Raw genomic sequence first — 57,671 nt, 5'->3', positions numbered from 1 at the left:
GATTTGAATAACTGTTAATAATAGGGCTTTACTCAACAATGAAGATGAAGTGGCTGTTTTCACTCTTTTTTATTTCTAATCTCTGTTGGGGGAGCAATCAATTAGTTGTTGATATTATCAGTAGCGAAAACTTCAGTCAGCGCTATGAGCATTTTCTTGCTGGCCGTGACGTCTTAGATGTCGACTCTTTTTATCCTACCACTAAAGGTTCCCACATTGAAATCATCGAAATGGTGCTATTACAGCAGGCCCTGTTTCTTGGTGGTGAAACACGTAAAGTCATGTTTAACCCAAAACCTTCGGTCAATATTCTAGAGTTTTCTGATCTTATCGCTGGAGAGAGCCTAATTCTTGCCCGCAGTGTTTGGCATGAAAATATCGTAGACTATCGCGGCTCATTATTTATCTCAGATCCGATTGTTGAAGTAGGGGACTACGAAGCTGGGCTTTACGTTACCAAGCGTAATGTTGCACTGCAGCAGACGCCGCTTTCACAACTTAGGCAGCTGAATGTGGTGTCTAATCCACAATGGGAGGTGGATTGGCGTGCGTTGATGAATACAGACTTACACACGGTGAGCTTTATTGGCCCGTGGGAAACCATGTTGGCTATGGTAGAAAGCGATGTGGTCGATACCATGTTGATTAATTTTAGCGTGAGTGATTCTTTAACTTTAAATTTTGAAGGTAAGGAATATGTTCCAATCGAAAATATTAAGGTTGTCTTGCCAGACTCTCGGCATTTTGTCGTCAGTAAAAATCATCCCGAAGGCGCGCAAATCTTTGCGGCCCTCAATCGCGGTTTGAAGATCCTTAAACGACGAGGTGTGATAAAAAAAGCGTTGACGGAATCTGGTTTTATTAATAAAAAAGTGGCGGATTGGCAGATTGCTAATGCTGAAATGTTGGTGGGAGGAGGCTAATGCAGTCAGTCGTTGTCGTGCTTTGCATATTGGTTATTTCTCTGACTGCATTTAGTGGCTTTACCTACGAACCGTCAGAACAGATCCAGCGTAACTTGAATGCGCTACAAATGTCGGCAGAACAAGATTATGATTTATCTTTATTGCCAGAAATTAGATCGCTTCGAGAACAAGCGCGCGCGCAAGGTAATAAACCTCTGCAAATCAAAGCATTACTTTTAGAAGGCAGTATCGTTCAGCACTTTGGTGATTTTGAGGATGGTCTAGACTTGCATCAACAAGCGTTGCAGTTGGCCGAAGCGGATAATAATAATCTCTTGAAGGCGAATACCTACCTCGCCATTGCTCATCTTGATATAGACTTGGAGAGCTATGAGTTAGCGCAGCGCTATTTAGATAAAGCGTCATTACTGGCAGAAAAAATTGATGATAATACTCAAATAAAAGCTGATATTAGTTTATGGCAGTCGCGCCTAAATATGGATAAAGGGGCTTACCGCTTAGCGCTGAAATCTTCTTTAGTACCTGAAGTTTCAGGTATTCGACAGGAGACGCTAGCACAATTAAAACTCACGCGTTCTTGGGCTCATTTACAGCTTGGAGAGTACATGCAGGCTAAACGGATCCTTGATGAGTTGGAAAGCTCAGGCTATTCGGTACAAAATCAAAGAATGCGCATTATTTCAGCCGTGCAACATGCCAGAGTAGCGCTACAAAGCGGCGATTTTGCAACTGCAATTGATTTAGCTCAGGTTGGACTGAGAGATACTTTGGGCACCCGTTTTTTGCTTTTTCAATCTCAGTTGCAATGGATACTTGCCTCAGCCTATGCCCAACTTGGAGATTATCAGCAAGCACATCGTTATTTAAAGCGCTATGCCGTCACCGAGCAGTCGCTGAATTTACAAAAGCGTAATAACAAACTGCTTAAGCTAGAAGCGCAGTATTCACTTGCTCAACAAAAACAGGCGCTTAATAAGCTTGAACGAGATAACGCCCAGCAGGCAAAGCAGATTATGGCGCATCAGCAGCAGATAGAAAATGCAAGACTAAGCCAGCAGCGTTGGTTATTGATAGCCTTGCTTGCGTTTACCTTAGCGCTGGTTTTTTATTGGCGATGGCAAAATCGCCGTTATACCAAGCTGTTAGAAAGTCAGGTTGCGCAACGCACTGAGGAGTTAGCGGAGCGAAACAAGCGGTTGCAAACACTCAGTTTCACCGACAGCTTGACTGGGCTTAATAATCGACATCATTTTTTTAGCGTCATTGATGGCACCATTGAAGTATATAAACATAGGTGGAAAGCACCTGAAGTACAGCAGAATTCAGACCTAATTTTTGTGATTATTGATATCGATCACTTTAAAAATATCAACGACAGCTTTGGTCACGCCGCAGGAGACATTGTGTTACAAGACTTTGCTGAAATCCTTAAGCAATGCACTCGTGAATCAGATATTTTAGTTCGTTGGGGTGGGGAAGAGTTTTTACTGGTGATGCCGGATATGGATAGATCGGTTGCGCACGAAGTGACAGAGCGGATCCGTCGCCAAGTGGAGAGCTATCCATTTGTGGTGAACGATCAAACTATCAACTGTACTTGCTCAATTGGTTTTGCTCCATTCCCGTTTGATCCAACGCAACCAGATAAGCTTAGCTGGGAGCATGTGTTGGAGTTAGCCGACGGTGGTTTATATCTTGCGAAAGAGTCTCATCGTAACGCTTGGGTTGGTGTTCACACTGGAGACGAGGAAGTGCAAAGTCCAGCAGAGCACATGGTGCAAAATTTACGCGCTTACTTACAAGCTGGTAAATTAAAAACGTGGTCAAATCTGTCTGATCTTATCTAATACCAACTTGACTTAATACTTGCTCAATTTGAGCGGTTAAATCTGACGCTAACGGTGTTAAGAATTTATTATTTTGAACAAATAAATAGCAAGATTTTTGCCTGATTATCGATAAGATTTCCCTGCCTCCTAAGTATGTTTAGGTGTATCATATTGAGCAAGATAGAATAATAAAGCGTTATAGTTTTGCTGCCGATTGAAGCCTTCATCCCCAAGATTATTTCCACCTTAACCAATGATAACCGTTTGGTCTTACAGGCCGAGCCCGGCGCAGGTAAATCGACCTTAGTGCCGCTGCGTTTACTGCAAGCTGATATTTTTTCCGGTAAAAAAATAATTATGCTTGAGCCACGTCGTGTGGCAGCAAAATCTATCGCGATCTATTTGGCCAAACAACTGGGCGAATCGGTCGGTGAGCGAGTCGGTTATCAAATTCGAAACGAGCAACGTGTTTCATCCAACACCCGCTTGGAAATCGTCACCGAAGGCGTGTTGACGCGCCGTCTTCAAGCGGATCCTGAACTCAGTGATGTTGCACTTATTATTTTCGATGAATTCCATGAGCGTTCTATTCATGCGGATTTAGCCTTAATGCTCGCGTTTGAAGTGCAACAAGCATATCGTGACGACCTCAAATTGCTAGTGATGTCCGCCACCATAGACACTGAACTATTATCGAATTATCTGGATGGCGCACCAAAGTTATCTTGCCCAGGTAAAACCTATCCTGTTGAAATTGAATATGTCGGTAAAGCGAGTCGTTACTTGGCGGAGCATGTATTAAGTGCGCTGCGCCAAGCTTTCACTCTGCAAAGCGATGGCGATGTACTGGTGTTTCTACCCGGACAGGCGGATATTCAACGCTGCATTGAGGCTTGCCAAGTGCTTGAACAAAGTAATATTGAGTTTCTGCCTTTGTACGGCGGATTACCCTTATCTGAGCAAGAAAAGGTACTCAGTAAAAGTGCCAGCGCATCAAGACGTGTTATTTTTGCGACCAATATTGCTGAGACCAGTTTGACCATCGCAGGGATCACTATGGTTATAGATTCTGGCCTTGAAAAACGCTTGAACTATGACGTTAAAAGTGGTTTGTCGCGGCTCGATACGGTGATGATCTCAAAGGCATCAGCAACACAACGTGCTGGGCGTGCGGGTCGTTTACAAGCGGGTCATTGTTTACGCCTTTGGCGCGAAAGTGAGCATCATAATTTAAGTGACTTTCAGCCAGAAGAAATAACCACCACCGACCTTTCTGACTTAGCGTTAGAGCTCAGTGCGTGGGGAGTGACACAATACAAAGACGCGAATTGGCTAACACAGCCACCGATGCAACATTTTTCGGTGGCCTGTCAATTGAATCATTCGCTTAGCTTGGTCGATGCGCATAATAAAATATTAACTGCCGGACAGCGCGCCCTACAACTAGGAGTCTCGCCTCGTCTCGCAACCATGCTGCTGCAGTGTGAGACGCCAATTGAGCAACAACTTGCTTGTTTTTTGGCGGCAATATTGAGTGAGCGAGATATTTTAGTGCAAGCCAACACTAGTGATGTATGTGAGCGCGTATTGGCATTGATTGAATTTGTTCATGACCGTACTAGTGCCGTCAAAGCATATCGCTTACACAGAGCCGCTGCAGAGCAGGCCGTAAAGTTGGCCAAATCATTCGCACACAAGCTAGGAGTTACGCTCAGCAGTGAAGCAATCACCCTCACAAATATTCAAACCTTAGTGCCTACTTTATTGCTTCATGCCTTTCCTGACAGAGCTGCACAAAAGCGTCCTTTAGGGGATAACCGCTACTTGCTTGCTAATGGTCGGGGCGTGACGTTACGGGATGGCGATCCGTTGCAAGGTCAGGCTTATTTGATTGTTTGTGATGTGGATGGCAAAAATAAGGATGGCTTGGTATTTCTAAGCTGCGTAATCGAAAAGGGCACATTACTTGAGCAACTAGCGCCATACTTGAGTGAGGCAGTGCAGTATCAACTGGATAGTAAAAAAGAAGCGATTCAGGGCCGGCAACAAGTTAAATATCATGCTCTAGTATTAAAAGAGCAAAACCTGAGTCAGATCCCCAAAGAAGCGTTTGCCCAATGTGTGAAGGATATTCTCACATCGGAAGGGCTTGGTCTGCTCAATTGGTCCGCAAAAAGTTACGCTTGGCTCGCTCGAGCTAAATGGTTAAGTGAGCAGCTGGATAGCTTCCCACAGCTATCTGAGGCAATTTTGATAGAACAGCTTGATACTTGGTTGTTACCCTATTTGACGGGCGTAAACAGCATCAAACAACTGAAGCAACTGGATATATTTAACCTGCTTCAAGCGACACTCACTTGGGAGCAGCAACAGCAACTTGAAGCGCAGGCACCTGAATTTTATATTACGCCAAGCGATAAGCGAGTTGCGATCCGCTATGATGAGCACCAAGGTCCAACGGTCTCTGTGGTTTTGCAAGAAATGTTTGGTCAATTGACGTCGCCAACACTCGCCAACGGTCAAGTCCCTGTGCGATTTGAGCTGTTATCTCCAGCGAAAAGACCAATTCAAACTACCAGTGATTTGAGCAACTTTTGGCAAACTTCTTATTTTGAGGTGGCCAAAGAGATGCGTGGTCGATATCCAAAACACCGATGGCCAGATAAACCGCTTGAGGAAAAACCCGGCCGATCCATAAAGCCTAGAGGATAGTAGGCTGTTGGAACAGTAGGCTTGTAAAGAAATCATAATGGCTATAACGTGAACAGTCTAATGTAGAAAGGAGTGTCTAATGCGGTCAGTAATGGCGTTAATGTTATTTGGTTTAATTGTTGCTCAGCCAACTTATAGCGGTGAGTTTGAAGTGCTTTATCAATCTGACACAGCAAAAGTCGTTAGAGATAAAAGTTATGGCACAAACATTGGGATCTTTGCAACGAAAAGGGGAGTGGTGATCATTGACCCCACAGCTGAAGATACAGATCTGCCAAAGCTCAATGATTTGATACAGAATAGCTTTCAGACCGAGAAAAAATACCTGCTAAATACGCATAGTCATTCGGATCACACAGGTGGTAATGCTTTTTTCCAACAGCAAGGTTTTACACTTATTGAGAGCCCGCAAGGGTTAAAGGAGCTTGGGGTGATAAAGCATACTCAAGCCGTTTCACATACCGCCAATGACAACATCTTCTATCATCCCACGAGCAATATTTTGTTTACCGGAGACATTTACACCACAAACTGGCATCCCACATTTTATGCTGGGGGCTTAACGGGTTTTAATAAAGCGGTCGATTTGATTTTGTCGATTGGCGATCAAAATACGCTGATTGTGCCAGGTCATGGCAAATCTGCATCGAAAAGTGAACTCGAACAACATAGGATTCAAACATTCGCTTGGGTTGAGCGGGTTAAGATTTTGAGTCAGGCGGGTAAGTCGGTTGAGCAAATAAAGAACGATGTGGAGATCAAGCGCTTATTAGCACAGTTTAATCTTGAAGGGCGACAACCCTTTCTTCCAGAGCGGGCGCTTACCCGTTTTATTGAGCAGACAGTATCTGTGCTAGCCCATTATCCATAAAATCGCAAATAAACTCAGTGTTAGTTAAGCTTTATTCGTCAATACTGAACCTTTAGCATTCGAGGTGTGTATGTAGATGAACTGGGCTAAAATCGGCAAATTTGTATTACTTACTATCTTGGTGGTATTAAGTTGGTCGTCTGCTTTCAATACTGCCATGATGACCTTTATTGATGATGCGCTACTACAGTCTTCGCTTGTCTATGCCTCAGCACGCACAGTAAATGGTGCTATTTCTTTGCTGCAATCTGCGGAGGTTGGGATTGGTGTTGCAAGCATTCAGCCTGCGCAGCTACTCGATCCTATCAATGATTTAGCTGAATATATTTCTGATGTGATGCAACTCGCCATTGGCTCTTTGTTCATACAGCGAATTCTTTATACCATCTCTAGTCACGTATTATTCAGTGTCACTTTTAGTGTCACCGTGATTGGATATTTCGTGTGTTGCTATCTAGGGCTTTGGCAAACGGTTAGAACTAAAATTTTAGCCACGATGCTACTGATCCGTTTTGTGGTTCCCTTTGTAATTCTATCAACAGGTCTCACTAGCCAACTCTTACTGGACCAAGAAATAAATAAACAAAGTGAAGTGGTGTCGAGCAGTGTTGACCTCTTTCAATCTCAAGCAACAAAGACCAGCACGCAAAGTGCAAAAATAAAGGCCCAAATCGCCAGCCAAAAGCAAAGCCACAATGAGCAAATAGCGCTATTGACGAAACAACAGATCCGACTTCATGGTGAAGCTACCGAGCTAAATGCTGAAATTACCGCGCTGGAGCGTGATATTGAAGTGGCTCAAGCACACCGAAGTTTATCCGAGTGGCTCACATTTACCAAAAGTGAGGAGGCTAAGCCACTGATTGAAAAGCAACAGCGATTGGCCAGCGATAAAACAAAACTCGATACTCAAATAGCGCTTATCAATAGAGAAAAAGATCAACATCAACAAGCAATCGAAAAGCTTAATGAGCAGCTTCACGGTAGCAATGAGGGGACGCTAAGCCGAGCAATTAAAGCGGTTTCTAGTGGTATTAACGATATGCTCGACGCTGCTGAGTCACTCTTCATCGACTTCTTAAATGTGGTATCACTATTGGTGCTGAAGTTAGTATTGATGCCGCTGTTATTTTTCTATTTAGCGAGCAAAACCTTTAAAGCGATTTGGCGATTATAGTATTGGAGTCTAAGGATACCTCCACGTATATAGACGTCAAATATAGTTCAATCGGGTCAGTGTTAATATGATTGGCATCGTACTTAAGGACTTCTGGAGAGTTTTAGAATTCGGTGAGTTGGTGTTAAATAATTGACATTGGAATTGAAATGGGTACGATTTAAAACTAGTTAGCTTTTATTGCCTTTAGGTTGATTTAGATAATTTCTGAGCAGATTGAAATGTAATAAGAGCGAGGCTGTTGAGGTTGATATACCCGTTGTAACATGTAAATGAAACATCCCCATAGGCTTTGAGGGCTGAATAAAAGGAAATTAAAATGATAAAGTATATTTTTTCAGTTTTACTATTAGCACCTGTTATTACAATTGCTTCTGAAGCGAGTACTGTTGAAGTTAATAAAAAACAAGCAAAAACATACGACTCTACAAAGTTTTGCTACTACGCAGATAAAGAATTCTCTGAAGGCGCAAAACACTATATCGGCGACGTCGTGCAACGTTGTGTTAGACGAGATGATAACATTCTGGTCTGGAAGACACTCTAGTTTGCTGTAAACCTCGCGACCTACCATAGGTGTGCAGCGTTCATGGGTTGCACACCTTTTAATTATGATCAAGTTAAAGCGTAACTAATAGTTACTTTCTAGACTTCCAATTCATTATTTACTTCAAAAATTCCCAGAAAAGCTCTGCTACAGTCCCATTGATGGGAAAGAAACACAAATAAAAAATAAAAAAGATCAATAAATCAATGGGTTAAGTTTGGCATGGATGTCGCTTTTACGTATAAAAAATTAATACGGTGAAGCGATGGATATAAAAACGACTCTGACAAAACCACCTACCAAGACCTTTAGATGGCGACTAATTGCGACTGTCACCCTAATTATACTCTTTGGTATGTTGTTCTTGCCGAACAATCGCCAGCTAGATGTTGGAACACTCAAGTTTGCCACCATCCAATCCGGGCCAATACAGTTTAGTGTTAAAGGCTATGGTCGGTTACGCTCTAAGATCAGCAGAGAGATCACGACCGCATTTGCAGCTCAAGTTGAAACTGTACTGCATCTTCCAGGCAGCAGGGTAGAACCAGACACTGTTATTTTACAGTTAACCAATCCTGAGTTAACTCAGCAACTACATAGAGAAAGACTGGTACTCGCTAGGCAAAAAGCCAATGTTGAAGCATTGAGGCTAAGCCAAGAAAGTGAGTTACTGGTATTGAAAGGACAAAATACCTTACTCAGCAGTGAGCTTGAAAACGCCAGACTACGAGAGCAGGCTGAGCGCCAATTAGTCACCCAAGGTATAGTTTCAAGCTTAGATCACCAGCGCTCAATCTTAACGGTCGCCCAGTTAAGCGAGCGGGTAAAGCTCGCTCAGCAGCAACTTAGCCAAACCAGTGCATTGCATAAGCAAAGAATTGAGATCGAGCTAGAGCTATTAAAAGAATATGAGCTGAGCTATCAGGTTGCGCTTCAAGCGGTGGAGCAATTACAAGTCACAGCGGGGATCAGCGGCATGTTGCAGCAAGTACATGTCAGTCAAGGTCAAGCAATTACACGCGGGCAGGCGCTAGCTGTGGTGGGCAGTGAGCGAACTTTGGTAGCCGACTTACTGGTGCCAGAGCGAGAAGCAAGCGAGATTATCTTAGGTCAACGAGCTGTAGTAGATACTTTTGTTGGTCAGGTGGAGGCTAAGGTCAGCCGCATTGTGCCCATCGTACAAGACGGGCGTATTGCGATAGAGCTCACATTACTTGGAGAGCTGCCAAGTAATGCTCGTCCACTTTTGACTGTTGAAGGGCAAATTTTTACAGCAAAAAAGACGACCGCACTTTCACTTATTAAGCCGCCACGTGCAACTCCACAATCTCAGACTCAATTATTTGTTTTAGATAAACAAAACAACATGCTTATCAAAAAAAGTTTCAAGTTTGGTAAACTAGCCGGCAATGCCATAGAAGTACTCGAAGGCGGTTTATCCGGTGAGCAAGTGGTGGTGTCAGAGATGTCTGACTACCAGCACCTAGAAAAAATAACAATTAAATCACTCAATCGGTAAAGGAAGAACAAATGGACAAGACAATTTTGGCATTACATCAAGTGAGCAAAGTGTTCTTTGGCGAGGATGTTGAAACCCACGCCATTAGTAACATTAGCCTTGAAATTAAAAAGGGCGATTACGTCGCAATAACCGGTCCATCAGGATCGGGAAAATCCACTTTATTGAGCATTCTTGGACTGTTAGATGACATCACGTCAGGCAGTTATCATATTCAAGGTATAGAAACCAGTACGCTAGACGCAGACACTCAAGCAGAGCTGCGTAATTTGCATATCGGTTTTGTCTTTCAGTCATTTAATCTACTGGATGGGTTAACGGTATTTGATAACGTGGCTTTACCGCTTCAATATCGAGAGCCTGCGCTTGCGACTGACGAAATTGAACGCCGCGTGATGGGCGCACTCAAGCAAGTTGAAATGTCCCACCGAGCAAAACATAAACCAAACCAACTATCTGGTGGACAGCAGCAGCGAGTGGCTATTGCGCGTGCGCTTGCAGGCGAGCCAAGTATCTTATTAGTCGATGAACCAACTGGAAACCTAGACTCTAAAAATGGTGATGCGGTGATGGCCTTGCTGGGGGAGTTGAATAGTCAAGGCACAACCATTTGCATGGTGACGCACGATATTCGCTATGCAGGTTATGCCAAGCGGCAAATTCAGCTTTTAGATGGTGTACAGGTTTCATCAAGCGTTGCAAAACGTGATATTTGCGCTGCGGAGGTGGTGTAATGGGGTTTTTGCAACTGCGGCGTCAACTTGGGCTTGCAATCAAAAGTTTGGTTCAGGTGCCGAATTTTTGTATCACATTAGTACTGACGTTGGCACTCGCGTTAAGCTGCTTTTTTGTCGCATTGAGTCTGTTTAGTGGCTTTTTTATTAAGCCGCTTGAGATTGAAGATGAATCACGATTTGTGGTGGTAGAACAAAAAAACGTATATCAAGATAGGGCATCTGAAGGGCTGCAGAGCTTTCAAAACATGCTGAACTGGTATCAGACCCCCTCCATGTATGAAAAACGAGCTTTGATCAGTAGCTTTTCCGATGTGGTTGAAAATCTAGCTGGCAAGCCAAAGCTTACGCTGACTTTTGCAAGTTCGGATTATTTTAGTATGGTGAAAATGCCGCTAGCGCTGGGGCGATATCTAACGCCGACGAAAAGCATTAGCCAGAAAAACCCAGAGATCATTATCTCCTATAAAATTTGGCAACAATACTTCAATGGTGATGACAACGTGCTTGGGGAGAGTCTGCGGATTGTTGGCAGACTGTACACCATCGTCGGTGTTGCTGCGCGTACGCACGTAGATCCTTACTTTTTAAGTGAAGGAAATGGGGCGCTGTGGCTTAGTTTTTCTGAAGATGAGCGATTTTTTGGTGATCAGCGCGGCGAATATCATCCATGGAGTAGCAGACTAAATAACTTGAAGTTACTGGCTATATTACCCACCGATAGTGATCAGGATACCCTAGCAGAGCAGCTATATCAAAATGCTCAAGTGCACCAAAGCGAATGGAAATCGGCCGACGAAGAGTTACTCGATATTGAGCCTATAGTACGTTCATATCGTGACGTAGAGCTCGCTGGACATGGCAAGCTTGCCATTATCGTGTTGTTGAGTGTGGCATGCTTGGTACTCATCGCAATTTTTAATGTGAGTAATTTGTTTATCTCTCGAGCTCACACTATCCAGCAGCAACTGGCCTTACAAGCTATGCTCGGCGCGAAGCGTAAGCTGTTGTTTCGTGGAATTTTGCTAGAAGCGCTGTTATTGGTGTCAGGCGCTGTGCTGGTGGGGTTATTTATCGCCGCGTGGGAGCTGAGGTTAGTTAAATCGCTCACCAGTGGCTATTTGCCGCTGATTGACACTTTAACCTTAGATACCACAGTGCTGCTCAGTGCTATCCTAACCGTACTGATATTGGCTTTACTGTTTGCGTTTATAACCTCCCGCATGATTGATTTCAGCCAACTTAAACAAAGCATGCAGTCGTCTGGAAAGGGCAGCGTAAAAGCGATACGCTCAACGACGACAAAAACACTGGTTGCGGTACAGCTGTTTTTTACCACTGTGCTGGTACTTGGGGCGACCTTAGTGCTGTGTAAAAGCGCCGATACCTTGCTTAGACCGCTCGGAACAAAGCTGGACAATATGTATAGCGTGATGCTACATATTCCCGCAGACCCCACTCCATTTCCCGCGCGTTACGCGAATATCGAAGGATTCCAACTTGCGCTGACTAACATTCCGGGCGTGTTAGGCGTCGCTCATGGAGAAAGTCCATTACAAAGCGATGTCCCTGTGGTTGCTATGCAGGATATGGCGGGTGAATGGACACCGAGCATGGTTCGAGGTAACGTGGGACCGGATTATTTTGCCTTAACTGGGCTTGAGCTCGTTGCAGGACGCACTTTTAGTGAAGCTGCAATTCGAGGCGATAAGGAAGAGGCTATTGTTTCTTTAGCTGCGGCACAGGCGTTAAAACCGGGCGGTGATGTGATTGGTGAAACGTATTTTATTTTTAACCCAGATGCACCTGCTGAAATCGTAGGTATTTCAAAAAACTTCAATCACCCTAAACGTCATCATGAGCTTCAAGGTAAAACTGTTTGGCTACCTGCGCTACCTTTGGGTTATCCATTTATGATAGAAATGGAACAAGGGGCATCACTTACTCGCGCTCAGATCCAAAATGCCATCAGCACCGTGAATGGTCAGGCGGGAATATGGCGTTTTTCAAACTTAACAAAGACATATCAGAGCATTACCTATTTGGAGCGCCTGACTTTACTGTTAAGCTTTGCGCTTTGTGGTTTTTCTTTGTTGTTATCTGGGGTGGGCATTTATGGCGTGCTTAACTATAGCTTTCAACAAAGACGCTACGAGTTTGGGATGCGAATGGCACTTGGTGCCAAAAGACACCGCTTATATCGGTTGTTATTGTCAGATACCATCGCGCCCTTGCTAGTGGCTATGTCGGCTGCCATTATGGTTGTTGCGGGATTTTATATGAGTGTTTCGTCAGATTGGTTGTTGGCAAAATCTAGCTGGTTGCTTGTGGTGATTGTTACCATGTTGGCTTTTGCGTTAGCTACGGCGATTTACCCAATGAAACAGTTAATAAACTCGACACCAATGCGTGCATTAAAACATTAAAGTTTGGGCGTAAGCCCAAACAAAATATAAGTAGGAAGTGATGACGCCAGTTTTAATCATCGACGACAACCCTGACGTGCGAATGTCAGCCACCATAGTGCTACAAAGTCATGGTTTTATGAGTCTTGAAGCCGCACACCCAGATGAGGCCAAAGCTATGCTATCGCAGCAGCCCGTTGCGCTTATTTTGCTTGATATGAACTTCAATAGAGATACAACCTCAGGAAAAGAAGGGCTGCAATTTCTTAGTTGGCTGAGACAAGCGCAAATGAGTGTGCCCGTAGTTGTTATTACTGCGTGGGCCAAGGTTGAACTTGCGGTCCAAGCAATGCAGTTGGGCGCATGTGACCTAATCGAAAAACCTTGGCAAAACCAGCGACTGCTGAACACCGTCAGACGCTACACCAAAAGTGATGAAACGCTATCATCATCACATCATCCAAGCACAGACAATAACACCACCTCTCAGTTATTTCAGCAAGCTCAGCGCGTTGCAAAAACCAATGCCAACGTACTTATTTTGGGAGAAAATGGCTGCGGAAAAAGTCAGTTGGCTAAATATATTCATGATAATAGCGGTCGTTCTGAGCACGCTTTTGTGAGCGTAAATATGGCAGCTATTCCAACGGAATTATTTGAAAGTGAGTTATTTGGCCATCGCAAAGGCGCATTCACCGATGCAAAAGCAAGCCGTACTGGACGGTTTGAAATGGCTGAAAATGGCACTTTGTTTTTAGATGAAATCGGCAGCTTGCCGCTGCCACTTCAGGGCAAGCTATTACGCGTGCTCGAAACGGGTGAATATGAAGTTGTGGGAGATTCTGAAACGCGCCGCAGTAATGCGCGGATCGTGTCTGCCACTAATACGGATTTGTCAGAAGCGATTAACGCTGGGCAGTTTCGTCAGGACTTACTTTATCGCTTAAATACGGTGGTGCTAAAGGTACCGCCACTCAGAGCGAGATCAGCAGAGCTTCCAAGCTTAGCAGCCCATTTTTTAGCAAAGCACACTAGGCGCCATGGTAATGATACCGGGCGGGAGCGCACGCTAACTGCAGAGGCGCTAGACAAATTATTGAGTTACAGCTGGCCTGGTAATATTCGTGAGCTATCTCATGTCATTGAACGTGCGGTGATCTTAGGACTTCAGCCTGAGATAACTGCGGATGATATTGAGCTTGAGGAAGGTGTACCAGAGCAAGAGATCCCACTTTTGAGCCTTGAAGAAGCCGAAAAACGCATGATTGCAAGAGCGATCCGCCATTTTGATGGCAATGTAGTGGCCGCTGGAGAGTTTTTGGGCTTGAGTAAATCTGCAATTTATCGACGCCTAGAAAAGCATGATATTAGCCCAAAGGCAGAGCTTGATGGCTAAGCTGACATCACTTGAGCACAAGTTACTTGTTGGCTTTGCGATACCTATAATTACACTTGCTATGCTCGCGCTTGGGATGATCTACTATTTTAAGCTTACGCTGTTAAGTGCAATCACTTTGTTGCTCGGTGTGATGCTCCCTTCTGTATTCGCACTGAGTTACGGCTATCGGGCAGTAATGCAGGTGCTTGAAAATTTGGCTGTCCAATTGGACGGTGTGACCAATGAAGAGTTTGGTGTATGGCAGTTAGCGCAATACCGCAAGGGTCGGGTTGAATTGCTCAAGGCCGAGCTCAAAGAAGCTGCCAAGCGATTACAGCAAAAGCGTCAAGAATATGGTCAGAATGAAGCTTTTGTATTTAATTTTATTAGCGAACTCACCCTGCCAATAGTGGTAATTGATGCGCATCATCATGTGTATTTTGCCAATCATGCCATGAATACCGTGTATCCAGAGCAGGTGGTACACGGTGCACATGTGAAAGCACTGGGGCTTCAGTATGTGGATGAACAATGGCAGCATACGCAGCACATCTCTCGATTTAGCATTGCAGCTCATAAACTATATCGGGGGCAGCGGGTCTATCAATTATTGGTGTTTTTTTCGGTGGAGCAAGCGCTGCGAGATAATGAAAAGCAGGTATGGCAAAAGCTACTATCGGTGCTCAATCATGAGGTGCGAAACACCTTAACTCCGGTCTACTCAATGGCGCAATCTCTACAACAAGATAGCAATATTATTTCACCTGAGATGCAGCAAACTATGCTCGGGGTAATAGAAAGCCGTGCTGCTCATTTACAGCAATTTGTTGCAAACTACGCACAAGTTGCGCAGCTTCCACCCGTTGATATGCAAAGCATTGAGGTAGAGTTGCTGGTATCGCGCTGGCAAGCTTTATTTCCCGGTGTTGAGATAAAGGCGCTTAATAAAGGCTTGGTTTATTGTGATGAAGCTCAGCTAACGCAGGCTATGATCAACCTTGTCAATAATGCTGAGCAAGCAAATCAATCTGCGGGAAATGATGGCATAACGCTAATCCTAGATAAACCAAAAAATTGGCGCTTTACCCTAGAAGATAACGGCGCTGGAATCGCCAATCCAGATAACCTTTTTGTACCATTTTATTCCACTAAACCAAATGGCTCAGGTATCGGTTTGGTGTTGAGCAGGGAGCTTATTCGTAATCAGCAAGGGGAGTTGCATTTAGCGAATTTACCGGACAATAAAGGGGCTCAAGCTGTGGTTACTTTGCTTTCGCGTTAATAATAAGTGGTGATAACTTGGTCGTTATCACCACTTGGCAGGTCTAATCGTCGAGTGTTTTTTTAATGAACAAACCCGCCATAGAGATATCAGTAGAATGTGTCATGGGCGCATTCTCAAGTCCCACAGCGCTTAACACGCCATTTTGAATGGTTAAATCTTGGAAACTGGCGGAACGTGCTGTGCTAGTGGTTTCAACAGCAATATCGGCTAGGTTTTCAAGATTGATTTTCCCAATAAACGCTTTACTATGTTCAACCCAGCTATTTGTGTCCACTTGTACACTACCTGTATGGCCGTACACAAATAATGTGCCGTTGCTGATCTTTAGTCCACGTAGCACATCTTCTTTATCTAAGTCATACCAATAACGCTCGGCAGCCTTTTCACCATGGTAAACTTTTACTAAGCCAATATCCCATTCGCTTGAATATCTTGTTTTACCCGTTTTGCTGCGGCGTGCCGATACACCAACAAATACACTGTCTTGATGTACTTGAACATCCTCAACTAACGATGAGTCAGTGTCACTGATAAATTGTTCATTGAGTTGTTCACCGTCTACATTAAAGGTTTTTACAATCATGTGCATCGCACTTTGCTCTGTGTTATCGGGTATCGCATGGTTGGTCGAAAACTTATGATTGTAGGCAGGAATTGCATCGGTACTAATATTTTGCACTGTGTATAAAAATCCGTTCTCAGAGAGCGCCATTTCAATTGCTTCAGACGCACGCGAACTGTTAGCCCAGTAACGAATATCGATCAGCTTTTGCCACTTAAGTTGGAAGTTTACGTCGTATTTCGCAATCTTTTGACCTCCGTTGTTATAACTGACGTACAAGTTGTTGTCATGGCAGGAGAATTTTACATTGTTAAAGCGCCACCATGTAATGCTAGTTTGCGCGTATGGTATTTCACTCAATGGATTGTCTGTCGGAATAATAGTGAATGGCTTTTTAAGCCAAGCACTCTTATCAGCTGGGATATCATATTTAACGTCCATTGATAACGCCTTCATTTCAGCACTTTGTAGCAAAGTACCAGAGCCATCGTAGCGTTCAAGTTGTACACTGAACTGATCGGTATCTTCACGTTTAAATCGACCTATGACGTATTCTCCTGAGTCAAAAACACAGGCATCAACAAACCCTTCTTGCGTTTGTTCATATTGATAAGTTTGACCATCTAGGTTCGTGATCGCATAAAAACCTGCTTTATTACCGAGTTCTTCAACACTTGATGTTTCTCCGAGCACTAATAGTTTGTCGTCTTTTAAATTGAAGACGCGCTCCAAAGTCGTGGTGTAACCCAAGTCGCTCGAGTAAACATGATTGTTTTGATCCAGTGCCGTGATATTGAGTTTGTTTTCTGTGGGAGTGGGTGGTGGCGTGACCGTTTTGGGTGGTGGTGCTTGGTCTTGTGAGTCAGTTGAAGAGCCACCGCAACCAGTTAGTAGGATAATAGTTGCAACTGCAATAGTTAATCCTAAACGCATAGTAAAATCCTTTCAAAAGTGAATCAAAGAAGTAGAGGTTACAAAATATACTAACTTAGGAACAAAATAGAGTTGTAAAAGAATGTTATCGTAGCGGGATTTTTTGTTATGCCAGTTTTTGTGCGTCAATTACATCAACTTCGCAATATTTGAATATTTATCTTTGTTTGGAATTTGTAACCTCTCCAGATAAGTAGTTTTACCTTGCCATGTTATGGCAACTGAGGATTCGTTAACGTGAACTATGAAATTTAATCTAAAAACTTCACAATTCGCCCACAAACTTTAAGCATGATCAACCGTACACCAAGCGAGAGATTAAAAAAGTGGTTGAACTAGAGTTAATTCGAGTTGATAAATACAGCGAGCAGACTTTTACACATTTGCTAGAAGCGAGCCATTATCAAAAGCAAGTGTGCTCGTTTGAACTGTGTAGTGCAACCAATATCGCTTACCTTTTTTATGCAGATGGCAAGCTGGTTGGCTTTACCGTTATTGGTATTTCAAACCGCCGAGAGTTTGAAGTTTGTGCGCTGTATATTATTCCTGCCGAGCGCAGAAAGCGTTACGCCACTGAGTTTATGACACACATTTGGTCGGTATACAAAGGCCGTTGGAAAGTGCGTATGCAAGATAAGATTGAAAGCTCGTGCGGCTTCTGGCGCAAAACCTTGTCTGACATGACCAATCAATCGCAACCGCATGGACGAGAAAGCGAGTATGAACACGCTTTTGCAGTTTAGTACCATTCCTGCTTTTCTAGCCAAAATGCACGACCAAAGCCGCCTACATATCGAACCCTAGCCACTTCAATTCGCCATAGGTGAAAATCACCTAGCATGGCATATTGCTGTGCTTTTTTGTGCTTCATTACGAATTTTTTAATCAGGCTTTCGCTGTCCGCTCTTGGCAGTTTGTGAGCATGCCCAAGAACGGTAACTCGCGCATTTTCAACATCTTCAACCGCACCATCACCAAGCACCATAAACGAAAGTGCCGGGTGCTTGGCTAAATTCTTGGTGTGCTGGGCGATATCACTAATAAAGAAGTAAAAGTGATTATCTTCGAGAAAAACATATTGAGCGATAGAAGAAAAAGGAAAACCCTTTTGATTGTTAGAGAAGGTAGATAAAAATACGCTCTTATGGCTTCGGCATAAGGCCTTTGCTTCGTTGATTGCGGTTTCTCTCATCTTGTTATGCTCTTAAATAATACATCTTCTAACTGCTATGATCGCTAAAAATAAGATCAAAATAAAGTGTACGCGAGTAGATTAAGATTTTGTTGTGACTTTGTAATTTTTTTGTTTATGTTATGGTTGGTTTTTTATGTTAACTTGATGAAAGTCAATGTAATTACCTGTAATGTCAATTACTCTTCCATTTGAGTTAGTATTCGCTTGCGTAACAGCAAAGAAAGTGCGATGAAAAACTTATATTGATTGTGGTAGCGACAAGTTAAAAGCTTCGACGGAATCCTTATATGCGATAAACCAGCAAGTAAACCTCTTTTAGAAAAAGTTTATGTGATAACCACACAAGACATCAAAAGCCTGCTGGTTAAAGGACGTGTTGGACAAGAAAACTATTTTAACTTACTCAATGATTGCCAGCTTCTAAAAATTAAATCTTCAGAGGAAAGGAGCGGAAGCTGGAATATGAGCAAAATAAGTGTAATCCACAGAAACGTGGTGTTTCCTATAACTCTTGAACGCTTGGAAAAATTTAACTTCAGTTCGTGAGCGTTTAGTGACTTAGATATATTTATTTAATAAAAGAGAGGGGCTTTTGGTTGTCGAGCCATAGTGAAAAGTGTAAGGAAAATATGAATTTAACAATTGAAAATCCTAGAGATATTTACAACATAATCAATTCTGAATTGTTGAAAATAGTAGCAAGTTTATCATCAGAAACATCAGATGGTGAGCTCAATAAGGCGCAGGGAGATGCGAGAGATAAAATTGCAAAGATGCAAGGTAGTTTAAAGAGTAAACTAGATGAACTTGAAACAAATTCAGAATGGAGTACGTTCACCATCGCATTTTATGGTGAAACCGGAGCTGGAAAATCGACGCTGATTGAAACATTACGGATACTGTTAAGTGAGTCAAGCAAATCGAAAAGGCGCGAGAAATTTAAAACGTCAAAACTGTCTTATGAGCAAAGTGTCGCTGCTTTACCTAATATTGAAGCAGAGCTCGTCTCTTTAGATAGGGACTTCGATCAACTTCAGCAGCAACTGAGCTCATTAACGCACGATTTTGATAACGAGCAATCCAAACTCGTTAAAGATTTTGAAACATCTAAAGATGAATTCAATATTGAACAACAACACTTTGAAAAAGAATATCAAGCAAGGGAACAAGAGCTTTTAGTATTAAAAAATGAAATAGCGAATTTACAGCAGCTGATTCTTGAAAAGAAAGCTTCGGCTTCATTATGGCAAAAAATTGTCCTCTTATTTAAGAAACTACCAGAAGAGCAAACATTTATACAAGAGCTTAAAAAGCTTCCTAGGATAGAGGAACTACTGGCAACTAGTAAACAAAAATTAGCTCTGCATCAGGAGAGTTTCATTGCAGTTTCAAAGTTACACGACGAAAAAAGTGCAAAGTTAATAAGCCAATTTGAAGCGTCTAGTGAATCTTTGGAGCGAGCTAAGCGCCTTGCAGAGCAAACACGTTTAGCGGTAAAACAGCAATTAGAATCGGTTACTAAAGAAATTAACGACAATTTACTTGAGCTAGAGCGTTACGCTGATGGTGAGATAATTGGTGATGGCCGCGCTGACTTTACACGAAAAACACAACGCTATAGCTTCAACATCGGGTTGCAACATTTTAACCTTCTTGATGTACCAGGGATTGAAGGTAAAGAAGGCCTTGTACTTGAGGAAATTGAAAAGGCCGTGCAGGCAGCGCATGCTGTGTTTTATGTCACGAATAAAGCTGCGCCTCCACAGACAGGCGAGAATGAGCGAAAAGGTACTCTAGAAAAAATCAAACAGCACTTGGGTGCTCAGACCGAGGTGTGGTCTGTCTTTAACAAGAAAATTACAAACCCCAAGTATACGCTAAAAAACAAAGTTCTTTTGTCCGGGGATGAGCAAGCAAGTTTGGCAGAAATGGATGAAAAAGTTCGTGAGCAGCTGAAAGAAAACTATCAAGGGTCTTTTTCATTAACCGCATTACCTGCGTTTGTAGCCTCGGCAGATTGTCTCCTACCAAATTCACAAATGTCAAAGCGAAGAGATAAGTTCCTCGAAGACTTTTCGGAACAAGAGCTGCTAGAACAATCTAGATTAAGCGCATTTATTGAGATGCTAAAAAGTAACTTGTTGTTAGATAGTCAAAATAAAATTACCAAAGCCAATTTTAACAAGGTTAAAGAAGTTTTAGATGGGTCGACAAATCGCCTAGACGAAATTGAGAAGAAATACACGGTGGCCGCTGATGGCATACAGGCGAATAGTGAAAGTGCTCGCCACCAACTCCAAACTAGCTACGGAATCTTAAAATCACAACTTCAAGGAAAGGGACAGGAGCAAATTCGAAAAGAGATACAAAAAGTTAGAAAACGATTGTATGAAAAAATAGACAGGGACATAAGTAATGACGAATTTAAAGAGGCTCTAGAGAAGTTCACTAAGGAGTGTGTTGAAGAAATACAAAACCAGTTACCTTATGTAATGGAGGAGGTAGTACAGAGTTTTGAAACTGCTATCGAGGACATATTTAAACGCTTTAGTGAGTTAAGCCAGGATTTGTTAGCAACTTTAGGTACACTCGGCAGTACTAAGCTAGGCGCAGATATTAAGATCAACATTGATTTGGATAGCGGTATTAATAAATCAGCCCTTGTTGGCGCTTTAATTGCGGCTGCAATGGCGCCTTTTACTGCTGGTGCCAGTTTATGGATTACTGGTGCGGCCATATTATCAGGTGTTATTGCTTTTACTAAAGGGGTTTGGAGCTTTTTTAGCACAGATTTTAAAATGTCAGAGCAACGGAAATCATTAGATACGAATTTAAATAGTATTGAGAATGAACTTAAAAAAGCCCTGCAAAAAAGTATAGATAACGCCAAAACGGAAATGAATAGTTCAATTAATGAACTTGATCGAGAACTGAGAATACCTGTTGAGCAAATGATTAAGACAAGCGCCCTGCTAGAGCGCTCTAATAAATCGCTAAAATTGCTTTCTAGAGAAATAGAAAATATTGAATATAGAGGAGCTTTTCATGAAGAACACGCTTAGTAGCTTTAAAGAGATTAAGTTACTCGAACGATTAAAGGCGTTTTTAGAAAAGGGAAAAGAAATCGGCATTGAAATTGACCCTTCATTTATCAGTAAATTACAAAACAACTTAAAGAGTATTGAGGGTGATAAACTCAAAGTAGCGCTTGTAGGGGGCTTTTCAGAAGGTAAAACCTCTATTGCGGCGGCTTGGATGGAAAAGCTTGATAAGTCCACGATGAAGATAAGTCACCAAGAGTCATCTAACGAGGTGAAAGTGTATGAAGTGAGCAGTGACTTTGTATTAATAGATACTCCAGGACTCTTTGGCTTCAAAGAGAAAGTTAATTCCGACACTAAAATGCTGGAAAAGTATAAAGATCTTACCAAAAAGCACGTAAGCGAAGCGCATTTGGTACTTTATGTAATGAATTCAACAAATCCGATTAAAGAAAGCCATAAAGAAGACCTACAATGGTTGTTTCGTTCACTAAACTTATTACCACGCACAATCTTTGTACTGAGCCGGTTTGATGAAGTCGCTGATGTTGAAGATGAGGAAGATTACCAAGCAAACTTGGCGATAAAACAAGAGAATATTGCGAACCGCCTTAATGATATGATTGATTTAAGCGAGCAAGAAAAGGCCTCTTTATCAATAGTTGCAGTTGCGGCTAATCCTTTCGATCAGGGAATAGACTATTGGTTACACAATATGGACGAGTTTAAGACATTGTCACATATTTCAACCTTACAGCAAGCCACAACTAATAAAATTCGTGCATGCGGCGGTGTAGATGAACTTGATTACGACATGCGTACTAGCATCATTAGTGATGTGCTTCACAAACAGTTGCCTATCGCCATAGAAACAGATGAAGTTGTTAGCCAAGAAATGGACAAACTGAATCAATTGCATAGTCGGCTTAAGGATCAATTAGCACAGACCGAACAACAGATAACCATTGCAAAGGTCAACTTAAGCGAGTTTGTAACAAGTCACTTCACAGATCTTATTATGCAGGCTAAAGGGTGCAGTATAGAAACTTTTGGGGATTTTTGTGAACGTGAAATTGGTTCTGAGGGAATTGTACTTAATCAAAAGCTGCAGGGGGAGTTTGACAGACAAATTGGTGCTATCACCTTAAGTGTTGAGAAGATGCATGCTAGCTTTGACGGAGAAGTAAGTCATTTCAATACAACCATAAGAAATCTGGGAAAAAAAGGGATTAATCACGCGTTAAACGGTGGCTTAATTAACAACCAAACCATACTGGCAACCCGAGATGGACTTGTTTCAGTCGCAAAAACTATCGGTTTTGATATTGGTCAAGCATTGAAGTTTAAGCCTTGGGGTGCGGCTAATTTAGCGAAAGGTGTGAATGGAGCGCTCGCCTTTGTTGGCATAGCTATAGAGGCATGGGACAGTTATGATCGCTATAAAAAGCAAGAAGAGTTTGATCAAGCGGTCAAAGAAACGGTGGAGAATTTTGAAAATCAAAGAAAAGAGCTATTGGAGCTTATAAACTCTGATGAATTTAAAGAAAAGTTCTTTGCATCCTATATTGAATTAACTAGCAAATTGAAAGAGTTAAATCAAAATATTGAGGAGAGTAAAGCGCGCCAAGAAACGTTTGCCGGTTGGCGAAGAGAAGGAAAAGTTATCGAAGATGAGTTTTATGCACTGAAACAGTGAAGTTATTTAACAAACCTCCAAAGTCAGTAATATTATAAAAAACAGCAAGTTATACGGTAGGTAAGCTTGCTGTTTTCCGTTTTGTTCGTAACTTACAATAGACTTTTTCGTACGTTCAAAAACAGCTTGTTGTATTGATTATTAATTTAACTAATAAAGAGTAAGCAAAGTTGTCAGTTCTTAGCTACCTTTTTAAAAGGTATGTTGGTAATTTTTAGAGTATTTACTTGGTTTTTTATCTCGTTTGTAACATAGTTTGTTTACTCAAAATAGAGCAATGACATTATGCTAAGTAAACTAACAATAAAACAAAAAATTACTTTAGGCTTTAGTGCATTAGGCGTGCTGCTGTTACTTGCGTGCGTGCTTGCCTATTTAGCATTGGCGCAAATAAAGTCAGCTAATCAAAATATGGGGCAAGTCACTTTGCCTATTCAGCGCAGTGCTGACGCCTTGCAACTTGAGCAGCTTAAGCTCAGCAAATTGATTTCCCAAGCTTATACCCTCGAAAGCGAGCAAGATATTAATCGGGCTCGACAGCAATTTACCACACAGCAGCAACTGTATGTTGAGCGTCAGCAACACTTAACGTCATTGACGCAAGCCATGCCTGAATTTGTCACACCATTAAAGCAAACTCTGGCGCTGGGTGAGCAGCTCAGTCGTGCCGCAGAACAAATGTTGCAGGCAAAGGCAGATGTTGTACAAGCACAGCAACGGATCCAATCGCAATATCAAGCACTTAAACAGGATAAAGAACAGGCCAGCAATGCCATGCTGGACCTAGAGTTAATCGAGACAGACAAAACACGGCAGTTGGAAGAAATGGTCGGCACTGGCGTTCGTATTGACGACATGTTGTTTACCTTGGAAAACAACAGTCAGCGGATCAGCGGATTAACCCTCGAGCAAGTAGAGCAACATCAGCAAGACATGCTGTTCTTGTTAGATAATATTGAAAATAACTTAACGTTTTTGAAGCGCCAAGCCTATGGCATGGATGCAGATGATTTGTTAAACCAGTTTAGTGAGGGCATGACTAAGCTCAGAGAAAAGCTGGGTGAGCCAGGTCATCTTTATATTGCGGTACAAGAGAAACTGCATCAGCAGCAACAAGCGGCGATGTTATACAAGCAGTCTGAGCAGCTTGCGTTTGCCATTTTAACCGAGCTTGAGAAAATGCAGCAAAGCGCCAATACAGCATTTAATCGTTCTCAAAATAATGCTGAAACCCTTATCGAGCGAGCGCAAAATACAGCCATTTTATTGGTGATTGTGTTTATTGCATTAGCCGCGTTTATCTCGGTCTCAACCCGTCGGGCAATGCTTGGGCCGTTGGCTGCGGTGAATAAAATGCTAAAATACCTCGCTGCTGGAGATTTTTCTAAGCAAATGAGCAAGCGCAGTGATGATGAATTTGGTCAGTTAATTGATAATATTAATCAGGTTAAAGACAATTTACGTGCTCTATTGGAGTCAATTAACAACCAAGTCCATGAATTAGAAGAGCTATCGGAATCATCATTGAGCGAAAGCAAACAAATTGCCAATAATGCGACGGAGCAAATGCGCCGCATGGATAATGCCAATCGCTTAGCACAGAGTATTTCAGCAAGTGCTCTAGCTGTCTCTGAGCGCTCTTCTGAGAGCCTCGCGAGCATCCATACCGCTAACCAGCATAAAACCGAGGTCAGTAAATACACGCAAGACAACAAAGAACATATCCTATCCCTTAGCACGCGCATGAGTGAAGCGGTAGAGAGTATGACTAAGTTGACTACACATAGCGAGAACATCGGCAGTATCTTAGACACTATTGTTTCTATCGCTGAGCAAACCAATCTGTTGGCGTTAAACGCAGCAATAGAAGCGGCCCGCGCAGGTGAGCAGGGAAGAGGGTTTGCGGTAGTCGCCGATGAGGTGAGAACGCTTGCGTCTAGGACGCAAGAGTCGACCAATGAAATTAACCAAATGATCGCAGCACTGAGACAGGATACACATACCGCCTCTGAGGCCATTAATTCCGGCCAACGTGATGTTGCCTCGTGTGTTAAACAAAGCGAGGCACTTGCCAGTGCGATGGATGAAATTGCCAATGCTATTTTACAGGTCACGCAGTTAAGTGAAGAAGTGAACCAAGCGGCGGATCACCAAGCGAAGGATTGCCAGCAAATTGAGCAAGTGATGTTAGACGCTCAAAGTACCGCAAGTGACAATGCCCAAGCGATGCAAAGCTTAGCGAAAGGTAGTGAGTCGCTCAGCAGTTTCTCGCATCGTCTAGCAACACTGGTTGAGCGCTTTAAATTGTAAAAATGTAAACTGGCAACTGCTATTTACACACCTTAGATGGTCTAGAAAATATATAAGATATCACTGCGATCTTTATACTGCCAACTACACAGGCCAACCAAGCCGCTGGGGAGAGCAAAATAAGTAAAGCGTAACTTGCAGCCATGCCGACTGTTGCCATGATTTTGGCCTTCTGTGGAATAACCTTATATTGCTTCCATAATGTTAATGAAGCGCCGAACCTTGGGTGATTTAGCAGCCACAAGGCCAGCTTAGGAGAAGCTTTTGAAAAGCACGCCAAAGCCAGAATAAAAAATACAGTGGTTGGCATGACGGGCAAAACAATACCAATAACACCGAGGGCTACAAATAGGTATCCGCATAGCAGTAGGGCTATTTTTTTATAATTGGCTAAGGCGGCTTTAAACATCATGAATAAACGTGTGCCTGAAATGCTTGGAAACGGGTGAATGCCTGACGAGCACCTTCAATTAGCGCCTGTTCTTGCTGTTCGCTTAGTTCAATTGAGTCTATGATTTGCACTAGCTCTCGCCAAGCGCTGCCGCGACCTGCACCTGGGCCTGCTAGATATCGAGCGCCGTGCTGCGCATTAAAGTTGAGCTTGGACCCTACTTGTTTACCAAGCATGGCTGCCCCTACCTTTGAACCCTCAACCACATATAGCCAACCGAGCGCTGATGCGAAATCGGTGTTGCTGCTTACTTCTGGCCTTAAATAGGGAGCAGGGATGGCGGTTTCAAGGTCGATAAAGTCTTGTTCGAGTAACCCTAAACGGCGACGCGAGGCTAAATCAGGAATAAGTGCTAACAATTCTGGGTGTTCATAGAGGGCGCTTACGTCTTTTAAAAAATAAAACTGTAGTCGCAAGAATTCGAGATAGCTTTGTGTGTTGGCGAAAGGGTCTTGCGCCATAATGGATTTGTCTACATTGTCGTGGGTATCTGCAGTAGCGTGTTTTAAGTTTTGCGCTCGAGAAAGTGCAGAGGTAACGGTAGTCATTGATGCTCCAAAGTGATGTAAAAAGAATATAGCGCTGTCTTCAAGCAAAGCTACAGCGCTTGAGTGTTTATTAAAGTTTGAGTTCTAAGCCAATCGAAATGGTTTGACCTGGCTCAGGCATAGCAACAATAGAACCCGTTGAAACCTTATATTGGTCAGTTAAATTGGTGATCGCTAGGTTGCCTTTGATGCTGTCGCTAAAGATATAATCAAGGTAAAAGTCGAGCTGATAGCCTGCTGGAATATACTCAAGTGCAGTTACCCCAGTACCTGACAAGAAACCGCCCGGGTGATGTTTCTCAGTATGTTTTTTGTAAGTAAAACCCGTATCAATTGTGTTGTTAAAGAGTGTCATACCAAGCGTTGCGATATAGCTTTTTTCAGGAGGCACACGAAGTGGTGTTAAACTCCCCGCAAAGCCGGTCGCATTACAAGTATCGACACCTTCAGCCTCGGCCATTAAGCGTGAACACATTTTGACTTTAGTGTACTTTGTGTAAGATAACCTGCTGTAAAATAAGTCACCTTGGTAATGAAGACCAAATTCCGTGCCGGGAAGTTCAAACTTATCATAGTTGGTAAAAGTGAACTTTTGATCCCATGAAGGTGCGTCGGGTTTAGGTAAGAAGCCCGTAGCCAACATACTTTCAATATTAGTGTAGAAGTACTCCGCCGAGATAATTAGCTTATCCCCGTGACTGAGTAAGTTGCTAAAATCACTCTCAAAACCAATATCATACGATTTCGTTTTTTCGGGGGTGATCGGGTAATCACTGGAGTAGGAAAACACCTCATTAGAAACCGTTGTTTCGTACAGGTTTGGCATACGATATGCGTTGCTGTACTTGGCTTTAATGAGAGTATTATCAAGCAGTTGATAATTTGCTTGTACGGTCACATCGGCTTTAGCATCAAATGTAAGCTTTTCTCCTGTTTGATAGTCCTCATTTACCGAGTCGTGAAGGTTTACGTTCAGTGCAAGCTCTACTGGCGCAAGATCGATATTGGCATTGGCAAATAACGCTCGTTTTGTTTGCTTACCGTGTCGCGAAGTTGACTTTAATTTGAACTCATCAGAGTGCCATGGGCGCTTAAAGTTGTTTTTCCAGTCTCTATGAGGCGACAACTCTTCAGCCTGCCAAGATAGCCCGTACGTCAATGTCACAGGCGTATTTGCAAGCGATAATGCGGAGGTATTAAATACACTTACCCCGTGGCGTTTGTTGTTAAAACGGTGGAAGTATTGCCCAGCATTTTCACCTAGGTTACTGCCAAGGGCATTGTACTGTTGTAACCTCGCGCTGGTACGCCAAACGTTAACACTGAGGTCGACTAATGAGTTATTACTTGGTAAAAAGCGGTATAGCGCGCTAGTACTATTGACCAGAGCAGAGCCCGGAGCCCACTGCGGCATAGTTTCTACGCCTTCAGGAATTTCTTCGGACAGCCATTGCTCTTGGCCGTTTTCGTCAATCTCTTTCCAAATTTTTGTATCGCCGGCCCTATGTTTGTACCAATATGAAGCTAGCATTTCACCGGCTTCTTGTTTGTGAAAGCGTGTATTTACTTCTATTGATTGTTCGTCAGTAAACTCGTAAGTCAGCTTGGCAAGGTATGAGTCACTTTCAAAACTTGTGTTGACGACTTCGCCATTTTGGTTAACGGGTGGTGGGATCAGAATGACTTCTGTGACTTCATCATACTTTTTTCCATGCTCGGTTGAAGGCACCCAGCGAATGTACTCTTTAGACTCAACGAAATCGTTAAAGCCATTTTTTCCGGCAAAGTAGTTACCGACCTTTTTCTTACTGTAAGCCAGCACCGCTTGTAAGTTATCCTGTTGGTAGGCGGTCGCTAGCGTAAATCCACCGCCTGCAAAATCGAGCGTGTCATTGTGGTTGCTTACCTCGTAATAACTTTGCAGGCCAAAGCTTTCCGGTACTTCAGGTGTTCTATTGTTGTTATGCGTATTAACCTTAACCAAAGCGCCATAACGCTTCCCGTCTTGGAGAATATCTTGCGTGCCTAAGGTGCGGATATTGACTGTTCCGCCGATTGCGCCAGAGCCAAATGGTGATGCTTTGGCCGATGCGCCTTTTTCAACATTGACCGAGCTTATCAGGTTTGAATCGATATAGGTTCTGTCCGACGAGCCCATATAGCCGCGGTTTGTGTGCGTTGATTGCAAACTGCCATCGATGAAAATCGGTACTCGTCCTTCGCCTTGGACGCCACGAATACCGATATCAAGCGCACCAGCTTCGTTTCGAATATTGTTTGCCTCTATACCTGAAAACGTTGAGAAAATATCAGAGTTAGATAAACCCTTGGTTCGAGCAATCTGTTCACGATTAAGATTGAGTTTATCGCCTTTGACTGTGATGACTTCAATATTATCTTGCGGATTTGGTGTTTGGCTGTGCTTATCCTGAGTTTTATTGGATTGGCCTTTTGCTGGCGTTAACTCGCTAATCGCTGCTTTAATAACGATGTTATTGTCGATAATACTCGCCGTTAGCGGACTACCTTTCAATGTAAGCTCTAGCGCCTCGGTTAAACTTACCTCTCCTTTAAGTGCTGGGGCTTGCAGACCATTTAATAGTTTCGCATCGGCAATTAGATTCATACTCGCAGCCTCAGCTACCTGCGTTAAGGTATGACTCATAGGTTGCTGCGCGAGATTAAATTGATATATAGCAACTTGACTCTGCGCGGTTGCAGGCAGGCTCAGGCTAAGCCCGAGTGCAAATGCTAAGGGAGTGAGTCTTGTGTTTAAAACAGAGCGAGTTCTCATTGTGATGCGTCCAAATAAATTACCTAAGATGAAAACGAATGAGAATGAGAACTCCTCAATAAAAATCTGAATATTTTTATCTTGTCATCGAGAATTGGCTATAACTATATGATTATTAGACTCTTTAACTTCTACTGGCAGGGCGTGTGGTAATAAGTTTAAAAAGCTTTCGAGCTCTGATGCTAAAAAAGTACCCGAAATTACCAATTGCTCAGTTGATTGAGTGCTTAAGGTGTAGCTTATTGCGTGGTGTCGTTTAAACTCCTCAAATACTTCACTGAGTGGTGCATTGTCGAATACGAGTCGCCCTTGCTTAAATGCATCGACGAGATTGAGGTTTGGATCAAACTCAGTCTTAGTTATGCCGTCACTATCCACAACCACCATTTGACCTTTTCTCAGTTCTATTTGCTGATTTTGGCTTTGCACGTTTACACGACCATGGTCCACCACAATGCGAATGCTATTGGCTTTTTTATCCACAGAAAAGCGGGTACCTAATACGGTAATTTTTGTGCTGCCGGCACTAATAACAAATGGTCGGCTTTTGTCACTGGCAACGTCAAACAATACGCGTCCACTGAGTAGCTTATTACTGCGCCGATTACCATCAAAATCAATCGCGAGGGAAGTTTTGGCATCTAAGGTCAATAGAGAGTTATCGGGCAGTGTGATAGTGCGCAATTCGCCTCGTGTTGACTGATAGCTGGCGTGGAAGTTGTCGTTGTCAATTTGAAAGAACCAAGTTTGATAGCCAAAGAAACTCAACGCAAAAAGTGCAAAGCATGCTGCAATGGCGAAGTACCGATGAGTTGTCTTTGATTTAAGCTTAGAGTGTGTAACTGGATTCTCTAATTGTGCAATGTCTTGCTCTGAAAATTGCGATAACAGTTGCTCAACCTGTTTACTTTCTTGATAGGCTGCTTGGTGCGTGTGGCTCTCACCAAGCCAACGATTTAGTTCTTGCTGCTGCGCTTTCGTCAGCCCTTGTTTTTCAAGTTCCAACCAGCGGTTTACTTGCTGCTGTATTGATACATTATGACGGTCCATTGCGATTCTCTTATTGTTTTTGTAATGCGTTACGGCAAGCGAGCATGGCAGTTGCTAAGTGTTTTTCGACCATGCTGACAGATATCCCCATTTGCTCAGCTACTTGCGTTTGGTTTAAGTTTTTAAATTTATAGAGCACAAATGCTTGCTTGGTTTTTAAAGGTAAAGAGTCGATACTTCGATTAAGTAATGCCAGTTGTTGTTGGTTCGCAAGCGTTGCTTCTGGTTCATAGAATCTGGGCGCGACTAATTCGAAGTCGTCGGGCTCCGCAATGCCCTGATTTTTGCGATACTGATCAATCACAATGTTTTTCGCGGCTTTAAAAAATAGTGCGCGCTCTTGCGTGTTATCCTGCTTTGGATTGCTGTTTTTATAACTTAGTATTCGGGTATACGCTTCTTGGACTATATTTTGAGCCTTATCTTTGCACCCCACTGAACGAGCGATATAACTTAATACTTCTGAGTAATAACGTTCCAAAATACACCAGTTTGCTTTTCAAAAGTCGCGCATACTAGCATTAAAAATTGTTATTGAGAATTGTTTTTGTTTGCGTTTGTTGGCTTTAAACTGTTCGTTAATAGATTTTATGTTTTTAGTGCGTTTACTTAATAGTTGATTGTAAGGCCATGAAAAAACTTAGCTTTATTTTAAACTTCTTTGGTTCCAAACACTAAACGGAGTGCTTATTAAGGCGTAGGAGCGATACCTTTGATAATGCGCTGGCAGGCACAGGGATCCATAAAATGGGGCACCGGATAATCCGGATGTGCTTCTTTTAACGCGAGTTCTGCAAGTAATGCAGCATCATCTGGTATTACTTCGCTGAGTGTGGTTTGGATATGTAAATCAAGCAGTAAGCGCTTAATGTGTTCTAAAAGATCATCCGCTTGGCGCTCGACTGGATAGTCTAATGAGGTTAACCCACAATATTTGGCAATTAGCGCAAGTTGTTGGTTAATGCGGTCGCCATACCAGGTTAGCACGGGCATGAGTAACACCGCATTGGCAAGTCCGTGCGGCGTACCATATTGAGCGCTCAATTGGTGTGAGATTGCATGTACGTAGCCGACAGAGGTTCTGGTAAAAGCTTGTCCTGCGTAATGGGAAGCGAGTAGTAGCTGCGCTCTTGCTTCTAGATTTTGTGGGTCTTGTTGCGCTTTGGGTAAATATTCAAAGATGGCTCTACAGGCTTCAAGAGCACGTTCGCGGCTAAACTTAAGACAGTTAATGCTCAGTAGTGCCTCAATGGCGTGGGTTAGTGCATCAATTGCCGTAGTCGCGGTGATATGTGCGGGCATACTTGTGGTTAATTCCGGTAACAACACGGCATGGTGTGGCACTAAACAAAAATCAGTCGCGGCATATTTGGCGTGATTGCTGGGATCGTTAACGACGGCAGCAACGGTAGTCTCCGAGCCAGTTCCAGCTGTTGTTGGGATCGCGATGTTCGGTGGTAGGCGTTTTATGACTTTAAATAGCCCTTTGAGCTTAGTCACCGGTTTGTTTGGCTTGACGACTCGCGCTCCGATCAACTTGCCCGTGTCAAGTACTGAGCCACCGCCAAGCGCGATAATTGCTTTACAGTGTTGTTGTTGATAGACCTCTAGGCCATCTTCGACGTTTGCTATAGTTGGATTAGGTAAAACATCCGCGTAATAATGCGTGATTAACTCTGACTCACGCAGTGTGTCTTCCACAACCTGGTGCAAGTTGAGTTTGAGTAGCACTTGGTCGGTCACGACTAAGACGTTATCTCCACTTTTTAATCCCAGCGCGTTAATTGCGTCTAGCAACCCCGGTTTTCCTTGATGTAATTTAGGGTTTGGGATCCCGATAAGAATAACAATACACTTAAGGGCAAAATGATAAATACGGTAAAACCAACTCATTGCGATCCGTCTAATTTTCGTTTTTATGTCGTTTAAAAAATGTAGACGGATCAGCACTGTATTGCTAGCAAATTTTCGGTTAATACCATTAAGTAATGATTTGTGATCTAATTGTATTTATTTTTCAACTGACAAATAAACTTTGAATACTCATACTTCTGTCGAACTTTTCAAGTTCGCTAAATCAGAAAAAGACGCGCGTAAAAAGATCCGTTATTTAGCGGTCGCGCACTACCGTGATAACCACAATAAAACGCAAATTGCTGCCATGCTACATGTCAGCAGAAGAATGGTAAATGAGTGGGTGAAGCGCTACCTTAACGAGGGGCTCACTGGCCTTGACGCTAAAAAACCTATCGGTAAACGTTGTTATTTAAACGATGCGCAGCAGAAACAACTGTGCCAGTATATTGAAAAATACAGTCAAAATGACAACGGTGGTAGGCTGACAGGGTATCGTATAAAGCAATACATTGAAGATGAATTTAACGTCTCTTACCACCCTAATGCGATTTATAAATTATTGGAAAAATTAGGCTTTAGCTGGATAACCAGCCGCTCTCGCCACCCGAAACAGTCCGAACAAGTTCAGCAGGACTTTAAAAAAACTGCAAACGGAATTGATCAAAACGATCCCGCTATTTATCAACCTGAATGACGTGGATATCTGGTTCCAAGACGAGGCCAGATTTGGTCAGCAAAACACCACGACACGCCTTTGGGCAAAAAAGGGAACCCGGCCTAGAGCAGTCAAACAACAACAGTTTGATTATGCTTATCTATTTGGCGCTGTGTGCCCTTCAACAGGACAGACTGAAGCACTCATCACACCATGGGTGAATATGAGTGTCATGAAACAGCATTTGCAACAAATATCTGAGAAGACAGCACCTGGACGGCATGCTGTTGTGTTAATGGACGGTGCAGGATGGCATCAGGGATCACTGGTAACTGATATTGATAATGTCTCCATTATCAAACTCCCTCCTTATTCACCAGAGCTGAACCCAATAGAGCAAGTATGGAGTTGGCTGCGTCAGCATCATTTAGCGAATCGTTGTTTCAAAGGTTATGAAGATATTGTTGAGAGTTGTAGTGAGGCTTGGAATGACTTTGTATCATGTACAAAACGAGTGGTTAAAATGTGTCAACGTGACTGGATAGAGGTGGGAAAAAGTTAAGATGGATTGGTATAATTTGAGGTGACTTGCTGCGAAATTGTCCTTTCTTCTTTAATTGGCGCTTTGGACTTGTCCATCTCAAATGCTTCTATCACGAGTAAAATATGGGCGGCACTCCATGAAAAGTTCGGTGCGCCTTGTTGCAAACGATGAATTACTCCTCAATTGAGCAGCCAACATCAACCTTATTACGCTGCTGATGTACTCGTTCAGCGGCGGCGCGGAGCCGATTTATATATTCTGGAGGGGCGCTGGGGTTAGCGGTTAAATAGAGGGTTTTACTTAATTCTGGGATTTCTAGCACTTTGTCCCATTGCTCGACTAAGCCCATTCTAACAGCCATTCTATCTACAAAATTTTCGGCACCAAAAATAAAGTCAATTCTGCCTTTTTCAAGTAGCTCACCTGCACGGCTCAAACTGGTTACTGAAAGCATATTTTCATCAGCGACAAAACCCTGTGCTTTTAAATAGTTTTCGGAAAGTTGATCGGCCGCAACAGCGACAACATGTTGTTTGATTTTCCATATTTCCCACACCTGCTGATCGGCAATATCAGCACGCTTATAAAACGCGACCTTTAGCTCACAAAGTGGCGCAATCCAGACATGGTCTTCTTCACGTTGCTCTGTTCTGGCGATCGAGTAGAGCAATGAATAAGGGGATTTTTTGGAGAAGGCTTTTGCGCGAGTCCAAGGCAACATATAAATTTGATAGCTGAGCTCTGCTTCCCACATGATGAGGCGCACAATATCAGTAGCAAGCCCAGTAATGGTGCCGTTCTTTTGCTCTATCTGGTACGGAGGAAAATGCTCGGTATAGATATCTACTTTTGTTGGTGCTGCCGCTGAGGCACTGAATACACTAAATATCCCTATAACGCTCCCAATTATATACTGCATACCACATTCTCAAGATCGTTTTTAACAGTATAACTCATAATTTGTTATTGGTTTTGGTTAAATTGATGTACCGGTTAAAGTTCTATATTGGTGCTTTATCGGCAATTATTATATGGTTTTTTGGTGTCTTTAAAGAATTAAATAACGGCGTAAAATTGCTCTCGTTGTAGAGGAGTGGTTATGCGCCCATTTTTATTCTTGCTTATGTTGTTTGTGTCTACTCACTCATATTCTAATGAAGTTGCAGTTGATTATGTGATGGGAGAGGGAGATGTAAAAGGACTGCGGCTTGGGTATCGTCCCTTGCATTATAGTTTAGCGGATTATGGTATTGGAGAAGGTGCCTATGTTTATTTTGAGCTGAGCACCAATTATTGGGAATACGGCAACCCAAAACGCTCAGACACGACGTTTGCTATTGCATTGTCACCCGTGCTTAGTGTTCCACTGACCGAGTTTGCTGGAAAGCCGGTAAATTTCGAGTTTGGGATTGGCATGACCTATGTCAGTGATACCCGATTTGCGGGCAAAGACATTGGTGTTCACTATCAGTTTGAAGACCGAATTGGACTTAGTGTTAACTTGAACCCCAGCACTAAAGTGGGGATCCGATATCTGCATTATTCTAATGCTGGTTTGAGCGACCACAACCCCGGTCTTGATTTTTTAAATGTGTTCTACGTTAAGCGGTTTTAACGCTTAATGTCATTGATTTAGTTTTATCTCCCTTTGTGATTTCAAGGATGAAATTTTTTCTTTATAGAGTTCCAGTTTCCAAGATAATAGAATGCAGTTAAACGCTTGACCTAAACTAAGGTTTAGGAATTAGGGTTCTGCGTAAATCAATAATAATCAAGGAACATCAATGGAGAATAGCTCTGCAATTGAGCGGTTAAAGCGCTTTACACCTTTAGTTTGGGTAATGCTTGTTGGTAACTTTTTCGTTCGCGCTAGTTACTACATGGTATGGCCTTTTTTGGCTGTTATTCTTTACGAAAATTATGGACTGAGTGCAATAGAGGTCGGTTTATTGCTGACGGTGTCAGCGACTTTCGCCGTATTTTTGGGGTTTTATACGGGGAATCTCGCTGACCGCTTCGGTCGCACCAAAATGCTCTACACGGCAGTGTTTGTTGGTGTGATTTCTTTTTCACTGTTGGCTGTGGCTGAGTCGTTGTGGCTGTTTGCAACTTCAGTGTTTTTAGCTTGTCTACCTAGGACGCTTTGGGATGCGCCCAGTAAAGCGTTACTTACTGAAGAGCTTGCCGAGGCAAAAGACAGAGAACTTGCACTGCATTTACTCTATTTTCTCGTGAATGTGGGAGCGGCTTTAGGACCATTGTACGGTCTATGGGCGGGGCTTAATGGTGAGCAGTTCAGCTTTATTTATACTGGCATTTCGTATATTGGTTTGTTGTTCGCGCTGCTTTACTTTAGACCTAAACTGACTGAAGCGCAGACTTTCGTTTTACAATCTGCTGCTCAGTCGGTACCGAAGTTTGCAAAGTGGCTGGGGATCTTACGAAAAGATAAAGTCTTTTTAATTGTGCTAATCGCTACCACTTTAGTGTATTTGGTTTATGCGCAATGTGACTCTAGCTTAGTGCAGTATTTGACGCGTGCAGAGGTCCCCGAGCTGGCTTGGCTAATTTCTAGCTTAATCATTGCTAATTCTAGTGTGATTATCGTTTGTCAGTTTCCATTACTACATCTGATGCGTAATTGGCGTATTGAAAATAGGCTCTATGCGGGTGGCGTGATATTGATCATTTCACAAGTCATGATGGCTGTGAATGATGTGCAAAATATCTGGGGATGGATTGCAGCCATGATGGTGCTGAGTCTGAGCGAAGCAATTATGTTTACTAACATCAATGTCTATATTGACAGGTTGGCACCAGATAATCTGAAAGCTAGCTATTTTGGTGCTGCTGGCTTATGTTCATTAGGGTATGCATTAGCGCCCATTTTAGGCGGGCTTATTTTAGATTTTTACTCCGGTATGATGCTTTTTATCATCATGACCTTAGTATCTATCACCGCACTTGGGTTTTATCGCATCGCTGAGCTGAAGCCCAAGACGACGGCTGAAGCGATATAGCTTAGCTAACTCGGTGACCTAAAAAGGGTCACCGCTTGTATTTATGTTAGGGTCTGTTGATCTTTCAAGTTTGTTTTTGCAGCAGTTTGACTGGTATTTATACAAGGCAGAGCCTGCGTAGCATAGTTATTCTATGTAAGTTAGGCGATAAAGACTTTGTGCTCCTGCAAAGTCACCTTACCCCACATCCTTGTGGGGCAACACAGAAGAAATGCCAATCAAACGCTGCCCTTTGGGTTCACCTGAGTGCGCTTTGTTCATTGTTGCTCAACTTTTGCCTAGATTACTAGGCGGCAAGTCGAGCGTCGCGACCAAAACACACTCAGGGGAACAAAAGTCAAACAGCAAAGGTCAACAGGCCCTAATTATCCAAAGCAAAGCTTAGTTGCTTTACTTTCCCGCCATTTTTTGCAAGTAACCCAGGCGTTGACGCTCGGCAGCCGAGGGCTGATATGGGCGCTTCTCTAGTGCGTCAAAGTAGAAGTCAGTGATGTGGTATTCAGTTATTTTGCTATCACCAAACTGCGCAAGCTCCCCTGGCATTGGCGACATTCTCTCAATCACAAATGTCTTTAACGTAAACTGGGATGGGCCGGACTTTGCTGAAAAAGGGGCAAGCACCGACTGATGTGCTTTTAAGTTGAATACCTGTTTCCCTTCGCTTAGTTTTTGTTTTTCAACCAAATGACTGATCGGTGTGCCATCGGGAGTAAATAGGTTTGCACGGATACGATAAGTACCACTTTGCTTTACTTCAAGTTGCAATGGAATTATCAGGTCCGCTTGCTCGGGGTAAGGTTTGGCAATGGCGAGCAGTGTGGCGCTGGGTTGGTAATAGCGGATACTTGCCGTTAATGCAACAGCCTTAGCCGAGCTTGGCTTAGCACGCACGACGACATTCAGCTCTTGAGGCCATGTTGTCTCGCCATCGACTGCACCAAGCCAAATACCATCAGACTCTTTGAGGCGGGTGGTGGATAAGGTTTGCTGTGATGTAGGGTCAAGTATCGTTGCGGTTGCATTCGAAAACTGGCTACCAGATAAACTTACCTCGATAGTAGCGGGGTGCACAAAGCGATATTGATTCAGCGACAAAGACACTTGTTCGTTGTTTTCTTCAATTGGCATTTCGACGGCATAAAAATGATTTGGATTGAGCCTGTCAAAATCACCTTTGCCAAGGGGTTGTGAATAAGGAGGTAGAGAAATACTATACTCATAGTGTGCCGCAGCTGTTTGCGCAGCTTGTGCCAGTGGTAGCGATTCAATCAGTGATTGTTTTTGTGCTATCACCGTTTTAGGTGTGATGGGTGGCGTTGTTGTTGGTGTCAAAATAGGTGGAGTGACTTGTGGGGTTGCTGCTAACTCAGGGGAGGGCAGAGCTTGGCGCTGCGAGGCAAAATATCCTGCAGTGATACAGACCACAATAAGAATGACACTAATCAACAAAAACTTTTTCATAGCAGTACTCAGTTTAAATAAGGAACTGCTTGTCGCAGTTCCTTGGATATAGAAATCAGCAAAATAACCGTTAAGTTATAGTGAGTTTAGTATTAACTGTGAAAAACTTTGCGAATTAGACTCGCTAACATAACGGTAAGTCTTTTTCCAAAACCAGCTACCCGTTGTTTCTTCATAGGTGTTGTAGCTAATCGTTTTATAACCCGCGTTAAACTGAGTACGAGCCGCTGTTACTTTACCTTGGTATCCAGCATCAGGCAGGTTACCGTGGCTGTATTCAGCGCTCATCAGCAGTGGGTAGTGATATGGCATAAAGCTAGTTACTGCATCACCTTGAGAGGCTAACTGACCGTTGATAGCAACGCTTGTACTACAGCTACCAAAGTCACCTTTTGTCGATGCACCACAAGAAGAGTGTGTTGACACAACGCCATCATCATTACCTGGTAAGAAACCAGACGTAAGGCCGTAGTAGTCGCTTGCATCAGCAACGAAACGCAGGCGAGGTGCGTTGTCACTTGGATACTGAGCAACTTGTCGTGCGTTATTTACTTTTAAGTCCCACATGATACCAAACTCTTCAGGCATGCTGCCAAGCCATGCCTCAACTGCTTGGCGAGTCAGTTCACCTACTACACCACCAGAAGTCGCCGCGTTGATAGCAGTGTCTGCAAGCTCACTACCGCCACCTGCACCTGCAAGGTCAAAAGTTGCAACGATATTGAGTGGTTGAAGGCCCGCATTTTCAAGCCAAGTTGCTTGGTTATCTAAGATATAGCGCGCGACCAAATCACCCGTTGAGTGGGTAACAAAGATACAGCCAGGGTTACATGTGCCATTTTCTGCAAATGCTTTTAGCTTTGGCCAAATATAATCGGTTGCGATTTTACCTTGCAAGCGTTCATACGAAGGCCAATCAATACGTTCATCAGCATGGTTTACCCAAAAAGATGACCAATATTCTTCACCCTCAAGCTCGACATTGGTGCTGTTAGGGCGGTTTAGTTGGTCCGCTTGAAAGCCATGAATTAGAATTGTTTTATATTCTGCGGCCTGTGCGGGAGTTGCAATTGCAGCGCCTGTTAATAACGCTGAAAGTGCAGCAGTGTATACAAAGTTAGTTTTCATTGTCTAAGTCCTTTAAAGCGCCAAGTGCCACATCTATGGTCGGCCTACAGCAAAATTCCCCACTTTGTTTAATCGACAATTAGGGAAACGATAGGCATCGCACAACTACTCTCACTACTACTGAAACGCATCTTTGTTAGTATATTATGTGGCATGAGAAGCGATTCCCACGCCAGTCTAAAAAGCTAAAATCACGCCATTTCAGGGTTATTATGGAGTTCAGATAGCAGGTTCAGGGTTTTCTCGCTGCGGTTTACAAATGGGTTAGTCTCATCCCATACATAACCCGCAAGCACAGAAGTGATTTGGCTCTTAATTTTTTCAGGCTTGTTGTTTGAGAAAAATAGGCGGCGCAAACGACCGTCGTACCAGCCTTCGATATAGGTACGCATGACCGCAATCCCCTTAAGCATATGCGCTTCATATTCTTGCTGCCAATCTGCTTCCTCGCCATTTAACTGAGCGACAATCAGATCAGCAGCGCGCGCGCCTGACTCAATCGCAAACATAACTCCAGCTGAAAATACAGGGTCTATAAATTCACTGGCGTTACCGGTTAGCACAAAGTTTTTGCCGAACAGTTGTTTAATACCTTTGGAGTATCCTTTGATCTCCTTTGGTTCCATACACAGCGCCATTCCTTCTAGCATGGCTGACGCATGTTGATCGCGAGCAAGGTAGGTTAAAAAGCGTGCTCTAGCATCACCCTCTGCACTTTCTAAATACTCAGGGTTACCAACAAAACCAACTGAAACACGACCATCAGAGAAAGGTATTAACCACACCCATACATCTTCTTCGTGAACCAGAATCGTTACTTTGTTGTTTTCAGCTCCAGTCTCCATGCCATCAGCTGGTTTAAATTGCGCAAATAAAGTTGCGCGAGTCGGTGCTGAAGAGGGTTCATTTAAATCAAGCAGGTTTGCCAATACTCGTCCATAACCGCTTGAGTCTACAACAAATTTAGCTTGTATTTCGTGCTCGTCACCAGCCTCATTGACAACCTTAATGATAGGCTCTTCTAGATCCATGTTGGCGTCGACTACGGAAGTGCCAAATTCGATAGGGGCACCCATTTTTTGCACTTCTTCAGCCAGTACAGTGTCAAAGTCATCTCTTGGTACTTGCCATGTCCATGTCCATCCATCAGTGTAATTTTTAGAGAAATCGAAAAACTCTTGGAAGTCATCTTGTTTAAAATTAGCACCGATTTTCTTTTGGTAATTGCGTGCAACTAACGCATCCATAAATCCAGCATCTTCCAGATGCTGCATACTTTGTGGTAGAAGACTTTCACCGATGACATAGCGTGGAAAGTGGCTACGTTCAACGATCTTCACGGTTAATCCTGCTTGAATTAGCTTTGCAGCAGTCATTGTCCCTGCAGGTCCAGCGCCGATAATTAGTACATCTACATTTTCCTTAGCCATTTTGTAATTCCTTAATCATATATTGTGAGAAAATGTGGCAATTAATTAACTCTAGAGTGAAGGAGGGAGACCCCTTTTAATGCCTCACTCTAGAAATCTAATTTAACATTATATTAACGAATAAAATGTTAAAGAGTGTTCATTATTTCTGACACTTTTATTAAGTCACTCGGTGTTTTTACCCAGCTGTTATGCGATCCTTTCATGGTGAACACTTGAACCTGATTGGGTTGCATTACTTCCTCTATAAGATTTTGATTCTTATCAAGGTAGCGGTTGATTATATGACTAGAAAGTTGCAACTCTGGGTTATCTGACTGAGCCACTTCAACCGCACAACCAGCACTAAACAGCGTCACTTTTGCAGTGCTAGAAAATGTCGGATCATTTTGATAGTTGTAATTAATTCTATCGGGCTCAAGATGACTGAACTCAGGGTGTAGAGCAAAAACTTCATCATGCATCGCGGCATAGTCAAAACAAGGGTCGACGAACACCAGATGTTCGACTGTGTCCCCCTCATTTTGCAGCAGTTTGGCAACCTCAAGTGCCAGCGTTGCGCCAAAACTCCAACCAAAAATCCGATAAGGACCACTAGGCTTTAGCTTTTTAAGATGAATAGCATACTGCAACGCTAATGTTTGGAACTGGTAATAGTCATAGGCGAGCGAACCCTTTGGTTTTTCCTGTGCGGCATAGATGTTATTGAAGCAATAACAAGGCGCGGAAATCTTGGGAGCAATGGATTGCAAGTAACTCTCAGCACCACCGCCACCCGGAGGGAAGAAAAACCATTCAATAGGAGCATCGGCTTCATTCACCAATACGCCGATCTCAATATCGCTTAGGGTTTTTATGCCTTGGGGATTTGCGGCTGTAATTGAATGTGAAACGACGGCTCGAAGGGCAGCATCGAACTGCTCTATGAATGCGGTGGTTTGCGTCTCATCTAACTGACTTGCAATGCTCACTTGCAGTTTCATTTGACGCACTTCGGCGTTAACAATGAGTGCCATTTCGTCCTGATTATCCTTGCTGCTGGCATCGCCTGAGTGTGCATTTAGCATTCGTATGTCCTGATCTTGTGCATCATTGTTGCTATCAAGTTGTCCCAAGTAATTAAAGCTAACTTTAGGTAGTTGATTGAAGGAAAATTCCCCACGTCTGACCAATTCGCTGAAGCCCAACCCTTTATCTGGAATGGCACGAAGCGTTTCTTTGCTTTGAATAATCAGCGTCGATAAATCCGTGTCATTTTTCAGGGCAACCGGAAACATGCTAGTAAACCAGCCTAGTGTTCTTGAGGTATCAATATGGTCACTCAGATGTTCTCGGCCGTGGCCTTCTAACGTGAGGTGGCAATAGTTTGTAGCAAAGGTATTGCACCAAGCCCGAGTAAACGCACTCATTAGGAGGTCATTGATTTCTGTGTTAAATCCAGCAGGAGCAAGGCGTAGCAATTGCTCAGTAAGCTGAGTATCAAATTGATGCGTAAGACGCTGTTGTGATTTACCGTAAGGCACGTTTTGCTGTGTGCTTAACACTTTTTGCCAATACGGTATTTGTTGTTCAAAAGGATGCAGGGCCACAACGTCTGACCATTGGCGATAACTGCTGGTTTTGTCGCTTAAGGTGTCGCCTTGTAGCAAGCGGCTTAAGTCTTCGACCAAAATACGCCACGAAACACCATCAATAACAAGGTGATGAACGATAAGTACAAGCCTAGTTAGCGGCGTATCATCGCTGAGTAAAACCGGTTGCCACAAAGCACCTGAGCCGAGTTCAAAACGGGCGTGTATTTCACTTAGCATCAGTCCGGTTTGCTGCTCATCAAGCCCTGAGGTGTCCAAATGGATAAGCTTTGGTGTTGGACACGCTACAATACTTTGGTATTGGGATTGCCAAGTCTCGGTTTTGCTAAACTGAGCGCGCAACATGTCATGTTGTTGATGCAGCTGTGCAAGTGCGTTCTCTAAAGTATCAAGTGCAGTATTGTGCGGAAGTGCGAGCATGACCGACTGATTAAAATGCGCTTTATGACGGTAATGGGAGTTGAGGAACCATTGCTGGATAGGTAATAAGCGGATTTCTCCGCTGAGCTCACCTTGCTCTGCCTCGATTTCTACCTGTTCATTACTTGCCAAAAATGCACAAAGCGCTACTAGGGTTGGATACGTAAATATGTCTTTGGTCGACAGCGAATAGCCAGCACGTTTGAGAGCCGACATGAGCTGAATGCTCATAATTGAGTCACCACCAATATGGAAGAAGTTATCTTCCAAACCAACCTGCTTAATCCCCAATACAGCGCACCAGATTTTAGCGATGTGTCGTTGCTGCTCTGTGTTTGGCGAATGGTGAACCTCAGTCTGGCTAAAATCGGGCTGTGGCAGTGCTCGGGCATCAATCTTGCCATTTACCGTGACGGGTAGGGAGTCTAACGTTACGTAGGCACTTGGCAACATATAACTCGGTAGCATTTGTGAGAGTGTTTGCTTGAGCTTTACTTCATCGAATGACTCAGGAGTTGCTAAGACCAAATAGGCCACGATACGTTTGATACCGTCCTGTTCGTTTACTTTTACAAAAGCAGTATGAATTTGCGGTTGTTGCTTAATCGCAGTTTCAATCTCGCCAAGTTCGATGCGGTAACCACGAATTTTCACCTGAAAATCATTACGACCCACATACTCTAATAAGCCATCTTCACGCCATTTAACCAAATCTCCCGTTTTATACATTTTGTTCCAACCGCCTTTGAGATACCTATCCGATGCGAATGGATTAACTAAGAATGCTTGTTCGGTTAAATCTGGACGGTGTAAATAGCGTCTTGCCATACCTGCGCCGCCAATATAAAGCTCTCCCGCCACGCCCGGTGGAAGTATTTTGCCAGCAGGCGACAACACGTAAGCAGCTTTATTGGCAATGGCGCGGCCAATTGGAGCGCCGTGATTTACATCATTGAGCAAGCAGCAAGTCGCATAAACGGTGGTCTCTGTTGGGCCATAGGCGTGGTACAGCATCAGCTCTGGCGCTTGATGCTTAACTCGCTCAACCATAGCTAAGTCGACCGCCTCTCCACCAAAATTAATCTGTTTAAGTCCGGCGTGTAAGAAGAAGTCTTCACTAGCTAAACGATTAAATAGCGCAGTGGTTACAAAACACGTATCAATCTGCTGTGCTTGGCAGTACTCAATCAGTCGTTCTGGATCCAGTTGAGTCTGTTTATCTATCAGGTGTAGCGCTGCGCCGTTACTGAGTGTGACAAAGCAGTCAAAAATAAACGCGTCGAAGCTAATACTTGATAAGCTAAGTACTTTGCTCAGTTGTGTGGGGTCGATAAAGTGGTCGTCCGTGGCATAGTTTAATAGTGCCTCATGGTTGATTTCTACGCCTTTAGGGCTACCTGTGGTGCCTGAGGTATAGATAATATAAGCCAAATCAGACGGGCTCACCGATACCGCTTGGTCTGAGCTTGTTTCCTCCATTGGTGTATCGCTGAGTACATGTGTCAGTGAGGCAAGTGTTGTACTCTCAACTCTATCCATTAATCCCGATTGGGTGACCACGATTTTCGCACCACAGTCCTTGGCAATATATTCAATCCTTGAGTCAGGAAACTCCGGTGATACAGGAACATAACCACCGCCTGCTTTAAGAATAGCGAGGATCGCAACGATAGAATCCAACTGTTTTTCATGCAGCAATAAGACTGGGAAATCACCTTGATACTCGTTGCCGTAAATCTCAGCCTTAATCACCAATAATTGCTGGGCAAGTTGGCAAGCCTGGCGGTTGAGAGCTTGATAGCTTAGTGCTTTGTCTTGCCAAACCACCGCGGTTGCATCAGGGGATACGGCGACTTTTTCACTAAATAAGTCGTTGAAGTTCTCAAAGCCACATGACTTGCGCTCGGTTTTATTCCACTCGTTGAGAATACGGGCCTTTTCCACTGTATTGGCAATTTCAATGTGGTTATGCGGTAAGAGAGTATTGTCAGCGATTTGCTCAAGGATAAGTAGCAGTTGAGATTGCAGTTGTGCGGCACGTGCAGGCGAAAGCAAGCTGGCGTCGTACATCAGCTCAAGTTGCAGCTCTCCTTGCTCTTTTGCTATCAATGCAAGTGGGTATTCAACTTGCTCTGGTGCTGCGTCAAACTGCCAGCGAGCTTGTTGTGCCTCTGCTTGTTCATTTTCAAGGCTAGGGTAGTTTTCGAAAACGACTAGGCTTTGGAATAGCCGATTACCACCTTGTTGCAGTGACGCGAGTGACACATTCGCATGGCTATTTAGGTCCAAAATGGCCGTTTGGATCTTCTCGAGTTGCTGCGCGATGGTAGCATCTGTAGGCCAATCAAGATAAAGCGGTAGCGTATTGATGTAAGCACCAACACTTTGCTCTATGCCGTCAATTGGTAAGTCACGACCTGCGATAGTTGTACCTACTAAAGTAAATTCGTCGCGAGTATAGATTTGAATTAGTTTATGCCAGGCAAATTGGACCGCTGCATTGAGGGTGACAGAATGTTGCTGACATACTTGCTGCAACTTACCTAACGTCTCGCTGGACAGTGCACAATGTAGCGCCTGCGGATCATGATTATGACGGCGCGTTTCTAAATCTGTAGAGTGACTAAACAGGGTGTTAAGATCGTTTGCCTGTGATAAATCAGCGACATGATATTGCCAAAAGGCTTTGGTGGCGGCCTGATTATCTCTTAGGTAAGCGTGAGCGTCTAAATAGGCGTTATCGACTTGTAAAACAGGCTCACGACCTTGTAGTAGTTGTGCATAGTTTTGGTGAACGGACTGCATAACTAGCGGGCCACTCCAGCCATCACAAATGCTGTGATGCTCAGTTTTTATTAGGTGATAATGCGCTTCATCGCGTTTTACCAAATGCAGTGTAAATAACCCAGGTCTTGCAAAATTAAATGGCTGGTTGAGCGTCTCGTGTGCGAGCGCCGTGATGCGCTGCTCTTGCTCGTCCTGCGAATATTGACTCATATCAATCACGCTAAAGTTATCTTCATCAACACTGGTGTGATTAACGATAAGTTGTAGCATGGTTTCTTCAACATCAAAGGCACAGCGCAGCGCTGGATATTGCAGCGAGGTTAATTGCCATGCACGACAGTAAAGCATCGTGTCAATTTTATCGAAATACTGCATCTGTGACTGCACGCGATACGCGGTATCTTCTGGGCTATTGAGCTGGTGGAAGATAAAGCCTTGCTGCAAGTTTGTTGCGGGATAAACCGCGGCTAGGTCATAGCGTGTACGCAATGCATCTAAGTGAGTGAAGCTGACGCCCGTCAGGTTATAGTCGCTTGGCGTTTGTTTGGCGCCTTGTGATTTGGTATGCAATGCCGTGTCGAGCACTGCTTGTAGACTGGCTGTGAACTGGCTTTGGAATCGGTCGAATTCGGTTTCAGACAACGCTGTGGTGCAATTTAATACAAGCTGACCATGAATAATAGCCGCGTTGATATCAAGAACGTAATGGCCGTTATTTTCGCTTGCAACTGGTTGACCTGTAATGGCTTCAGTTAAGTAGAAGTCACCACTGGGTTGCTGCGTCTTTGTGCCACCGATTTGGCCTAAATAGTTGAATGCAACGGTTGGTAAAGTCCCCGTCACTTGTTTGGAAAAATAGAATTGACCAAAACCAACGCCATTGTTTGGCAATTTACGCAGCTGCTCTTTGGCATTGACGATAGCGCTTTCGAGACTAGAACCCGCATGGAGTGCCAGTGGATATAATGACGTAAACCAGCCCACGGTGCGTGAATGATCTATATCTTCAGCGAGGTGTTCACGACCGTGCCCTTCAAGTGTAATAACCTGATCGTTACTGCCGGTGATATGGGCCAGAGTTAGTGAAAGTGCGGCGATAATAAGGTCTCGAGGCTCGGTATGATATCCCTGATTAGCATCAAATAGCAGCGCTTGTGTAAATGCAGAGTCGAGCTTAATCACTTGATTTATCGGTGTGTTCTTTGCTGTTAAATGTGTTTGGCAAGTATCAAGTACTTCCTGCCAGTAATCGATTTGCGCCGCTTGGGCATTTGCATATTGGGTTAAGGTCTCAACCCATTGACGATAGCTTGAGGTTTTTTCAGCCAATTCTTTGCCTTGATAAAGGCTATTTAAATCTTCAATTAAGATCCGCCAAGAGACAAAGTCAATGATCAGGTGGTGGAAGGCCAGTACCAATATGTCTTGGCTTTGGCGCTTGACGCGGATCGCCTGCCATAATGGGCCAGCATTGAAATTAAACTGTGACTGCAAGGCGGTTAATTGCTTGGTAAGCGCATCGTCACTGAGTGTATCTGCATCGAGCTTAACTAACGGCGCCATGGAGCTATTTTGTTGATACTGCTGGGTAATGTGCGCTGTCTTTTGATTGAAAACAAGTCGAAGCACATCATGTTGCTCGGCAAGCTCGGACAATAGCGCAACTAATCGCTCATCACTGATTGTACTTGGCATCACAGTAGCGAAAGTTTGGGCAAAGTGTGCGGGGTTAGCAAACTGATTTGCGAAGAACCACTGTTGGATAGGAAGTAAATCAAACTCGCCTTCAAGCTGGCCTTGCTCCGCTTTTATAGTAATCTTCTTGTCGCCGTTAGCATTGATAAGTTTTGCCAGCCGCGCGGGAGTTGGGGCGGCAAATATCTCTTTAACTTGTACCGTTAATCCTGCTTCTCTTAAGCGTGAAACCAGCTGAATACTGACAATGGAATCGCCGCCGATTTGGAAGAAGTTATCTTCAATGCCCACTTGCTCAAGGCCAAGTACCTGTTGCCAGATCTCACAAAGCTGGGTCTCTAAGTCATTACGCGGTGCCACATAGAGGTTGTCGGCTTGAAGCTCTGGCGTGGGTAGAGCCTTGCGGTCAAGTTTACCGTTGCCCGTGAGTGGAATATGCTCGATTAGGGTAAAGTGACTGGGCACCATGTATTCAGGTAAAGCGGCACTCAGTGCGAGTTTTAACTCAGTGAGTTCGAGAGTGGGCTCTGCAACAAGGTAGGCGGCTAATGCTTTGCCTTGCGGTGCAGGCACATCAATCACTACCGCGTTTTGTACGCCTTGCTGGTCGATAATGGCTGCCGCAATCTCGCCTAATTCGACACGATAGCCACGAATTTTCACCTGCTCATCGTTACGACCGAGATACACCAAGTCGCCGCTGTCTAGGAAACGGGCAAGGTCACCGGTTTTGTACAGCTTGCTATGGGCGGGGTCGTGACTAAATGGATTATCAATAAAGCGCTCAGCATTAAGTTCAGGGCGGTTTAAGTAACCGCGAGCAACCCCAAGGCCTGAAATATATAACTCACCCGGCGCACCAATGGGCATGGGCTGGAGCGACTCAGATAACACATGAAGATTAACATTAGGGTAGGCTTTACCTATGCCTTGATGAAGACGCGGGTAGGCCTGTGCTAGCATCGCGCCGACCGTGGCTTCCGTTGGGCCATATTCATCGAAAATAGCGTTCACATGGTCGCTTAATGCGGCAATGGCTTGCTCAGTCAGCGCTTCACCGCCGAGCATGAGGGCATCGACTTGTGCATCGCTGTCAGGCAAGAGCGCCATGGCAAGGCTCGGTGTGGTTTTTACAAAGCCAACATTCGCGGCACTTAGGTGAGCTCTAAAAGCGGCGGCATCAAGAATATCGCCTTCATAGACACATACCGTTTGTCCAGCAAGGAGCGGGCATAAGGTGGTCGTCACCGACAGGTCAAAACAGTAGTTAGAAGAAAAGTCGATATTACGATACTTGTCACCTAACTGGCAGGTTATGGCGTGAAGGTAGTAAAGCACATTGTGCTGAGTGAGCATCACGCCTTTTGGTTGTCCGGTTGTCCCTGAGGTGTAGATGATATAAGCTAAGTTAGCCAACGCCGTTGGGCGCACTGGGTTCTCGTGCTCCACCGCCAGCGCACGGGTGTTTACGCCGAGCGCTGTGGCTTTTCCAAGCACAGGCTTAAGTGACGGCAAGTGGCTCTCCTGCGTTAGCACTAAGTCGGTGTTGGTGTCGGTTAAAATAAATTCAACCCGAGCTTCGGGATAATCCGGTGAAACAGGCACATAGGCACCACCGGCTTTGAGCACGGCCAAAATAGCAATAAGCATCTCGCTACTGCGAGAAAAGTAGAGTGCGATAGGGGTATCAGCAGGCAATAGGCCTGCTTGGGCTTTCGGGTGCTGCGCAATGATTTGTTTCGCAAGGGCATTGGCTTTACCGTTCACTTCGGCATAAGACAGTGCCTCACCGCTGCTGGTTAACATGGCCGTCTGCTCAGGGGTGTTAGCGGCGTGTTGCTCCACTAAGCTGGCCAAATCTTTATCGGTGGCAAACGACTCCGCGTTGTCATGCCAAGCACGGAGTGTGTCAGTCTCAGTTCTATTTTGTAGGGCTATTTTTGCAAGTGGCTGTGCGGCTCTGCCGATCACCTGATCGATAATATTAATAAAGCGCTCAGCAAGAGTTGCGATCCAGTCACTTGGGAATAGCGCAGTGGCGTAGTTAATATCACCAAATACTTCTTCATCGCCATTTTGTAGCAGTAAACTGATGTCGAACTTAGCCACTTTATGTAGCGCTTTTACTTGTGATTCATCCACAGGCATAAATAGCTGTTGGCTGCTGTTGTCGCTATTATTTTTAAATTGCTCAAGCGCAAACATCATCTGAAATAGCGGATGGCGAGACGGATCCCGTTGTAATTTTAGGGCGTCGACCAATTTATCAAATGGCAGGTCTTGGTGCGCCTTTGCCGCTTTTAGGGTCTGGTGCACTTGTTGGATTAAGGCATTAAAGTCCAGTGTGTTATCAATATGAACTGGCAGGGCTAAGCTATTGACCAAAAAGCCAATAAGGTTTTGCGTTTGGCTCAGATGACGGTTGTCAGACGGCGTACCGATGACTAAATCTGACTGACCGCTGGTTGCTTGTAATGTTAATGCCCAGCTGCTGAGCAGTACTACATAAAGACTAGTTTGTTGCGTTTTGGCTATGGCCTTTAGGGCTTCGCTTCGTTCCCGACCCAAATGAATACGGTGGTCGGCACCGTGATATTGATATTCATTTGGTCTTGGTAGTGGCGAATGTAATTCAAGCTGCTCAGCGCCTGCAAGTGCATCAGTCCAGTGGTCTAAAAGCTTAGTTAAGGTATCGCCGCTGAGGTACTCGCGCTGCCATTTTGCGTAATCTTGGTACTGTAACTCAAGCGCTGGTAGCTCAGGCGTTTTGCCTGAAGCCAGCATAAAATAGGCTTGGTGTAGCTCACGCATAAAGATTTCGGTGGACCAGCCGTCAAACGCAATATGGTGCCACATGAATAGCACGTAACGTTCAGCGCCTACTGTCCAACAGCAAACCTTGAACATAGGCTCATTGGCTAAGTCAAATGGTGTACTAATCGCTTGTTTAACAGCCGTATTAAGCGCTGCTAAGTCAGCGACCGCGCTCGGTTCAATTTCAATACTGGCGTTCAACACTTCTTGATAGTCGTGGCCTTGATCGTCTTGACGATAGACACTGCGAAGCACTTCGTGCCTATCTAACACGATATTCAGTGCTTGTGTTAATCGCGTAAGCTCGGTGTGCTCAGAGAGTTTAACCAAAAACGGAATATGATAAGCGTTGGTGCCATTTTCTAACCGTTCGATAAATAATAAACGCTCTTGCGCAAACGAAAGCGGATGGCGGTTTAATTCTGGCAGTGTATTAAACGCATCCTTTGAAAAAATGGCTTTTGCTTCAAGGTAATCCATTAGCTGCGTTTTATTTGACTTTAACTTTGCAACAAGTGCAGCATCTGGCGCTTGCGCGCCAAATGACAGCTCTAGTCCGCCGTCTTGCAACCAGATTGAGAGATTGTGATCTTTCAGTTCAGCGAGCAATGACAACATGGTTAAATCCTCATGCTATTAGTTTGTTCTTGTTGTGATCCGGAGTCTGCTTTAATTTCGATATCCCCACTCAACGTCTCTAAGTTGTCGACGATTGCGGCAATATGGGTATGCTCAAACAGGGCTGAAATTGGGATGTTTAAATCCAGTGCTTTATTACAAGCATTCATCAACCGGATAGCCGAGATAGAGTCCCCCCCAATACTGAAGAAGTTATCCTCAATGCCCACTTGTTCAAGGCCAAGTACCTGCTGCCAAATCTCACAAAGCTGAGTCTCTAAGGCATTACGCGGTGCCACATAGAGGTTGTCGGCTTGAAGCTCCGGTGTGGGGAGTGCCTTGCGGTCAAGCTTACCGTTACCCGTGAGTGGAATATGCCCGATTAGGGTAAAGTGGCTGGGCACCATGTATTCAGGTAAAGCGGCACTCAGGGCGAGTTTTAACTCAGTGAGTTCGAGAGTGGGCTCTGCAACAAGGTAGGCGGCTAATGCTTTGCCTTGCGGTGCAGGCACATCAATCACTACCGCGTTTTGTACGCCTTGCTGGTCGATAATAGCTGCCGCAATCTCGCCTAATTCGACACGATAGCCACGAATTTTCACCTGCTCATCGTTACGACCGAGATACACCAAGTCGCCGCTGTCTAGGAAACGGGCAAGGTCACCGGTTTTGTACAGCTTGCTATGGGCGGGGTCGTGACTAAATGGATTATCAATAAAGCGCTCAGCATTAAGTTCAGGGCGGTTTAAGTAACCGCGAGCAACCCCAAGGCCTGAAATATATAACTCACCCGGCGCACCAATGGGCATGGGTTGGAGCGACTCAGATAACACATGAAGATTAACATTAGGGTAGGCTTTACCTATGCCTTGATGAAGACGCGGGTAGGCCTGTGCTAGCATCGCGCCGACCGTGGCTTCCGTTGGGCCATATTCATCGAAAATAGCGTTCACATGGTCGCTTAATGCGGCAATGGCTTGCTCAGTCAGCGCTTCACCGCCGAGCATGAGGGTATCAACGTGAGTATCGCTGCCAGGCAAGAGCGCCATGGCAAGGCTCGGTGTGGTTTTTACAAAGCCAACATTCGCGGCACTTAGGTGAGCTCTAAAAGCGGCGGCATCAAGAATATCGCCTTCATAGACACATACCGTTTGTCCAGCAAGGAGCGGGCATAAGGTGGTGGTCACCGACAGGTCAAAACAGTAGTTAGAAGAAAAGTCGATGTTACGATACTTGTCACCTAACTGGCAGGTTATGGCGTGAAGATAATAAAGCACATTGTGCTGAGTGAGCATCACGCCTTTTGGTTGCCCGGTTGTTCCTGAGGTGTAGATGATATAAGCCAAGTTAGCCAACGCTGTTGGGTGCACTGGGTTCTCTGACTCCACTGCAAGTGCATGAGTGTTTACGCCGAGCGCCTTCACGCCGAGCACTGAAGCTTTTCCAAGCACAGGCTTAAGTGATGGCAAGTGGCGCTCCTGCGTTAGCACTAAGTCGGTGTTGGTGTCAGTTAAAATAAACTCAACCCGAGCTTCTGGGTAATCCGGTGAAACAGGCACATAGGCGCCACCGGCTTTTAGCACGGCCAAAATAGCAATAAGCATCTCGCTACTGCGAGAAAAGTAGAGGGCGATAGGGGTATCGGCAGGCAATAGGCCAGCTTGGGCTTTGGGGTGCTGAGCAAGGATTTGCTTCGCAAGGGCATTGGCTTTACCGTTCACTTCGGCATAAGACAGCGCTTCACCGCTGCTGGTTAACAAGGCTGTAAGCTCTGGGGTGTTAGCGGCGTGCTGCTCTACTAAGCTTGCCAGATCTTTGTCGGTGGCAAATGACTCGGTGTTGTTGTGCCATTGGCTAAGCGTTGTCTGCATTTGGTTATTGACCAAACTAATGCTTTGATGGCTTTGTGCCAGTCGCTCCCCAAGCTGAACCAAAATAGCTTGTACTTGGTCAAGGATCCACTCTGCCCGCGCTGTGCTTAACCATTCCCCGTTGTAGTGCATCACAAAGTCTAAGCGGTCTTGCTCGCTTTGGGCCACCACAGAAAGCGGATAGTCGCCTTTCTCTATTGATTCTCTGAACTTCCAGCTGCCAGTATTTTCTGGAGTCGGGTAGTTTTCAAATACAAAGAGGGTATGGAACAAGCGTTGACCATCACGCTGCAGCTTCGACAAGCTCATGTCGCTGTGGCTATTGAGTGCAGCTACGCCTTTTTGAATGGCTTTGAGGATGTCATTACAGCTTGCTTCTGCTTGCCAATTCACCACTAAAGGTAAGGTGTTGATGAACAAACCGACCGCTTGTTCAATCCCATCGACTGGAATTTCACGACCGGAAACTGTGCTACCAACAATCGTTTGGCTATCACCAGAATAGGTTTGCAGTAACTTGTGCCAAGCAAATTGCAGTGCAACGTTGAGGGTTACGCCAGCTTGTTGACAAGTATGTTGTAGCGACCTAAACGCCTCGCCTTGAAGGCTAAACTGCACCGATTGTACTTGCTCAACAATTCGACTTTGTGACAAGTCATACTGGCCACCAAGCAACAAGTTAATATCGTTTGCGGTGTTAAATTCGGCCTGTTGTTGCTGCCAGTATGTCTGAGTTTGCTTGGCATTTTTAAGGTAATAAGCTTGCGCCTCTAAATAGGTTTGCTGCGCTTGCACCTCTGGTGTTTTCCCTGCACAAAGCTGGCGATAATACTCAGCGACTGCTTGCAGCATTAACGGTCCACTCCAGCCATCATTAATGGCATGGTGCTCGGTTTTGATAAGTGTGTAGAGGTTTTCATTGCGCTTAAATAAGGTGAAGCGAATAAGCCCCGGTTGACTTAGGTCAAACGGAATTTGTCGATCTTCGGCTTGGGCTTTGCTGATGGCTTGCTGTTGGCCGTGCTCGTCAAGGGATGACAGATCTACTATGGTGAAGTAGCTGTCATCAATACTGGCGTCGCGACACACCACTTGCAGTAGACACTCTTGCCAATCAAAAGCGGTGCGTAGAATAGGGAAGCGAAGCGACGCTAAACGCCAAGCATGAATAAAATGTTCAACCTCTAGCACTTGTTCAATATCCATCACCAATTGCACTCGGTAGGCATCATCCGTCGGGAAGTTAACAGCATGATAGATAAAGCCTTGTTGCAAGCTATTCGCAGGGTAAAGTGCTTCGATATTATAGTGTTTGCTCAGCGCTTGATAATGCCCGTAAGACAAGTCGCTTAACCCCAAATCGCTTGGGGTTTGCTGTGGTGTTTGCGCGGCTAGTTCACAGCTTGCATTAATGACCTGATGAAGCGCCATTTCAAAGTGCTCAACAAATGCCAGCGACTGTGATTGGTTCAACCTCGAAACCACATCAAAGTGAAGCTTGTCACCGCGAACTGCGCCATTGATGTTGAGTAGCAGTGCATTGTCAGCCTGAGCGTTTGCCTCAGTCATCACATAGCCTGCTTGAGTATCATCCAGCTGCCAGTCTCGGCTTTGCTGTTGTTGCTGATTCAATTGACCTAGGTAGTTAAAGCTCACCTGAGGGCGAATTGCGCTGACTTTGTCTGCTTGCACAAAAGCGCCATAGCCCACGCCTTTGTCCGGAATGTGGCGCAGCATTTCTTTGGTGTTTGCGATGGTTGCAATAACGTCGTCGTGATGTTCAAGGCGCACAGGATACATACTGGTAAACCAGCCTAAGGTTTGCGACACATCCAAGCGCGGATCTATATTTTCACGACCATGACCTTCAAGTTGAATATGATTAACGGTACTGTCAAAAGTGCTGTGTAGGGCAATATTGAGTGCCGCCAAAAGCAAGTCGTTAATGTCAGTATTCAAACCAAGATTGGCATCGCGTAGTAATTTAGCGGTCGTTTCTTGCTCAAACGTGATGCTGTATTGTGATTGTGCTGAGTAAGTGGGTTGGCTAGTAAAGCCTTTTTGTACCTGCTGCCAATAGTACGCTTGCTCAGGGTGAGCCGCAGGGTAGGTGGCAATGGCATCCACCCACTGACGATAGCTGGTAAGCTTGTCTGTTAGTGCTTCACCACTTAATAGGGTTTGTAAGTCTTGGCTTAACACCCGCCACGATACCACATCAATAATGGCATGATGGAAGGCAAAGAATACCTGACTGCCCTCGGCCGTTTTCACCAACGCTGCCTGCCACAGGGGGCCATTGAATAAATCAAATTGGCTTTGCAGTTTGGTCAATTCGTTAAATAACGCGTCTTTACTCAGAGCCGTTGCATCAAGTAATGGGACTTCAAGCTCTATTACCGCTTGGTACGCTTGTTTTACCCCGTTGCTGGTCTGAACAAAGTGGCAGCGTAGCATATCATGATGCTCGCTCAGCGCTTGAATAGCTTGAGTTAGCCCCGTGTGTTCAATGTGTTCAGGCAAGTGAAGGGTAAATGCTTGGTTCCAATGGTGTGGATTTGGTAGCCCTAAATCGAAAAACCACTGTTGGATTGGCAGGAGTGCAAACTCGCCACTTAACCTACCTTGCTCCGTGATAAGCTCAATGGTGTCAGTGCTAACATGTTGAATTAAATAGGCCTGCGCTGCCACGCTTGGGGCGTCAATGATGTCTTTAACCTGAAGGTTAAAGCCAGCTTTACGCAGCGCAGACACAAGTTGAATACTGACAATAGAATCGCCACCGACTTTGAAAAAGTCATCGTTAACGCCCACTTGTTCTAGGCCCAATACTGACTGCCAAATACCACACAATTGTTTTTCTAATTCGCTGCTCGGTGCTTGATAGTTGTCTTCATCCACCACGGTTGGAGTGGGCAATTGCTTGTGATCCAGCTTACCATTGTTGTTAAACGGTAACGCCGACATCACTTCAAAGTAGCTTGGGATCATATAGCTAGGTAAAACCTGAGCCAGTTCCTGTTTTACTGCATTGAGGTCTAACTCGCCGTGCTCTGGTACCACGTATGCAGCAAGTTGCTTGTTGCCCGCTTGTTCGAATACCACCACAGCGGCGACTTTCACTTGCGCCAATTCGTTGAGCTGTGCTTCTATTTCAGCAAGCTCAATCCTAAACCCGCGGATCTTCACTTGGTGATCGTTACGGCCTAAAAACTCTAGTACGCCAGACTCGGACCAACGTCCTAAGTCTCCCGTTTTATACAGTTTATCTAGCCCGAGTTGTTTGGCCTTTGCGCTTGCAAACGGGTTATCGATAAAGCGCGCAGCACTCATTTCTGGTTTATTAAGGTAGCCACACGCAAGTCCGGCACCCGCTATAAATATCTCGCCTGTCGCGCCGTATGGCACTGGATTAAGATGTTTATCAAGCAATAATACTTGGCGATGATTAATGGCTTGGCCGATGGGCACCGGGCCATCAATATTGGCACATGGATAGAAAGTGGTAAATGTCGTGCTTTCAGTTGGGCCATATGCGTTTATCACCAACTCTGGTCGCGTATCTCTGGCGAGAATGCGTTTAACTATGCTTGGGGTGATTGCCTCACCGCCTGTTAGTACGCAGCGGACATTGTCATAAATATCAGGTTGTTGTAAATACAGCGAATCAAACAGTGTGCGCGTTAGCCAAAGTACACTAACACCGTGTTGTTTAATTAACCTTGATAGGCTGTCAGGATCCGCGCCTTGTTGCGCACTTGCTACAACCAATTTGCAGCCGTTTATCAGTGGTGTCCAAATTTCAAACGTTGCGGCGTCAAAATTTGGATTAGATAGGTGAATAAACACGTCGTTTTCTGACGTGTTTATTAAATCAGTATCTTGTACCAAAGAAACAACGCCACGGTGTGGAACGACAACGCCTTTTGGCTCACCTGTCGTACCGGATGTATAGATCACATAGGCTTCGGTTTGCGCATGTGCGCCTGATAGTACGGGCGCTGCATCAGACAAAGACAAGCTATCTAAGCAGGTAATTTGCGGCTCTGCATCACAACTTACAACGAGTGTTTCGATACGCGGGCGCAGCTCGCTTTGTGTTAAAATCAAACCAAGTTGCGTGTCGTTGAGCATATACTCTATGCGCTGATCTGGATAATCAGGATTAAGCGGTACATAAGCACAACCCGCTTTTAGGATAGCCAGTTTTGCGATTACCATTGCAATAGAGCGTTCACAGAAAAGCCCAACAAAGCGATGGCTGCCAACGTCCACATGATCTTTAATGTAGGCGGCAAGATTATTCGCGCTTTGTTCTAATTCTTGATAGGTCAGCTGCATTTCGCCTTCAACCAGCGCTATTCGAGTTGGCGTTTTTTGTACTTGCTGAGCAACCAATTCATGGATAGTAGAGTGCAAATAATCTGCATGCTCATCTACCTCAACCATTGGTGCTCGCTCATCATTACTTAACAAAGAAATTTGGCTATGCGGCTGGTTCTCATCAGCAATAATGGCATCTAACACCAATGTCATTTGGGTGAGCAATCGTTGTGCTTTGCTTGGTGCCAACATGGTTTCGCAGAAGCTCAACTTAAGTAGCAAGATATCTTGTTGCTCAACAATGCTGATGGTGAGTGGATAGTCTACTTTCTCTATCATCTTATCGAACGACCATTCGAGTACATCTTGTCCCGCTGGTGTCGGATAGTTTTCAAATACAAATAGACTGTTGAACAGGCGAGTATTCGGCTCTTGTAGTTGCGACAGTGAAACACTGCTGTTGCCGTTAAGTTCCGCAATTTTATCTTTCAGCGCTATAAGTTGGGTGCGAATACTGGCCGTTTCTTGCCAATCAAGGGCAAGAGGTAAGGTATTGATATATAAACCAACACTCGCGTGAATCCCATCAATGGGTAGTTCACGACCAGAGACAGTGGTGCCGACTATGGTTTGCTCGGCGTCGCAGTAAGATTGCAGCACTTTATGCCAAGCAAATTGCATTAAGACGTTCAGCGTTAGTCCGTGTTGTTTTGCAAACGCTTTGAGCTGTTGATGGCACTCTGAGGAGAGTTTTAACTCGCTCGCCGCTGCTTTTCGGATCTGTGACGAGCCAGACTGGTCAATATTTTTACTCAATAAGCGGTTGATATCATTGGGCTCACCAAATTGTGCTTTTTGGGTTTGCCAATAGCTATCGCTAGATTTTTGGTTTTGCTGATATAGCGCTTGTGTTTGTAGGTAAGCCGTTTCTTCTTCAACAATGACCGGCTCGCCTTTGGTCAGTTTAGCGTAGTTTTGATGCACGGTTTGCAGCATCACCGGAAAGCTCCAGCCATCGCTGATGCTGTGGTGTTCTGCTTTAATTAGGGTGTAATGTGTGTCGGCGCGTTTGACGATAGCAAAACGCATTAATCCCGGTTGAGTTAGATCGAAAGGCGTATTACGGTCATCGTGAATGAGCTTGTCGATACGTGCTTGTTGCTCAATTTGGTCTAACGTACTGAAGTCGTGAAAACGGAAGTGATTTGGGGTAAATCCGGCCCCTCCTTTGATCACTTGAATGATTTCATTTTCCCAGTTAAATGCAGTACGCAGCGCAGGGTAACGCATTGATGCCAAGATCCAAGCCTGTTGGTAAGCATCAACATCGAGTGCTTGATGGTAATCGATGACCAACTGAACTCGGTAAGCATCATCATTTGGCTGGGCAAGGTGATGATAAACAAAACCTTTTTGCATACTGTTAGCATCAAAGATGGCACGGATCTCAGATGCTTTTTTACGCTCAGCCGCAAGCAACTGTTCAAAGTCTT

Annotated in this window: 33 protein-coding genes (1 of these 33 running past the window's edge); 18 read left to right on the top strand and 15 right to left on the bottom strand. The window is 44.3% G+C overall.

What is annotated here, in order from left to right; genetic code table 11:
* Positions 1–38: 38 nt before the first annotated feature.
* The 11 genes from B1L02_RS11615 (at position 39) to B1L02_RS11565 (ending at position 15,380) form a co-directional block, all read left to right on the top strand.
* The gene (locus B1L02_RS11615; protein ID WP_088531146.1) at positions 39–923 is read left to right on the top strand and encodes a hypothetical protein; all 885 of its coding nucleotides are present in this window, start codon (positions 39–41) and stop codon (positions 921–923) included.
* Complete coding sequence (locus B1L02_RS11610; protein WP_088531145.1) at positions 923–2,773, top strand: GGDEF domain-containing protein; 1,851 nt, start codon at positions 923–925, stop codon at positions 2,771–2,773. The genes B1L02_RS11615 and B1L02_RS11610 overlap by 1 nt, the downstream gene beginning before the upstream one ends.
* Before the next feature lie 186 nt (positions 2,774–2,959).
* The gene (hrpB, locus tag B1L02_RS11605; RefSeq protein ID WP_088531144.1) at positions 2,960–5,467 is read left to right on the top strand and encodes an ATP-dependent helicase HrpB; all 2,508 of its coding nucleotides are present in this window, start codon (positions 2,960–2,962) and stop codon (positions 5,465–5,467) included.
* 79 nt (positions 5,468–5,546) lie between these two features.
* The gene (locus B1L02_RS11600) at positions 5,547–6,338 is read left to right on the top strand and encodes an MBL fold metallo-hydrolase (RefSeq protein ID WP_088531143.1); all 792 of its coding nucleotides are present in this window, start codon (positions 5,547–5,549) and stop codon (positions 6,336–6,338) included.
* A gap of 76 nt (positions 6,339–6,414) precedes the next feature.
* Positions 6,415–7,515: a hypothetical protein gene (locus B1L02_RS11595; RefSeq protein WP_088531142.1), complete on the top strand. Its 1,101-nt coding sequence runs from the start codon at positions 6,415–6,417 to the stop codon at positions 7,513–7,515.
* Between the two features lie 319 nt (positions 7,516–7,834).
* Positions 7,835–8,062, top strand: coding sequence for a DUF1496 domain-containing protein (locus B1L02_RS11590; protein ID WP_088531141.1), 228 nt, complete (start codon positions 7,835–7,837; stop codon positions 8,060–8,062).
* A gap of 265 nt (positions 8,063–8,327) precedes the next feature.
* Entirely contained in the window at positions 8,328–9,581 is a 1,254-nt protein-coding gene (locus tag B1L02_RS11585) for an efflux RND transporter periplasmic adaptor subunit (RefSeq protein ID WP_088531140.1), read from the top strand.
* Positions 9,582–9,592: 11 nt separating this feature from the next.
* Positions 9,593–10,315: an ABC transporter ATP-binding protein gene (locus tag B1L02_RS11580; protein WP_088531139.1), complete on the top strand. Its 723-nt coding sequence runs from the start codon at positions 9,593–9,595 to the stop codon at positions 10,313–10,315.
* Positions 10,315–12,741, top strand: a complete 2,427-nt coding sequence (locus tag B1L02_RS11575; RefSeq protein WP_088531138.1) for an ABC transporter permease — start codon at positions 10,315–10,317, stop codon at positions 12,739–12,741. Before B1L02_RS11580 ends, B1L02_RS11575 begins: the two co-directional genes overlap by 1 nt.
* 40 nt (positions 12,742–12,781) lie before the next feature.
* Positions 12,782–14,116, top strand: coding sequence for a sigma-54-dependent transcriptional regulator (locus tag B1L02_RS11570; RefSeq protein ID WP_088531137.1), 1,335 nt, complete (start codon positions 12,782–12,784; stop codon positions 14,114–14,116).
* Positions 14,109–15,380: a sensor histidine kinase gene (locus B1L02_RS11565; RefSeq protein ID WP_088531136.1), complete on the top strand. Its 1,272-nt coding sequence runs from the start codon at positions 14,109–14,111 to the stop codon at positions 15,378–15,380. The genes B1L02_RS11570 and B1L02_RS11565 overlap by 8 nt, the downstream gene beginning before the upstream one ends.
* Positions 15,381–15,423: 43 nt before the next feature.
* Here the strand turns inward: B1L02_RS11565 and B1L02_RS11560 are convergent, their stop codons facing one another.
* On the bottom strand, positions 15,424–16,878 hold the full coding sequence (locus B1L02_RS11560) for a hypothetical protein (RefSeq protein WP_088531135.1): 1,455 nt from the start codon (positions 16,876–16,878) through the stop codon (positions 15,424–15,426).
* A 326-nt stretch (positions 16,879–17,204) separates the two neighbouring features.
* On the opposite strand from B1L02_RS11560, the gene B1L02_RS11555 reads away from it, so the two are divergent.
* On the top strand, positions 17,205–17,621 hold the full coding sequence (locus tag B1L02_RS11555; RefSeq protein WP_088531134.1) for a GNAT family N-acetyltransferase: 417 nt from the start codon (positions 17,205–17,207) through the stop codon (positions 17,619–17,621).
* Here B1L02_RS11555 and B1L02_RS11550 read toward each other — a convergent pair.
* Positions 17,618–18,070, bottom strand: a complete 453-nt coding sequence (locus B1L02_RS11550; RefSeq protein ID WP_088531133.1) for a HugZ family protein — start codon at positions 18,068–18,070, stop codon at positions 17,618–17,620. The genes B1L02_RS11555 and B1L02_RS11550 overlap by 4 nt on opposite strands.
* A gap of 632 nt (positions 18,071–18,702) precedes the next feature.
* On the opposite strand from B1L02_RS11550, the gene B1L02_RS11545 reads away from it, so the two are divergent.
* The 3 genes from B1L02_RS11545 to B1L02_RS11535 all read left to right on the top strand — a co-directional run bounded on the left by B1L02_RS11545 (position 18,703) and on the right by B1L02_RS11535 (position 25,120).
* Positions 18,703–21,135, top strand: a complete 2,433-nt coding sequence (locus B1L02_RS11545; RefSeq protein ID WP_088531132.1) for a hypothetical protein — start codon at positions 18,703–18,705, stop codon at positions 21,133–21,135.
* Positions 21,119–22,810: a LeoA/HP0731 family dynamin-like GTPase gene (locus tag B1L02_RS11540; protein ID WP_088531131.1), complete on the top strand. Its 1,692-nt coding sequence runs from the start codon at positions 21,119–21,121 to the stop codon at positions 22,808–22,810. The genes B1L02_RS11545 and B1L02_RS11540 overlap by 17 nt, the downstream gene beginning before the upstream one ends.
* Before the next feature lie 285 nt (positions 22,811–23,095).
* Entirely contained in the window at positions 23,096–25,120 is a 2,025-nt protein-coding gene (locus B1L02_RS11535) for a methyl-accepting chemotaxis protein (protein ID WP_088531130.1), read from the top strand.
* Between the two features lie 19 nt (positions 25,121–25,139).
* Here B1L02_RS11535 and B1L02_RS11530 read toward each other — a convergent pair whose 3' ends face one another.
* The 6 genes from B1L02_RS11530 to B1L02_RS11505 form a co-directional block, all read right to left on the bottom strand.
* Positions 25,140–25,532, bottom strand: a complete 393-nt coding sequence (locus B1L02_RS11530) for a YbaN family protein (protein ID WP_088531129.1) — start codon at positions 25,530–25,532, stop codon at positions 25,140–25,142.
* A complete protein-coding gene (locus B1L02_RS11525; protein ID WP_088531128.1) occupies positions 25,529–26,119 on the bottom strand; it encodes a biliverdin-producing heme oxygenase in 591 nt (196 codons plus the stop codon). The genes B1L02_RS11530 and B1L02_RS11525 overlap by 4 nt, the downstream gene beginning before the upstream one ends.
* Before the next feature lie 70 nt (positions 26,120–26,189).
* Positions 26,190–28,913: a TonB-dependent receptor gene (locus tag B1L02_RS11520; RefSeq protein ID WP_088531127.1), complete on the bottom strand. Its 2,724-nt coding sequence runs from the start codon at positions 28,911–28,913 to the stop codon at positions 26,190–26,192.
* A gap of 84 nt (positions 28,914–28,997) precedes the next feature.
* Positions 28,998–29,963, bottom strand: coding sequence for a FecR family protein (locus B1L02_RS11515; RefSeq protein ID WP_088531126.1), 966 nt, complete (start codon positions 29,961–29,963; stop codon positions 28,998–29,000).
* A gap of 10 nt (positions 29,964–29,973) precedes the next feature.
* Positions 29,974–30,444, bottom strand: coding sequence for a sigma-70 family RNA polymerase sigma factor (locus B1L02_RS11510; protein ID WP_088531125.1), 471 nt, complete (start codon positions 30,442–30,444; stop codon positions 29,974–29,976).
* Positions 30,445–30,653: 209 nt separating this feature from the next.
* Positions 30,654–31,856, bottom strand: a complete 1,203-nt coding sequence (locus B1L02_RS11505) for an iron-containing alcohol dehydrogenase (RefSeq protein WP_088531124.1) — start codon at positions 31,854–31,856, stop codon at positions 30,654–30,656.
* Between the two features lie 142 nt (positions 31,857–31,998).
* Here B1L02_RS11505 and B1L02_RS11500 point away from each other — a divergent pair.
* Positions 31,999–33,037 (top strand): IS630 family transposase gene (locus B1L02_RS11500; RefSeq protein ID WP_088531123.1). Its coding sequence is split into 2 segments (ribosomal slippage): positions 31,999–32,457 and positions 32,459–33,037, totalling 1,038 coding nucleotides; the frame shifts between segments, so codons are not numbered across the junction.
* Here B1L02_RS11500 and B1L02_RS23750 read toward each other — a convergent pair.
* Positions 33,034–33,183: a hypothetical protein gene (locus B1L02_RS23750; protein WP_157757234.1), complete on the bottom strand. Its 150-nt coding sequence runs from the start codon at positions 33,181–33,183 to the stop codon at positions 33,034–33,036. The genes B1L02_RS11500 and B1L02_RS23750 overlap by 4 nt on opposite strands.
* Before the next feature lie 8 nt (positions 33,184–33,191).
* Complete coding sequence (locus B1L02_RS11495; RefSeq protein WP_088531122.1) at positions 33,192–33,938, bottom strand: substrate-binding periplasmic protein; 747 nt, start codon at positions 33,936–33,938, stop codon at positions 33,192–33,194.
* Between the two features lie 180 nt (positions 33,939–34,118).
* On the opposite strand from B1L02_RS11495, the gene B1L02_RS11490 reads away from it, so the two are divergent.
* Both B1L02_RS11490 and B1L02_RS11485 read left to right on the top strand, forming a co-directional pair.
* Complete coding sequence (locus B1L02_RS11490) at positions 34,119–34,634, top strand: acyloxyacyl hydrolase (RefSeq protein WP_088531121.1); 516 nt, start codon at positions 34,119–34,121, stop codon at positions 34,632–34,634.
* Positions 34,635–34,803: 169 nt separating this feature from the next.
* Positions 34,804–36,039 carry an MDR family MFS transporter gene (locus B1L02_RS11485; RefSeq protein WP_088531120.1) on the top strand — a complete coding sequence of 412 codons (1,236 nt, stop codon included), beginning with the start codon at positions 34,804–34,806 and terminating at the stop codon, positions 36,037–36,039.
* A gap of 390 nt (positions 36,040–36,429) precedes the next feature.
* Here the strand turns inward: B1L02_RS11485 and B1L02_RS11480 are convergent, their stop codons facing one another.
* The 5 genes from B1L02_RS11480 to B1L02_RS11460 form a co-directional block, all read right to left on the bottom strand.
* On the bottom strand, positions 36,430–37,500 hold the full coding sequence (locus tag B1L02_RS11480; RefSeq protein ID WP_088531119.1) for a hypothetical protein: 1,071 nt from the start codon (positions 37,498–37,500) through the stop codon (positions 36,430–36,432).
* A 75-nt stretch (positions 37,501–37,575) separates the two neighbouring features.
* The gene (locus B1L02_RS11475; protein WP_088531118.1) at positions 37,576–38,628 is read right to left on the bottom strand and encodes a hypothetical protein; all 1,053 of its coding nucleotides are present in this window, start codon (positions 38,626–38,628) and stop codon (positions 37,576–37,578) included.
* Between the two features lie 191 nt (positions 38,629–38,819).
* Positions 38,820–40,058: an NAD(P)/FAD-dependent oxidoreductase gene (locus B1L02_RS11470; RefSeq protein WP_088531117.1), complete on the bottom strand. Its 1,239-nt coding sequence runs from the start codon at positions 40,056–40,058 to the stop codon at positions 38,820–38,822.
* 128 nt (positions 40,059–40,186) lie between these two features.
* Positions 40,187–49,984 carry a non-ribosomal peptide synthetase gene (locus tag B1L02_RS11465; protein WP_088531116.1) on the bottom strand — a complete coding sequence of 3,266 codons (9,798 nt, stop codon included), beginning with the start codon at positions 49,982–49,984 and terminating at the stop codon, positions 40,187–40,189.
* Positions 49,985–49,986: 2 nt separating this feature from the next.
* On the bottom strand, positions 49,987–57,671 hold the 3' portion of the coding sequence (locus B1L02_RS11460; protein WP_088531115.1) for a non-ribosomal peptide synthetase. The gene runs 175 nt beyond the window's last position; 7,685 of the gene's 7,860 nt are visible here — the last part of the coding sequence; the start codon falls outside the window, past its right edge — the gene reads right to left on this strand; the stop codon is at positions 49,987–49,989.

The sequence above is a fragment of the Pseudoalteromonas piscicida genome, from assembly GCF_002208135.1.
GTDB classification, from domain to species: Bacteria; Pseudomonadota; Gammaproteobacteria; order Enterobacterales; family Alteromonadaceae; genus Pseudoalteromonas; species Pseudoalteromonas piscicida_A.
Note: the sequence above shows the minus strand (reverse complement) of the source record. Positions and strands in the feature narration are given on the sequence as shown.

Excerpts from the sequence above, each read along its gene's own strand:
- B1L02_RS11570 (WP_088531137.1), top strand. The coding sequence starts at position 12,782 with ATGACGCCAGTTTTAATCATCGACGACAACCCTGACGTGCGAATGTCA.
- B1L02_RS11540 (WP_088531131.1), top strand. The coding sequence starts at position 21,119 with ATGAAGAACACGCTTAGTAGCTTTAAAGAGATTAAGTTACTCGAACGA.
- B1L02_RS11535 (WP_088531130.1), top strand. The coding sequence starts at position 23,096 with ATGCTAAGTAAACTAACAATAAAACAAAAAATTACTTTAGGCTTTAGT.
- B1L02_RS11480 (WP_088531119.1), bottom strand. The coding sequence starts at position 37,500 with ATGAAAAAGTTTTTGTTGATTAGTGTCATTCTTATTGTGGTCTGTATC.
- B1L02_RS11490 (WP_088531121.1), top strand. The coding sequence starts at position 34,119 with ATGCGCCCATTTTTATTCTTGCTTATGTTGTTTGTGTCTACTCACTCA.
- B1L02_RS11560 (WP_088531135.1), bottom strand. The coding sequence starts at position 16,878 with ATGCGTTTAGGATTAACTATTGCAGTTGCAACTATTATCCTACTAACT.
- B1L02_RS11485 (WP_088531120.1), top strand. The coding sequence starts at position 34,804 with ATGGAGAATAGCTCTGCAATTGAGCGGTTAAAGCGCTTTACACCTTTA.
- B1L02_RS11565 (WP_088531136.1), top strand. The coding sequence starts at position 14,109 with ATGGCTAAGCTGACATCACTTGAGCACAAGTTACTTGTTGGCTTTGCG.
- B1L02_RS11575 (WP_088531138.1), top strand. The coding sequence starts at position 10,315 with ATGGGGTTTTTGCAACTGCGGCGTCAACTTGGGCTTGCAATCAAAAGT.
- B1L02_RS11585 (WP_088531140.1), top strand. The coding sequence starts at position 8,328 with ATGGATATAAAAACGACTCTGACAAAACCACCTACCAAGACCTTTAGA.
- B1L02_RS11615 (WP_088531146.1), top strand. The coding sequence starts at position 39 with ATGAAGATGAAGTGGCTGTTTTCACTCTTTTTTATTTCTAATCTCTGT.
- B1L02_RS11580 (WP_088531139.1), top strand. The coding sequence starts at position 9,593 with ATGGACAAGACAATTTTGGCATTACATCAAGTGAGCAAAGTGTTCTTT.
- B1L02_RS11515 (WP_088531126.1), bottom strand. The coding sequence starts at position 29,963 with ATGGACCGTCATAATGTATCAATACAGCAGCAAGTAAACCGCTGGTTG.
- B1L02_RS11545 (WP_088531132.1), top strand. The coding sequence starts at position 18,703 with ATGAATTTAACAATTGAAAATCCTAGAGATATTTACAACATAATCAAT.
- B1L02_RS11595 (WP_088531142.1), top strand. The coding sequence starts at position 6,415 with ATGAACTGGGCTAAAATCGGCAAATTTGTATTACTTACTATCTTGGTG.
- B1L02_RS11530 (WP_088531129.1), bottom strand. The coding sequence starts at position 25,532 with ATGATGTTTAAAGCCGCCTTAGCCAATTATAAAAAAATAGCCCTACTG.
- B1L02_RS11600 (WP_088531143.1), top strand. The coding sequence starts at position 5,547 with ATGCGGTCAGTAATGGCGTTAATGTTATTTGGTTTAATTGTTGCTCAG.
- B1L02_RS11550 (WP_088531133.1), bottom strand. The coding sequence starts at position 18,070 with ATGAGAGAAACCGCAATCAACGAAGCAAAGGCCTTATGCCGAAGCCAT.
- B1L02_RS11470 (WP_088531117.1), bottom strand. The coding sequence starts at position 40,058 with ATGGCTAAGGAAAATGTAGATGTACTAATTATCGGCGCTGGACCTGCA.
- B1L02_RS11505 (WP_088531124.1), bottom strand. The coding sequence starts at position 31,856 with ATGAGTTGGTTTTACCGTATTTATCATTTTGCCCTTAAGTGTATTGTT.
- B1L02_RS11520 (WP_088531127.1), bottom strand. The coding sequence starts at position 28,913 with ATGAGAACTCGCTCTGTTTTAAACACAAGACTCACTCCCTTAGCATTT.
- B1L02_RS11610 (WP_088531145.1), top strand. The coding sequence starts at position 923 with ATGCAGTCAGTCGTTGTCGTGCTTTGCATATTGGTTATTTCTCTGACT.
- B1L02_RS11465 (WP_088531116.1), bottom strand. The coding sequence starts at position 49,984 with ATGTTGTCATTGCTCGCTGAACTGAAAGATCACAATCTCTCAATCTGG.
- B1L02_RS11495 (WP_088531122.1), bottom strand. The coding sequence starts at position 33,938 with ATGCAGTATATAATTGGGAGCGTTATAGGGATATTTAGTGTATTCAGT.
- B1L02_RS11590 (WP_088531141.1), top strand. The coding sequence starts at position 7,835 with ATGATAAAGTATATTTTTTCAGTTTTACTATTAGCACCTGTTATTACA.
- B1L02_RS11475 (WP_088531118.1), bottom strand. The coding sequence starts at position 38,628 with ATGAAAACTAACTTTGTATACACTGCTGCACTTTCAGCGTTATTAACA.
- B1L02_RS11525 (WP_088531128.1), bottom strand. The coding sequence starts at position 26,119 with ATGACTACCGTTACCTCTGCACTTTCTCGAGCGCAAAACTTAAAACAC.